The organism is Shewanella sp. SNU WT4 (genome assembly GCF_006494715.1).
In the GTDB taxonomy this organism is placed as follows: Bacteria; Pseudomonadota; Gammaproteobacteria; order Enterobacterales; family Shewanellaceae; genus Shewanella.
In genome coordinates, this window is sequence record NZ_CP041151.1 from 115,343 (window position 1) to 173,013 (window position 57,671).

Consider the following 57,671-nt stretch of genomic DNA (forward strand, 5'->3'; position numbering starts at 1 on the left):
ACGGCCCGACACTGCACACCAATAGCGTGCCGCAGTCGGTAGAAAAGCAAGCCGATGGCAGCTTAACTCTGACTTTAGAGAATGGTTTGCAGCACAATGTCGACTGCTTAATTTGGGCCATTGGCCGCACACCGTCGACCAACAACATAGGTTTAGAACACACCCAAGTTCAGCTTGATGAGTATGGCTTTGTGATCACAGATGAGTATCAAAATACCACGGCAGCAGGCATACATTGTGTCGGCGATATTATGGCCGGCGGCATTGAATTAACTCCTGTTGCCGTTAAAGCGGGACGACTATTATCTGAGCGTTTATTTGGTAACTTGCCGAACGCTAAGATGGATTACTCCAATGTACCTACCATAGTATTTAGCCACCCACCGATTGGCACTATGGGATTGACTGAACCACAAGCGATTGAAAAGTTTGGCAGTGATCAGGTTAAAGTCTATCGTTCTACGTTTGCCTCCATGTATACCGCCGTTACCGCTCACCGCCAAGAATGTAAATTCAAGCTGGTATGCGCTGGCGATAACGAGCAAGTGGTTGGTATTCATGGCATAGGTTTTGGTATGGATGAAATACTGCAAGGCTTTGGCGTTGCAATTAAGATGGGTGCCACTAAGGCTGATTTTGATGCCTGCGTCGCGCTGCACCCTACGGGCGCCGAAGAATTTGTTACTATGCGCTAAGCGTAACCTTGACTCTCTTAGCCGCTTTTAATAGCGGCTTTTTTATAGCCACATATCCCTTCTTAATAACTCAAGGCGATAGCCTGAGCCGCCATAAACAAAACACACTTAGTTACCACTTGCAGTATTTAGCCACTGGTGAATTACCCCTGTCAGCACCATACTGGTTTTTATCTACATCCTTGGAGTATTGCTATGAATAGCGCAACGTTAGCGTTACTGATCCCGATTGTGGCTATTGTGTGTGGGGCACTCATTTCGATTATGAAAATGAAAACTCAACAGCAAAAAAACAATCGTAAGCAGCAGGCCAGTCAAGATGAGTTAAAACAAGAAATTGCGAAACTAAGGGAGCGGATTGAAGTGCTAGAAGCTCTAGCCGTGGATGAACAGCAGCAATTGCGCCGTGAAATTGATGCGCTTAAGCGGGCGTAATCTTAACATTTTAAGCAAGCGGTTAACTCGCTAATGCTATACGCTTGATGGCAAGCCTTTAGCCGCCATCAAGCCGCAATGCTCTTACTATCTAACAAAAATACTTAGTCTTACTACCTAGCAAAAATACTCACAGTCACTACATCTTCATAGTGGCCTGCCCGCGCAAACGGTGAGGCTTGATTCTCAAACACTAAGCTCACGTTTTTACCCATTAACGGTCGCTGGGCAATATCTAGCAGAGCTTCACTGGTCAGCACTATTTCTTGGCCAGCAAATAGCATTTTGTAGGGTACGCGGTTTTGGGCGTTACTGGTATGCACTAAGGCGCCTGCATGTTTGGATGACACCCGCATACTCACTAAGGTATTACTTTCTACATATACAGGCAGCTCTCTTTGATTACGCTGACTTAAATCACCAAGATTAACATGCACTGAGGTGCCGACAGCTTGCAACCACTGACCACTCACGCCAGATAACTTAACTCGCACAAAGGGCGTGACTGTGTATTCAAACGCGTGTTGCTGCCAACTTTGCTCACCCAGTTTAGCGCCTTGCAATTTCACATCGAGCAGTCCTTGATAGCGGCCAGGCTCCAGTAATTGGCCTTTGGCAACATACACCCAAAAGTCGACTTTATGCATGCCTTGCACTGGCAACACAAAATAATCACGCCCGATTTGATTGAGGGTTTGCCGATTCGCTCGCATCAACTGATAGTCGGCCATAGTACTTTGGCCTTGCAGCATTAATGGCCCGCTTTGAGGTTGGCGCAGCAAGAGTTGCTCGGCGCAGGTATTAAGGCCGCGATCGACACTCACATGCGCGGGTATCCACACCCCTTGTCCTTTAGTATCCACTTGCGCGGCCGCGGGAGTAAAATCCACTTGCCATTGACCATCACACTCAGCCAACGCATTCGAGCAAAAGAGTAGGCATCCAAGCCATACGCCACTGATGTTAATGGCTTTCATGATCATTCTCCTTGGTGCAAGTCATGGACAAAGTGCCCATGTCTATCAGATTTGAATCTCCTGGTGCGATTGTCACGCTCATGCTCTGGCATAACGCAGTGTGCAAGCGCATGTCATAAACTCCAGGACTTACGCCAGCAATATAAAAACGCCCAGTTTTATTGGTAAAGAAAGCCAGTGCCTGACCATTAGCAATCAAGTCACCTTGTAAATAACCTAAAGGTTCACCGTTGTTGTTAACTAAGGTGCCCATAGCGGTATACGAACTATCCGACCCGACTTCCACCACATGACCCGTGGCCGCGCCCGGGGATATATCTAAGCGGCTCTCACCCCAGTCATAACCTAAGGGCGCATTAGGAACATTAATATCAATCACATTGGCCGTGTAAGCTATATCTAACGGCAATAGCGCAGGAATAGAACCTGAAGCGGCGGCCGTATATTGCCCGGACTGATTAACTTCAATTTGCAGCTCACTTTCTGCCAGCGTGGGATGCAGCTTAGCCACTAAAAATGGTCCCAGCTGCGCGCGGCCCCAACCAACATGACCACCCGCAATACCTATGGCGGTATTACCGCGGATCGATGCAGAATAACTGGCATCGCTGTTGCCATTATTACTTTGAGAGCGCTGAACTTCCGCCTCCCAGCGCGCTCGGTTGCCGGTATAGCTGACTTGCGCTAATTCGCGGTCGCGCTGATCTTCATACTCTAACTGCGCCCGCATGCCCATGTCGCCGACCCGATCGTTATTGATGCGAGAAACATCTAAGCGCGAACGATTATCTATGGTGTTATAGCTAGTGCCTAAACTTAGGCCTTTATCGGCAAGGGATAAGTACCAATCAAAGGTCAAAAAATATTGGGTATCGGCATTAGAGAAATTATCATTATTGTTATAAGTGATGCCCGCCCCGACATTCATATTGCCAGAGCGCCAATTGACCTGCGCTGTGCCATTAAGCTGCTTATCGGCTAACAACGCACGGTAATAGGAAGCGGATATACTCGCATCCCAAGCATCGTTAATGGTCCAAATATAATTAACCAATGCGCGCTGATAAGTCTGTGGCAAAGCCGTGTCATCCCAAGGCGAGTTATTAAAACCATCAGCAAACTCAAGGCCTAACCTAAGATTCGGGCTCTGATTGACCGCCGCGCCAACAATAGTGCTTTCAAAGTTGAATGCGTAGATCGAGCCAAGCTCATCGCCATTACTCAGTGCCGCTCTCGAGCTCAAATTACCGTAATCAGTGCCAAAGGTTGCGGTAGCGCCAAGGCCTTCACCAAATTCAGCAGCCGTAGCATTCAGCCCTAAGGTTAGCCAAGATGTGAAACCATACTCAATAAAACCATTAGCGGCCCAGGTTGATAGGTACTCAATGCCCTCATCACCATAAATAGAAGGTGCGCCCAAGCTAAAGGCGTAATTTACTATGCCTTCTTGCAATAAAGTGCTGTTATAAAACTGACTAAAGGTTAAGGTTTCGGTTCGCCCCGATAAGTAACGCACATAAACAATAATGTCATTGGCGCCATTATTTAACGGTAAATTAGCGAGATTAAAGCGTCCGGCGTCTTGGCGGCCGCTATAAATAACTTGGCCATTAACGGTAATATCTATTTCAGCCGATTCTTGCAGTATCAACATTTGTTGATTATTCGGGCCAATGACGCGATCGGGTTGAAGATTGGCATAATCACTAAAAAGCGCGATACCGCCAAGACTAAGGCTAGATAAAAAACCTGAGGTCGCCGAGGTCACATCGCCTAACGATACTCGCAGCGGTAAACGCGGCGCATCATAAAAAGCCGTCCATTCCCCACGCAAATACTGGATTTGTTGATCATTGATTTCAAAGTAATTGGCGGTAGAGATATTCAGTCCATTCACGCCACCAAGATTAAATTATGCCAACCAATCTATATCTGAATTAGAGGCTTGATTATCCCCTTGCCAGTCTTCGGTGTGGGCAAAATTGAAACTATTGAGCCAACTAAATTGGCTACTGCTGCTTGGAATAAACTCAGCATACTCTTCGCCAAAATTTACCCCTATATCCCCCATAATCGAGGGAGCTATGGCCACAGATAGGGCTAAGGTTTGCGGATCAAATTGCACCTTAATTCCCGCCTTGGATAGTTCCGATAACGGGATCATAGTGCTAGAGGGTGTTGCCACTTGCGCAGCTAACGCTTGCCAACTGTGACTTGCGACTCGCCCGCCAAGCTTGGCTTGCAGCGCAGTTAAGGACACGGCGCTCACCTCCAGCCCTGAGAGGGTGACTGGGATTTCGCCAAGCTCACTATCCCCAATCCATAAGGGCAACGACATAGTCATAGCCCCGACCTGTGAGGGTGATAACATCAAGGCAAAGATAATACTTAGCCCAATCCCACCTTTCATTCACTTTCCTTGTCAGCCTAATGCACCTTACTGGTGCGCTAATACAGGCCTAATATCCCGAGGCTTCAACCTGAGTTAATTGCTCATTGTTTGATAATATGCTCACAGCATTGATGCGCACGCTCTGGCGGGGCGCTAAATACTGGCGCTCAACTAAGGTCTTAATGTCATCCCAAGTCCAGCGGTAACTTTGCTTGCCAGCCTTAGCGCCAAAGGTCATTGCCGACAAGGTCAATACGCCCGCGCCTGTATTAGTAACCAACCATTCATTGGGGTTAGCAGTTAATTCTGTGGTTAATTTTTGCGGCAATTTATCCGAAGTCACAAACAGCAAGGCGCCAATTTGAAACAGCATTTTAATGCTACTTTCACTGGCATCATCAGCAATGGGCAGCTGACTAAATACCACGCGATATGACAACGACTCGGCCACAGGAACGCCAATATATTTCACTTTAACGGTTTGAGTTTTACCTGGGGGAATAAGCACTTGCGGAGGGAACACCATGAAGTCATCAGTCGCTTGTAATTGCTCACTGGCTTCGCCAGTCACTAAGCGTTGTTGGATAAACACTTCAAGAGGCAAGGGTTTGTCAGTGGTATTGTTGACTTTAAAAAAACGCTCGCTTTGTTGGCCTTGATCGCTAATAAAATCGACCATGGGGAATAACTCAAAGCTATGAGCCAAAGGAGAGAACAACAATACGGCATTGAGTAAAAGAGTTGTTAAGCGCCTATCAACCTCAAAAGGGGCCTAGCGGCCCCTAATTTACAACTTTACATTGTTATTGTGGGTACAGAGATACATACATATTGGTTTTATAGGTACCCGCTTTTTCCCAACCATTAACAACAGGTTTGATTTTCAGTACGTTCATGTCACCCATATCTAGTGCTGTGGCATTGCTCACCGCAAAGTTCACATCGATAGCATGGTAATTTGTTGCTGAAGATGAGTGACTGTTTGCATCAATCAGACCTTTAGCATTCTCAAATTCAACCGCTAACGGGATGATATCCTTTTTGTTATTGTTAATGCATGGAGAAGCTCCAACCACTAATTTACCTTGGCGGCTATCAACATTACACCAAGCTTTGAATTCAAATTGGCTTGCTTTACCCTCTTTTAAATCCATATCTATGGTAAGTTGTGGTTGAGTGATCATACGACAACGCTGCGGTACGTCATCTTGCAGGTTGACGTAAAACTGTGTTTGGCCGTCGGTGTCACGAGCTTCACTCGACCAATTTGCAGCACCAGCACTTGCTGACAACATAGCAGTTAAGATCAGACTAACAGTTAAAGCTTTCATTTTAAGGACTCCATTCCAAGTAATGTATGGTTTTGATTTTCATACAATATACTTACAAGGCATCCATTTTAGTATCGGCCACATGGCCAATCAAACACCGCACTTAGGCCGAATAAATAACTAAAGCAAGACAAGCGTGATCTAGATCACACACTCAAGCGCATCCTCTAACAATAAGGCGCTGACTTGACTGCGCCCTTGCTTGCCAGTTTTCTGCAATATGACCGCCACATGGCACTTAATGGTGCTTGGACTCAAGTTCATGGCAAGCGCTATGTCTTTATTGGCTTGCCCTTGCACCAAACATAAAAACACTTGTTGCTCGCGCACCGACAAGTTGTACTTAGCACTAAGCACATGAATAGCATTGGTAGGTTGCGACGATAAATTAAAGTTTTGCTTGAGAGATAATGACATGGCATGGCGACTAAACCACAACTCATTAGCCGTTAAGGTACGAATGGCGCGCGGCATCCGCTCTAAGGTTTGATTTTTAACAATTAACCCAGAGAAACCTAAAGAAATGAGCCCAGGCACGCTCTCTTCATCAAGGCTGTCAGCATTGACTATTAACCACTTACCACCACGCTCGCGTGGATTGATTAATAATGCCGTGGGATTACCTAGGCTAGCTTTATCATAAATAACCAACGCCGAGGACGGCAGGTGCCATAACCCTTGAACATCATTCACAGTAGTAAATTGAATTTCTTCAAAAATACTTGCCATGCCCGCGGCCACCATATTCAGCCATCCCGCATCAGCAGAGGCGATATAAATGACTCGGTTTTCCATAACCTTCATCCTGTTTAACTTTCAATACATGCATAAATATTAAGCGCACAATACCCCATGAACCTGATAGCAACAAGGAATTAACGGCTAAGGCACTAACAACTATACATTTTGATACAAACTGCGGGGCAGAAGCGCAAGGGAGCCGTTAGCATTCATCAATACTAACGGCCGAATGATAGGCTGCTTGGTGGCTGTGATACTGACAAATACTTACTCTTCGGTTTGCTCTTGGGTATACACCCTATCCCCAAGCCACACGAACACTAAGGTTAACAGCCAAGCTAGCAGTATGGGCGCAGGAATCTTGCCAGCCACAGTAGCAGTTAAGCCAACAAAGGCCATGATGGGCATAGCTTGGGTGATTGCAGGTAAATAGTCAGGAACTGTCAGCATTTTAAGCCGCTGCAAACAATAAATCAGTGCCATCAGTTTAAGCGTTAACAGCAATGGCTGAAATTGACCTAAGCCGAGCAACACCATTAAGGGCAGCAATAACCAAGGATTGGCAATTTCGGTGGGTTGCCAATAACGCCCGCTTAAACACAAGAGTGTTATGGCGAACAATTGCCATAAAGTCACGGTCGCATCGCCCGCTAATCGCCCTTCGGCTTGCAATACTATTAAGCCTAAAAATAATGAACAGGCCATAGTGAGCAATAAGGCGCGAAATTGCCAGACACGCTGATGATCTAAGGCTTGCATGATGACAGGCGCCATCACCCACACACTCAAGCTCATCTCTAACGACTGTTGATCTAAGGTGCTGATATAGACCCACATCCCCAGCAGCAATGCGCCACAAGCCATTCCAGCCCTTGGCATAAACAAGAGTGCAACCAATACCGCGACCCATTGCGGCATCGCCAAGGGATCTATCCCCAAATCTAAGGCCAACATAGCACTCAAACTGCATGCTGCGAGCCAAAATCCTATGGCATAAGTCATTGCGCCTCCGCTGCCTTAATGGGTTACACAAATTAAGCTAAGGTATTAATTATTTTCTCTATTTGAACATAGCCAGTCTAAGGCGTGCGGTAAATAGCTCGGCTAAAATTTCTCCATTCACACCCATCATTTTCACTATTGATTGCTTTAGGAGTCAAAACTCGCCACAGTTTGCCAAATTGATTTTTGTATAAGACTTTCCGTGCCCGTCACCCCTATTTTTAGTAGCCACATAGGCCGAATTTGCGGAGCCCCAAGCGCGGCGTTAAGCATCAGTCAGGCCGGTATTAGGTTCCAATCTCAAGGCCAAATGATAGACCTTAGTTGGCGCAGCCTCATAGCCCCGCCGCAGTGGCATTTAAGTTTATTTGGTTGGATTATTCAGCTGCCATGCGCTGACAAAACCTGGCAAATTGCCATGGTCAGTTATGGCGCCGAGCAAACCTATCTGCAGCCAATGCTAACTTTTTGGTTGCAAGCCCAGCGCCAACCCTTACTTAAATTTGTTGAACACCTACGTCCAAGTTTATCGCAGCAATACCCCAGAAATAGTCATTTGCAGCGTCTTCATGAATATGCGCGCCAAGAGCAGAATAAATGGCAACTGGCTGATATTGCGATTAAAAATAGCCGCCTAGTGATAGACGAGCCACTAGCCTTAGCCATTCAAGAGCTACTGACTATTGCCGCTTGGACAAGGGCTGATAGGCAAGCCGAGCAAGAGCGCTTTGTGACGAGTCAACTCAGTCAATTTCAATCACTGTTTGATAGCATAGAAAGTCGGCCACTGACCTTAAGTCAGCGCCGCGCCTGCATTATTGATGAGCACAATAACTTATTATTAGCCGGTGCTGGCAGCGGCAAAACTAGCGTTATGGTGGGCCGTAGCGCTTATTTGCTGGCAAGCGGTCAAGCGCAAGCAGAGGACTTACTGCTATTGGCCTTTGGCCGAGATGCTGCCAATGAATTATCCATGCGCATTCAAGATAAGCTTAAAGGCGCGGCCGTGCTCGCCACTACCTTTCATAGTTTAGGGCTTAGCATCATTCAGCAAGTAGAAGGGCAAGCCCCAAGTTTGAGCCCGTGGCAGCAAGATAACCAAGGATTGCATGATTGGGTTAAGGCAGAATTAGCCAACTTGATGCAAGACCCAGCCTATAGCTTTCAAGTGCAAGAGTATTTTGAGCGCTGGCATTTGCTTGAAAAACACCCCCATGATTTTGCATCCAGAGCCTCTCATCACAACTACTTAAACGAGCAGCAAATCGTGAGCCTTAAGGGGGATAAGGTCGCGAACTTTAGCGAGCGCGTGCTCGCTAATTGGCTATTTAGCCGCCAAATCGATTATCACTATCAAGCCGCCCATAAAAATGAACTCAGTCGCTTTCATTTACCTCAGCTTGGGTTGTATTTGCATTTCTTTAGCTTAGATAAAGCCAAGCGCAGCCCAGAGTATGTGGATAATGCCCACTATCAGGGGCAAATTGCGACAACCATTAACGGCTATAAAGAGCAGCAAACACCCCATATCGATTTATATTATTACCAAGCGCAGCAAGGGCAATTACTGCCTGCACTCATCAAGGCATTAGCCCGCTTAGGCATAGAGCCGAGCGCCATCCCCGCCAATCACTGGCTAAGGGATAGCCAATTAGCCCAGCCGTTAATGGCGCAATTAGCAAGGCAATTGGCAGGGCAAATTGGGCTGTTTAAATTGCATCAGCTCGATGATAGTAAGGCAAAAGCTCGCTGGCTCAAGCGCTTGGGGCAAGGCACTAATAAAGCGCCACTATTGGCTGAGCTTGAATTACTGCAACCACTAGTAAGCCGCTATCAAGCGCACCTTAAGCAAGCCAATCAAATTGATTTTGACGACATGATTATCCGCGCCTGTCAGTATGTCACTAGTGGCCAATTTGTTAGCCCGTGGCGCTTTATCATGGTGGATGAATTTCAGGATATTTCAGCGCCGAGAGCGCAATTAATCTTAGCGCTTCGTAACAGCGTTAAGTCGTCCTCACTCTTTTGTGTGGGCGATGATTGGCAGGCTATTTATCGCTTTGCGGGTTCAGATGTAAATTATACCCGCCAGTTTAGCGCTCAGTTTGGCGATAGCAGCATCAACCATCTAGATACTAGCTTTCGCTTTAATGAGCGTATTGCCGCGGTGGCAAGCAACTTTGTGCAAACTAATCCGCAGCAAATTGCTAAATCTATTCAGTGCTTAAGCAAAGGTAAAACCAGTGCGGTGAGCTTAATTAGCGCGCCGCATATTCAGCAGCAAAGCCTTGAAATCATCACTAAATTATTGGCGCAGCACGCAAGTGCCGTGAAGGATGGTGGACATAGCACCATTGGCAAAATGGCGCCGCGCAGCGTATTAATCCTCAGCCGCTTTCGCTTTCATTTACCAAGCGCGGCGCAGCTTAAAAAGTGGCAACAAGAGTGGCCAAATTTAACGATTAGCGCCATGACAATTCACGCCAGTAAAGGGATGGAAGCCGATATTGTGATTATATCGCCACTTATTAGCGGTCAGTTTGGCTTGCCTGCCCGCCAAGTGACGCCGCTATTATTGGATGCCTTATTGCCGCCCAAAGAAGCGTATCCGTTTGCCGAAGAGCGCCGCTTACTGTATGTCGCCCTAACCCGCGCTAAGGAGCAAGTGTATTTGCTCAGTGACAGTGAGCAGACGAGCGAATTTATTGCCGAACTTGCGCTCAAAAAAATGCCGCTTTAATAGCGGCATTAATCATAGCGATGTGCATTAAGCCTTAACTTAATAACTGCCGTAATTGGTCGTGGTGGCTGATTTCGATACTAGGTAAAACCTCGGGAACCCTTGGCTTACCACTAGGGTTGTACCAGCACGTGGCTAAGCCGCTGTTATTGCCGCCTAAGATGTCGGCATGCAAATTATCACCCACCATCAATACCTTGTGAGGCGCAACTTGAGCGCCGCTCACATCACTCATTAGCATTAAGCTATGAGTAAAAATAGCAGGATCTGGCTTGGCCACGCCAACTTGTTCAGAAATAACCACCAGCGAGAAATAATCACTAAGCCCAGTTTTTTGCAAACGCACTTGCTGTAACTGCGTAAAGCCATTGGTAATTATGCCTAAGCGATAGCGCGGGCCAATGCTTGCCAGTAATTCCCGCACCCCAGGTAACGGCTCACAAATATCGGCCATGGCCATTAAAAAACCGTGATTAAGCGCGCTGGCGCTGCAACCGAGTTTAGTGGCCCAAGCGTTAAATCTGGTGGTTTGAAGGTGCTCGGCATCAATAGTGCCGCGCTGGTACTCAAGCCATAATGGTTGATTAATTAATTGATATTCTTCGAAGTCCTGTTCACTAAAGGCCACTCCATGGCGACTGAACAATAGTTTTAAACCGGCAAACGCATCAAAATGGAACAAGGTTTCGTCGGCATCAAACAGAATCCAGTCAAACTGGTAAGCATCTAGATTCATGACTACATCCTCAACGGCGGGAAACGAAAGTATGACGACAAAGTCAGCGTTTGTCTTTACTCGGTGCGTTTTCAGTTAACATTTTCTGCCATATCTCCTGCCATTTTGAGCACATTGCTAGACACTCTGGCTAAAAAAATCCGTATGACTAGCGCGCGGTGCTGAAGCGCCGCCACCAACAAACGCTGAATAAAACAGCAGGCAAGATTAATTACGGCGATAAATAAAGCAAAAAATGGCTCATATTCAATGAGATAATATTAAATTGATGAAAATTTAATTAAGATAGTTTCATTGACTCAGGTAGACTCAAATCTCATTCTCACGGTTTTTGCGCCAGCGACACCTTCAGAGCAGCAACCGCCTTTTAGTGATTAATAACCCAAAAGTTAGCCAAGCGCATTTACCCGCGCTAACCACTCATTTTGTTTTTTGTTAGGACACACATGAATAAACATCTTATTTGTTGGGCTTTTATCGCCTCTCTTGGCGGCTGCGGTGGCAGCAGTAGCTCAAATAACGAAAACCCTCAGCCTCCCGGGCCAGAAATTCCAGTTCCACCAGAGCCGACTCTGTTACACGTAAGCTTTTCTCTCGATGGTAAGAGCACCTTTGGTCAAATGGTGATCTGTAATGACGAAGCTGCCGCAGACTTTAAGATTAATGTCGGTGACAGTGTAAGTTGTCATTATCAAGACCAAGGTCAAAACGTGCTACTGGCAAGCTTTAGCAATGTGCAGGCCGATAAGGCGCGCGCAGGCCAAAGCACTGAGCGCAAGCAACTGCTGCTGGCCGCGAGTGATAATTTTATTGATAACGCAAATGCTAGCAGTAACGCGCAAACCTTAATCGCCACTATGGGCACTGTCCGTGGTGAATTTATCGATTTACGCTTAAGCAGCCTGCAAGCGCTGCAATTTAGTAATTATTATCAGCATGATCTCGATATGGAGGTTGATGCTTTTGCTGAACTGATTAAGCAAAAAGAAGCCAATGATAACCAAGTAGGTAAATTGCCATCGACCCATGTGCCAGATAGCAAGCCTACTGTAACCCCTGGGGCATCGAGTGATTTAAATGCGGGTTTTGTGGCGGCCAATGCTGAGGCGAGTTATCACTATCAGCCTAAAGACACCATTTTAAGCCGCGCTATCTTAACTGACTCAGACGGCACACCTGTAGCTGGGGTTGAATACTTTAGCCGTGGCAGCCGCGGCGTTACCGATGCTACAGGTGAGTTTACATTTGTGTGGGGCGACACCATTGAATTTGGTATTGATACCTTTACCTTAGGTAGCGTTCGCGGTAATCAGCAGCAAGTTAGCTTGCCGCAATTAGGCGAAGGTGATTTAGGCCTTAATGCTCAAACCTTAGTTAAGCGTTATAGCGAAGATAAGGGCGATCATTGGCAAGTCCCAGAGCAGGTTGCCCAAACCTTTGCTCAATACCCTAACGTCATTAACGAAATTATTGCCTTGGGACTGAGCGCCCACGACCAGTCATTAGAGCTTGGTGATGGTCAAACCCAAGTAGTCGCGGGTGAGTTTTTAGCGCAATTTAACCAAGGCCAAGCGCAGATAATCGATAAGGCCTTATGCAAGAACCACTGCCAAAGCAGCGATGCACCTATGGTTATGAGCGCAAGCGCCAACGCCAAAGATGAAGCAGGCAAGATTTTAGCTGAAGTGCAAAAGCTTTGGGGTAGTACCAGCGCCGTGCAGCAGCAAGGCTGGCAAGCAGTTAACAATTTCCACGTGTTCCATGACAGCACTAACTTCTACGGCAGCACAGGTAATGCCCGCGGCCAAAGTACAGTTAATATCGCCAATACCGCCTTCCCTATCTTGATGGCTCGTAACGATAATAACTACTGGCTGCCATTTGGTAGCAAGAAAGCTTGGGATCCCCAGTCGCTTGCCTATATTACCGAAGCGCCATCTAAGGTAATAGTTGATAAAGTTGGCGCTGAAACCGCCACCTTTAACTTACCTTTCATCAGCTTAGGTGAAATTGGCCAAGGCAAAATCATGGTCATGGGCAATGCCCGTTATAACTCAGTATTAGTCTGCCCCAATGGCTACAGTTGGGATGGTGGCGTCGATAAAGGTCAATGCATTAAGTCTAACGACAGCAATGATATGAAAGGCTTTTTTCAAAACGTCTTCAAATATCTAACCGCTAATCAAGCAGGCGCCACTTTTGATAACCCGATGACGGTTGGCACCAATATCGCTAAGGCTTATTTTAAGCGTGGTGGGCAAGTGCCGGGCAATAACGCCGACTTCGTTATCCACCCTGATTTTGGCGTAACCGCTGAGCAGCTAACCAGCTTTGATGGGCTTGATCCTGCCAGCATGCCACTACTGATCCTTAATGGTTTTGAATATGCGCTTGCAACCAATGGTAACCCTTACCACTTAGTGATGAGCGCCGATGTTAGCAAGCCTAAAATCAGCCAAGATGATGCTACCGCTCTGATTGATTATGTCAGTCGCGGCGGCAGTATCTTAATCATGGAAACCTTGATTTCTAACGATAAGGACACAGCTTATGCGCGCTTACTCGACAGCGCTGGCATAGCCTTCGGTCAAGGCAACTCTGTGGTGAATAATGGTAATGGCCCTAGTGGTGGTTATCCAGACCGTCCACGCAGCCAGCGCGAACGAGGCATCTGGGTCATCGAGCGCTATAGCGCGGTTAAAAACTCTCAAGACCAAACAGTGGCGCCTTACACCATACATAGCGACGGCAGTGTGACTTGGCTTTATCAAGAAAATGACAAGCCTGATGACAAGCCAAAACTAGAAGTGGCTAAGTGGAGTGAAACTAACGACAAAGGTGACATCGTTGAAATTACAGCCTTTATTGATGAAGCTAGCTCTAAAGATATTGCCGCCGATAAAGAGCGCATTCTAAAAGCCTTTACCGATGATAAAGGCAACCGTCTTTACCAAGAGTGCACTGACTCAAGTTATCATTATGAGATCAATTGCTTAGAGTATCGCCCTGGCACCAATATTCCGCTTACCGGTAATATGTATGTGCCGCGCTACACTGAGCTGCGCTTAGGGGATAACGAAGCTAAAGCTATGATCAAGGCCGCCAATTTAGGCAGCAATATCGAGCGCTTATATCAACACGAATTATATTTCCGCACCAAAGGTAAACAAGGTGAGCGCTTAAGCAGCGTTGATCTTAATCGCCTATACCAGAACATGACGGTATGGCTGTGGAATGACTTAGATTATCGCTATGAAGCGGATGCAACTGATGAGCTCGGCTTTAAGCGTTTTACTGAGTATCTAAACTGCTATAGCGACAACCGCGCTGGCGGCGGTACTACTTGCCCTGCTGATTTGCATAAGCAAATGCGCGAAACAAGCATGATGCTAGACGTTAACCAAGGCAGCTATGCGGGTTACATGAACCCAAGCTATCCACTTAATTACATGGAAAAACCAGTCACGCGCTTAATGTTAGGTCGCTCGTTCTGGGACTTAGATATTAAGGTGGATATTCGCCAATACCCAGGTGAAGCGAATGGCGCTAGCAGCCAAGGCAGTAACCCCCAAGTCGTGTTAAGTGGCACAAAAGCTGCCTGGTTTGCAGGCAATCGTCAAGCAACCGGCCAATGGGCAGTCGCGCAGCAAGCCTTTAGTGTCAGCGTTGGTAGCCATGAGCCCATCACAATTACCGTGGCACTCAATGATGATTTAACTGGCCGTGAAAAGCACGAGCTTGGCTTAATGCGCCCACCGCGTATCAGCCAAAGCTTTACTTTGAACAGTGGCAATATTGGTAATAGCCATGAGCTTACCGTGCCTTATGGCGGCTTAATCTATGCCCAAGGTCTCAGCGCTGAGACAGTCACCCTTAACTTTATTGGTACTGTCGATGCGCCCTTGTATCAAGATGATGGCACTACTAGTGGCTGGATAAACCCACAATCATCACCTGCCCCTATTGGTGATGTCGTGAGCCAAAGCTTTATCTTTACTGCCGCCAAAGCCAACCTCAAGGCCGAAAATTATGACGGTAAGCTGGCAACCTTTGCCGGTGAGCTTGATCAATTTAGCGATGATTTAAATCGTTTTTATGGGCGCGATGAAGGTCTTACTGGCGAAGACAATCGTAAAGCCACAGATAAGAGCATCAGCAATCATAGACATCACTTTGTTAACGATGTCGCTATCAGCATAGGCGCCGCGCATTCAGGTTATCCTGTGATGAATAGCAGCTTTAACGCTAATAGTAACAATGTAAATATCACGCCACTTAACAATTGGTTACTGTGGCACGAAGTAGGACATAACTCTGCCGAAGCGCCATTTACCGTGGAAGGCGCAACTGAAGTGGCCAACAACTTGCTTGGTTTGTACATGCAAGATAAGCACCTTGGCACCATGACCCGTGTGGCTCAAGATATTCGTATCGCCCCTGACTATATTGCAGCCGCTAAAGGCCAAGCATGGGCTGATGGCGGCGCCGGTGAGCGCTTAGTGATGTTCGCGCAGTTAAAAGAGTGGGCCGAAACTGAGTTTGTTATTAAGGATTGGTATCAAGGGGAAGAACCAGATTACTACAGTGATCGCCAAGGTATGAAAGGCTGGAATCTGTTTACCTTCATGCATCGCTTAACTCGTAATGCCAATGATGGCGAGGTTAACTTACCTGGTGAGAACCTGTGCAATAAGGCAGATAACGGCTTAACTAAGGGGGATCGCTTAATGCTGTGCGCCTCTTACGCCAGTCAAATTGACTTAAGTGAATTTTTCAAGGCATGGAATCCAGGCGCTACCGCCTATATGACGCCAGCAAGCACTACCCCTAATTATGAGGGCGGTATTAGCGATAATGGCATGAACAAGGTCAAAGCCCTTAACTTGCGTAAGCCAAGTAAAGATCCGCTCAAGATTGATAGCGTCAGCGCTTTTAAAAACTAAACACTGATAACTAATTTATAGTCATTAGTCATTACCCATAAGCCAGTGGCAACCTTGCCGCTGGCTTATGGCATCAGCACCACAATTCCCCGCTTAATCACTCTCTGCCATTAACTTTTATCATGAAACTCTTATTATCAAACTCTTGTCATGAAACTCACGGCTAACTCAGGCACTAAGCGCTGTTACTCAATGCTGTCACTACACAGCGCCGTTACCTTAAGTGTTAAGTTTCTCGACCTCTTAGCACTTAGCTTGAACCACAATACTTTAGTTGTTGTTTTAGCAGCAATATGTTCTAGTGAACGGGTCAAATTGCCATTTAACGACTAGGCTTAGCCAAGACGTTAACATCATTAGGGGTAGTACATGATTGACGCATCACTAACTGTCATTGGTTGGCGCGAATGGGTGGTGCTACCGCACATTGCCCCTCAGCCTATCAAGATGAAAGTTGATACTGGCGCCAAAACATCGTGTTTGCATGCGTTCAAAGTGAAGCCATTTAGTAAAAATGGCCAAGCGTGGATCCGATTTTGGTTACACCCCAATCAAGACTCAATGGAAGAAGCCGTATGTGAAAGCCCAGTGTTTGATAGACGGTATGTCACTGATTCTGGCGGACATAAGCAGCTGCGCTACGTGATTAAAACGCCATTGCAAATTGGCACCCAAGAATTTGACATTGAAATGACCATCACTAACCGTGACAACATGAAATTTAGAATGCTACTGGGGCGACGCGCCTTAGCTGGCCGTTTTATGGTTGATTCGCAAGCCTCGTTTTTAACCAGCGCCCCCACAAGCCGCTAGAATATTCGCCCTACGGCAGTCATTAATACTCAAATCACAGCTAACAAGGCCGCCAACAGCGCGGCTTAAATGTGACTAGTTTATCCGCTCAAGCTTTATGGCCATATCAATATGATCTAGCTCAGCGCCTCACTCCTGAAGTGGATTGAAGCACTGAAATGATTAAGCCTGATGTGTCTGTTGGTAATGTTAATCTGGCATATTCTACCGACACCACTTGCAAGCTAGCATATACTGCGCCACAAACTTGCCCACAGTCTGCTTAACCGCCCTTATGCATCAAGAATTTAACGCTACAGAAAAACAGATAACTGACCAAGCTCATGTTCCAGCAACCAACGCTGCGCCAGCTTATTTGGGTAACAAAATATTTATCATAGGCTTGCCGCGTACTGGCACCACTAGCGTGAGCGTGGCCTTGCTGGAACATGGCCTTAAGGTCGCGCACATGGCGTTTACTCAGCACTGCGTGCTGCAAGCTGATGCTATATCTGATGTGCCTATGTTCAGTGATTATCGTCAGCTCGATAAGCTGTTTGCTGGGGCTAAGTTTGTTTATTTAGAGCGGCCGCTGTCATTATGGGTACCATCGATGCAGATGTTACTGGGTAAAATGCTGCCGCATCTTGATGGTAATACCGGTAAATTTCACCCGATCATGAAGCGCAGTTTTAACCAGACTTTTTTATTAGATAGCGTAAAGGATGCCGCTGATGCACAGCATCTTGAGCGCTGCTACCTCAGCCATCAAGAACAAGTGCTGAGCTATTTTGCAGGTCGACATGATTTATTACGGCTAGATATCAGTGCGCCGGGCAGCTTATCGCAATTGCTGGATTTTATTGGCCAAGGGCCAAACAGTGAAGCGCCGCAACAGTTGCTCGATTTCCCTAAGCTTAATTGCGGCACAGATGTGGCGGGCTGGGGCGAATATAAGCACCCCAATAAAATCAGTAGTCATGCCGCAGGACCCATGCATCGCAAGTATTTTGATTACGAGGTGTAAGGGCGTCAGTTTTACGGGCATGAGTTGTTTATTAGCTTTATTTCTTTTTGCGGCGTTTGACGACGGTTAGCCAGTCTAAGCTCATGCCTGATATGGCGTTAAAGCCGCGGATTCTGAATACAATTTTAAGTAGTTGCGGCCTTGGCCTAACTTTAGGTTCAACTGAGCGCGGCACAAACCACAGCACAACTAAGCCACGCAATAAGCCCGACACTAAAAACACCACAAAAATAGGGCTACTGAGCCAAGTGCCCCAGCCTGTCCACTGCAAAAAATCCGCGGCATAACTTGCAATGGCGCCGCCCGCGATGGCGCCAATAAACACTAAACCAGCACTCAGCGACGCTTGCAGGGCGGCGTAAGTAGCAAAGTCACTGCGAAATGGGCGAATGTCATAGAGATAATTGGCCGTGCTTAAGGTAAAGCCGCTCCAAGCTAAGCCAGAAAACGCCTGCACGACTAAGATGTAGCCATAGTTGTCTGAAAACAGCCACAACACAGGTAAGCTTGGAATTAAGCTACTGGTAATTATCATCACTAAACGATTGCCATAACAATCACTAAAGCGCCCCCAAAAGCGTAAAGTCACAAACTGAGTTACCACAGAAGCAACGCTCGCCATCACGAACTCAAAGTAAGTAAACTGCAAATCTTCCAGCATATACACGGCAAAAAATGGCGCCGAAATGGCCACCATGCACTGCATGCCCGCCACAAATAAGCTGTAGTGGCGAAAGGTTTTATCTCGCCAAGCCCTGCCAAAATTCACTAAGGTTTGCACAAATACGCCTTTAACCTTGGGAATTCTGGCGACTGGGTCGTGCATTTGCCATAGCAACCAAGCCGAAACTACGCGGCCAATAGCGGCGATAGCAAACAATAAACTAAAGCCGAGCCACGCCATCTTGATGCCATCGGTTTGGGTCAATATTAACCCGCCACCAAAAAACACACTTAATGAGGCCATCATAGTTAAGCGAGTACGGGCAGCAAAAAATGCGCCGCGGCGCCGCTCTGGCACAATCGAGCCCATCCACGCACGCCAATGGGGCTGAATAAGGTTGATAAAGCCATGATAAAAAACCGCTAAGGCAATAAATATCCATACCGCATGTTCAGGCTCAAACGCGGCGACCGCGCCCATGGCTAGCACCACCAGCGCTTGTAGTACTGCGCAGGCGACAATAAAGTGTTTGCGAGAAAAGTGGCTGGCGAGCCACACAGACAATAACTGAGCTATGGCGCCAAATAATTGCGGCAGGCCAGTGACCCAGCCCATTTGCGCTAAGCTAGCCCCCAGAAAAATTGCGTAGGCATTAAAGAAGTTGTCGCTGGTTGCCGTCATGGTCGATGACGCTAGCGCTTCTTGTTGTGAGCGACGTAAGGTTAAGCGCAGCCATAGTTTTCGCAGGCGGCGATTAAAATTGGTCTCTGCTGTGGGGGCATCTAGCAACTCAGCCCCTGACTCCATTTCTTTCCCTGACACCTGTGGACCACTGACTTTTTTGATTATTATCGAGCAATTATCATACAAAGCTCGTTTTTCATCCAGCCTTGTTTCGCCCTAGTTAAGTCCTAGTTAAGCCCTTGATTTTAAGCGTGACTGCGATCACGATTTTGACCACATTTAGCTGCACAAAACTCAATAACTGCCTACAGTTCAGCCATCGAAACGATTGCGCAAACGGTTCGCTTGGGTTTTATCAGGATGACGACGCAAAACGAGTCACCAGGATTAACCAGCCATAGCCGCCAGTGCTGACTTAACGTTGTGGTGAACTAATGAAAAAAACTACCCTACTCAACCCTGCTTTATCAGCCTTGGTGGCCCAGTGTGGTCATTTTGATGAAATTACCCTGTGTGATGCTGGCCTGCCTATTCCTAGCCATGTTGAGCGCATTGATATGGCGTTATCCCCAGGGGTACCAGATTTAGTGGCTTGTATTGATGCCATGTTATCTGAGCTGCAATTGCAATCTGTGACACTCGCCACTGAAATCATTGAGATAAATCCGCAAGTTCATCAGCAAATTCTGCAGCGTATCGAGCAAGAGCAAGCGCGTTGTGGTCGTCAGATTGAGATTCGTTATATCAGCCATGAAGCGTTTAAGCAGCAAAGCCATCGCAGTCGCGCCATTGTGCGAAGTGGTGAGTGTACTCCCTACGCCAATGTGATTTTTAGTTGTGGTGTACCCTTTTAACTGACTGCCAATAAGGTCTGACAGATATGCAATCAGCCATCCTCAAATTACACAAGATAGTCAAAACCTTTCCCGGCGTTAAGGCGCTCGATGGTGCTAGCCTGCAGGTGTATCCTGGCAAAGTTATGGCGCTGATGGGCGAAAATGGTGCCGGCAAATCCACCTTAATGAAGGTGCTCACCGGCATTTACACTTGTGATAGCGGCAGCATTGAATACCAAGGCCAGCCCGCGAGCTTTCAAGGGCCACGCCAATCACAATTAGCTGGGATCAGCATCATTCATCAAGAACTTAACTTGATCCCAGAATTATCCATTGCCGAAAACATCTTCTTAGGGCGCGAGCCTTGTCACCGCTTTGGCGCCATTGATTGGCCAACCATGTACCAGCAAGCCGATCAATTACTGGCGCGTTTAGATGTGAAGCACAGCAGCCGCACGCCACTGGGACAATTAAGCTTAGGCGAGCAGCAACTCGTTGAAATTGCTAAGGCGATTTCGTTTGAGTCCAAGGTCATCATTATGGATGAGCCCACAGATGCCCTCACTGACGTGGAAACCTTAAGTCTGTTTAAAGTGATTAAGGAGCTCAAAGAGCAAGGCTGCGGTATCGTTTATATCTCCCATCGCCTCAAAGAAATTTTCACCATTTGTGATGATGTCACTGTACTGCGTGATGGTCAGTTTGTTGCTGAGCGCAGCATCCAAGACTTAAACGAAGACGCCATGATTGAACTTATGGTGGGTCGCAAGCTCGATGAGCAATATCCTTATCAAGATCATCGCACTGCAAACACTTGCCTCGAATTACAAGATTTTTGCGCGGCTGATACGGCGCCCGTGAGTTTTAGCCTTAAACAAGGTGAGTTACTTGGGGTAGCAGGCTTAATGGGCGCGGGGCGTACTGAGCTAATGAAGCTGATTTTTGGTGCTATAGCGCGCCACTCAGGCAGCATTTTACTCAATGGAAAGAAGCTTACGATTAAGTCGAGCCAAGATGCCCTAGCCCAAGGCATAGCTTACATTTCTGAAGACAGAAAAGGCGATGGTTTACTGCTGGAGCTTTCGGTTAAAGAAAACATGTCTATCAGCTGCCTGAAAGAGCTATCGCAGTTTGGTCAAATTCAGCATCAACGCGAGCAAGAGCAAGTCGCCGAGTTTATTCAAGCCTTTAATATTAAAACCCCCACGCAAGAGCAAGCCATTGGCTTGTTATCTGGCGGTAATCAGCAAAAGGTGGCGATTGCTAAAGGCTTAATGACTCAGCCTAAAGTGCTGATCTTAGATGAGCCGACCCGCGGCGTGGATGTTGGCGCCCGCAAAGAAATTTACCAACTGATTAATCAATGTAAAGCCCAAGGACTGGCGGTGATCATGGTGTCATCGGACATGCCAGAACTGCTGGGACTGAGCGATCGAATTTTAGTCATGCACCAAGGTCAGATCAGCGCTGAATTTGAGCGTCATCAAGCTGGCCAAGAACAAATCCTTGCCGCTGCCGTCGGCAAATACCACACTGAGGAAACGCTATGAAGTCTGTAAGCACTAGTCCTACGGCCGCGCCATCGCTGCAAAGCGCTCGCATTAAATCTTGGATGATTGAACAAAAATCGCTACTGGCATTGATGCTGTTAATCGCGCTGGTTTCTATGCTCAATCCGCATTTTTTCAGTGTTGATAACCTGCTTAATATTCTGCGTCAAACCTCAGTGAACGCCATCATAGCCGTTGGCATGACCTTAGTTATTTTAACGGCGGGCATCGACTTAAGTGTGGGCTCAGTTTTAGCCTTATGCGGCGCGCTCGCAGCCACCTTAATTGGCATGGAAGTGCCTGTATTAGTGGCTGTACCAACCGCATTAGTGGCGGGGGCAACCTTAGGCGCAATTAGCGGCATTATTATTGCCAAAGGCAAGGTACAAGCCTTTATCGCGACCTTAGTGACTATGACACTGCTGCGCGGCGTCACTATGGTGTACACCGACGGGCGCCCAGTTTCTACTGGCTTTACCGATGTGGCCGATCAGTTTGCTTGGTTTGGTACTGGCTCTGCCCTTGGCATTCCTGTGCCGGTATGGCTGATGGTGATGGTGTTTGCATCTATCTGGTATCTGTTAAACCACACCCGTTTTGGCCGCTACATTTATGCCGTCGGTGGCAATGAAGCCGCAGCTAAGCTTTCTGGCATAAATGTGGATCGCGTAAAAATTGGCGTCTATGCCTTGTGCGGCACCTTATCGGCGCTAGCGGCAATTATCGTAACCTCACGCTTATCTTCAGCGCAGCCGACTGCCGGTATGGGTTATGAGCTCGATGCCATTGCCGCAGTAGTATTAGGCGGCACTAGCCTTGCGGGCGGTAAAGGTCGAATTATGGGTACCTTAGTGGGCGCCTTGATCATCGGCTTCTTAAACAATGCCTTAAACCTACTTGATGTCTCTTCTTACTACCAAATGATAGTCAAGGCCAGCGTGATTTTGCTGGCGGTGATGGTCGATAACAAACATAAATAATAAGGGTATCCCAATGAAATCATTACAACTTGCCATTAAAGCTAGCTTGATTGGTCTGTCGTTAACTTTGGCCAATAACGCCTTAGCACAAGATACCTTAGCTATGGTGGTATCGACCCTCAATAACCCTTTCTTTGTGACCATGAAGCAAGGCGCTGAAGCCAAAGCGCAGGAACTCGGTTACCGCTTGATAGTGTTAGATTCGCAAAATGATCCGAGCAAAGAATTAGCCAACGTGGAAGATTTAACCATACGTGGCGTTAAGGCGATTCTTATCAATCCAACCGATTCAGATGCTGTGACTAACGCCATTCGTCTGGCCAATAACAGCAATATTCCTGTCATGACCTTAGATAGAGGCGCAAGTCGCGGCGCGATAGCCAGCCACATAGCGTCAGACAATATTGCAGGCGGTAAGTTAGCGGCGCAGTTTATTGCAGAGCGCTTAGGCGCTGATGCCAAAATCATTCAGTTAGAAGGTATTGCTGGAACCTCAGCAGCGCGCGAGCGCGGCCAAGGCTTTGCAGAAGGCGCACAAGCCCATAACCTCACAATTCTTGCCAGTCAGCCAGCGGACTTTGATCGCACTAAAGGCATGAACGTGTTGGAAAACTTACTAATTGCCAATCAAAGCGCCAATGCTGTATTTGCCCAAAATGATGAAATGGCCTTAGGTGCGGTGCGCGCAGCCCAAGCCGCCGGTAAAGAGTTACTGATAGTCGGTTTTGATGGCACAGATGAAGGCATTGCCGTCGTTAAGCGTAAGCGTTTAGGTGCTACCATTGCCCAGCAGCCAGAGCTTATTGGTGCCTTAGGGGTTGAATCCGCCCATAAGTTACTGCAAGGCCAAAGCGTTGAAGCCTTTATTCCCGTGCCATTAAAAGTTATCAGTCAATAATGAAGGAAAGCCCTATGAGTAAGCTTGTTGTCTTAGGTAGTGTTAATGCTGACCATGTGGTGCAAGTACCGAGTTTCCCGCGTCCAGGTGAAACCTTAACGGCTAGCGGTTATCAAGTGATTGCTGGCGGTAAAGGCGCTAACCAAGCGGTTGCCGCCGCGCGCTTAGGTGCCGATGTCGCCTTTATTGCTTGCGTGGGTGATGATGACTTTGGCGCGCGCATGCATAAAGAATATCAAGCCTTAGGCATGGATGTGTCTGGCCTTATGACAACGCCAGACATGACCACAGGTGTGGCTATGATCCAAGTGGCAGACAGTGGTGAGAACAGCATTTGTATCGCCCCAGGCGCCAATGCCGCATTAACGCCAGCGCGTTTAGCGCCGCATTTAGGCTTAATATCTAACGCTGATACTTTACTGATGCAGTTAGAAACGCCGCTAGATACCATTTTTATGGCGGCATCAGCCGCTAAAGACGCTGGCACCTTAGTGGTACTAAACCCAGCGCCAGCGATGGCATTGAGTGATGAATTATTAGCAAAAGTTGATATCATCACCCCCAATGAAACCGAAGCTGAGTTACTCACCGGCATTAAGGTTGAAAATCTTGAGCACGCAGCCTTAGCGGCCGCCCACTTACATGCCAAAGGCATAGCGACCGTCATGATTACTTTAGGTAGCCAAGGCGTGTTTTTAAGTGAGCGCGGCGAAGGCCAGCAAATTGCTGGCTTTAAAGTAGAAGTGAAAGACACTACCGCCGCGGGCGATACTTTTAACGCTGGCGTACTCACGGGTTTACAGCAAGGCATGAGTTTGCCTGATGCCATAGTGTTTGCCCACGGCGCAGCCGCTATCAGCGTGAGCCGTTTTGGCGCTCAAACGTCAATCCCTGTGCGCAGTGAAGTGGATGCTTTTTTAGCGACTCATAGCCGTTAATTTGGCTCTTATGCGAGCTCATTTACGCGCTTATCTCAGTTAAATTTTGCCTGAGTCAGCGTAAATGAGCTTCACTTGCCGCTTACGGCAACTCGATTTTTAGGACAATTAAGCACGCCCATGGCCACCATTAAAGACATAGCTAAGCTCGCGCAAGTATCCACCTCGACGGTGAGTCACGTGCTCAATAACACGCGCTTTGTGAGCGATGAAGTTAAAGAGCGAGTGCAGGCGGCAGTTAAGGAGCTCAACTATGCACCCTCGGCACTGGCGCGCAGCTTAAAGACCAAACATACCCGCACCTTTGGCATGCTAGTGACCACCTCCACTAACCCTTTTTTCGCCGAAGTGGTTAAAGGCGTGGAGTCTCATTGCTATCAGCATGGCTACAGCCTAATGCTGTGCAATACCGAAGGCGATGCCGAGCGCATTCGTTTTAACTTATCGACCTTACTGCAAAAACAAGTGGATGGCTTATTGCTGATGTGCAGTGAAGCCGAAGCGCAAGCGTTTGCGCAGCTTAGCAGCCAACCTAACTTACCGACTGTGGTGATGGATTGGGGGCCGACGAATTTTCAGTGCGATAAGATTCAAGATAACTCGCGCCAAGGCGGTTATTTAGCGACGCGCTATTTGATTGAGCAAGGCCATCAGCTCATAGGTTGCGTCACAGGCCCGCTTGATAAGTTACCATCGCAGCAACGTTTAGCCGGCTTTACGGATGCCATGAACGAGGCCAAGCTCAGCATCAAGCCTGAATGGCAAGTCAGTGGTAATTTTGAATGTGATGGCGGCGCTGCCGCTTTTGCCGATTTAATCAAAGCGCCAAACCTGCCTACTGCCATGTTTGTGGGTAACGACATGATGGCCATGGGCTTTATGCACGCCGCCTATAATGCTGGCCTTAACATTCCAGAGCAGTTGTCTGTGATTGGTTATGATGACATTGAGCTGGCGCGCTACTTAACCCCAGCGCTAACCACAATCCACCAGCCAAAGCAGCAATTAGGCCACACAGCCGTGGAAGTATTACTGGCGCGCTTAGATAACCCAGGCAGCAGCAAGACCATACAGCTAGAACCTAGCTTAGTGGTCAGGGATTCAGTTAAAAAGATAAACCCTTAAGCGTTTACCTTTTTACCCATTGCGACACGACTCTTGCTAATTCCAAAGCCTTAGAAATACCAAAGCAAATTAAGATTGGCGTAGGCTTGGCGGCCTTGCCATTCTTGATACCCTACTTCAGAGCGCACTGCCCATTCCTGGCCATAAGTGAGTGATGGCAAGTTAAGCTGCCATTTAAGGCTCACCTGCGCGCGCGCATCTATGGCTTTATCGGTTTGCCACAAGTACTGAGCAGACAACCACCATTTATCTAAATTGCTTTGCTCAAACACTAGGCCCGCCTCAGCGCCAAGACCTAAACTCATGGCAGCATCTAATATCGGCGCGCTATTGATTTCGCCGCTGGCTAACACATAAGTGTGCAATCCGCGCGGGTCACCAAAGGCTTTACCATAACCGCCTTGGGCAAAATAACGATTCTGCCGACCATCATCTAGCACTTGTCTGTCAGTGCCCACACGCACATTCCACGCCCATGAATCAAACAGGCTATTAGATGTTGCTAGCGACATGGCATCGAACAAATACAAGCGGTTAAGCTGTAACTTAGCGCGCTCATCAAGCCCTAACTCAACATCTAAGAAGCTAATTTGCGCGCCCGGCACAAAGCCTAAAGGATTATCGATTAAGTCGTGATAGGCGCCGCGCCACTGCCACGTTAACGCCTGCGAATCGCCATAACTAGCAACTCCCATTCCTGCGCGCATGGAGCCGTGACCATCGGTTGGTGAGCCATCAGGAACAGCCACAGCCGTAAAGGGGGATGGCGCATCTACTAAACTGCGCTGACGCAATAGCGCCGAGAGCTTAGGCGCTGTGGTGTCTCTATCGAGCCCGTCATTATAAAAGCGAAAATTAAGCATCTCGTAAGCCATTTCTAATAACTTGGCTTGCTCATCAAGGCTAATGCCTGAGGCTTGTTCTTCTGGGCTTGGTTTTTCGGTGCTGTGATTTTCAGAGATGAGTTTCTCTGAGAGTGCTTGCTCTGATATTGATTGTTCAGAAATTGGTTGTTCAGAAACTGGCGGCTTAGGCGCAGCAACCAAGGTTTCAATACTGAGCTCATCACGGCTAATCGCGAGCGCTTGTTTAAGCTCAGTCTCAGTTAATTGACCGGCATAATGATGTAAACGCGTACCAAAGGCGGGGCGATATTGCGGCGTTTGCAACAGTCCAGCTGCAGCGAGCACATTCACTGTATCGGCAGGGATTGCATGCAGCGGAAACTCTTGGGTAAATTGCCACTCTTCCCGCGCTAGTTGCAGTACAGAAAGCAGCTGATACGAGCAATTTTCATCGAGAAAATAATACTCAAACGAGGCGTTTTGTAGCTCCCACAAGTGCATCAAGATAAAGTGAACTTCAGCCTCACTGAGGTTAAGTTGATATTCCCACATGTCGCGCGATTCAAAGTCGTTGTATTCACGCACTTTGCGATAATAAGGCATCAAGGAAAACGCGGCCTGATAATCCCCCACTAAGCCGCGGTAGGCGTACATCATGGCATTATCGTTTTCGTTGGCATTGGCCGCAAAGTTAATGGCAAACGCCACCAGTTCGCGATGGCGAGTCTGATCTTTAGCATCAATGCGCAGCAAAGTATGACCAAACATGGATGAGGGGTTATTCATAAAGGCAGTAGGGAAAACTAACGTCATGGCGGCGGGATCAATGATCTTAAGCCACTCGTCACGCTCATCACACACAGGCGCTTGCCACTCATTAAAACCTTGAGTCTGTAACCACTTAAAACGCGCGGGATACAGGCAAGTTTGCACAAACTCACCGCTTGCTTGCTCGGCGCTAAATGTTGATATCGTAGCGGCAAGCTCAGCATTCGGGTCATTTTTACCGCTTGGCGCTAAAAAGAAGCGACCCGCATCAATTTGGCTCTGCCAGCTTTCACCTTGCTTTACATAATGGCCAAGCTTGAGCCAAGTGGGCGATTGCGCCAAAGAAGACAAGTCAGCATTGGCATAACTTGGGGCGCAGAATAACAGCAGGACAGCACAGGCGTTGATGGCAGTTCGCGACAAGGTCAAAATTCCCTAAAAAAAAGTCAGCCATTGCTGACTGACTTTTTCGAAACAAAATAGCAATTAAGCTATGGTGTAAGCAGCCAGTTCGCTGTTAGCAACGACTTGATTCAGGTTGGTCATAACCACTTCTGAATTAACGTCTAAGTCAGTGAAAATCACTGCGTAGTTTTGCTTAACCATAGCGTTGAAGCTGGCTTTGTCAGCCTCGTTAATGCCCCAAACTTCAGTCAGAGTAGCTAAGGTTTCACCATTGCCGCGAGCGATGTCACGAGCCAGATTGTCCATGTTGCCATCGATGAAAGTAGTTAAACGTGCGCGAGAAGTGATAGCGCCGTTTGCTTGACAACCTAAAGTACCAAAAGTGATACCAAAGCTTTGGTTGCCAGAAATACCGTTGGTGGTGGCGCCTAATACTTTAGGAGCAACGCCTGATTTTCCTTCGAATAACATAGAACCGAAACCACAACCGATATCTTGATCAGCCATTACTTGCGAGGCTGGTAACATGGCGATTAATAAGCTTGCGATTGATAATGTTTTTTTCATCATTCATTCCTTAATTTTTTGTTATTCAAAGACAGCTCCGCGCTATGCCACTTCATTGTTTACATGCGCCAGCCAGATTCAGCAATTACTAATACACTGCTAAGTCCGTTAGTTTAATCGCTATCGCCACTAAAGACGGAATTAAACCTAAGCGCTTGAGTACTAACTGTGATTGGCTTCACAACAACTGTCTGATAATCATATAGTTAACTATTATGAATTTGTTTCATGCTCGCACAGCATGGCTTTGAATTGCGCCTCTTGCGCCAATAAGCTCTGATATAAGCTAAATTGGTTGGCTGCGCGCTCTAAATTATGATTCTCTCTGTGCACATGGAAATACTTATCGCCATTAAGATGATCGGTTAAGAAGCGCACGCCTATCATCAAGGGCATGATCCGCGCGCCCAGCCACAAGCTTTGGCGTTCATCAGCAGTCAATACTGGCGCCAGTGCCTGGGTATAGCCTTCGCAAATGGCCGCAAAAATATCAGGCCGTGCTAAGACTTTATCGAGCGCCGTTGAATCTTCAGCTTCAGGGGAGCAAAAGGTGCGTACCATGTCACCAAAGTCATACATTAAATGACCTTTCATGCAGGTATCTAAATCAATGATCGCCATGGCGGACATGGTACGGTCATCAAAAAGCATATTATTGATTTTGGTATCGTTATGACAAATGCGCAGCGGCAATTTAGGCTCTAAACTTTCAAGTTCTGAAATTAAACCTGTCTGACTAAAAGCAAAATCTACCCAGTGCTGGCACTCTGCTAATCTGCCTTCACTATCAGCATCAACCGCTGCTTGTAACTGCTGTAAGCGCCCAGGAAAATAGTGAAACTTAGGGATGACATCAATAATCTGATTAGCATCTAAACCGCTTAAACCAAAAGCGAAATCACCAAAGGCGCGCGCGGCTTGTTGGGCTTGCTCAGCGGTTTCTACCACTTCAACACTAGCGCTATGGCGTAAATAACTAATGGCGCGCCAGTAGCCTTGCTCGCCTAAATCTATGGCGGCATCATGATTGGCGGTCACGACTGGCTCAACCACTTGCAGTGGATACTGACCAGCTGATGCTTGGGCAAGCAGATGATCACTGATCTTAGTGGCGTTACCCACCAGCGCATCAGCATCGGGGAAAACTTGGGTATTTAGGCGCTGCAACACCATTTCACCTTGAGGCCAACGCACCAAAAAAGTGTCGTTGATATGGCCATTCCCTAGCGGCGAAATCTTAGCGTTCGCGTCATCAATGGCAAAATGTGGCAAGACTTGTTGCCCAATAAAATTAATCACCCCAATACTCCAATAAACTCATTTTTACTCGCTGCGCATCTTGCGGGTAAGTTACCCCGAGCCAGCGGTCTGTGGTTGGCCACACATGTAAGGCTTGGCCATTATCTATGGCGCTTTGCACTACATCGGGTAAATAGCACTCAGCACTTAGCGATAAATGCGCTTGGCTAATAAATTCGCTCAGTGCCTTGGTTAATACATTAAAAATACTTGGAGTGAATCCCCAGAAAGTCATAGAGACAGGCGTATCGGCCAACAAGGCTTGGGTGCGCCCTTGATATTGACCTACAAGCCCAGCATCACTTGTTTGGATTTGAATCCACTCTTGCACTTGTTTAAGCAGGCCGTGCTCAACCTGACAGATACCGCGATTAACGCCGCCATGCTCAGATAAAGTATTACCCAGCTGATAACTAATCATATTCCAGCTATCGCCGCCCTGAGATAAAGCCCTTGCCATCTCATCAAAACCTGCTTGGCCATAATAATCATCGGCAGTAATTACCGCCATTGGGCCAGTGACTGCATGTCTTGCGGCGTACAAGGCTTGGGCGGTTCCCCAAGGCTTAGTGCGCCCATCGATGCTAGTTGCCACAGGTAAATCATCAAGGCTTTGATAGACGAAAACTGTCTCGAACTCTGCTGGCAGTGAATTTAGCATTTGCGCCACTGCCGCTTCAATTTCAGGGCGAATAACAAGTACCGCGCGCGTAAAGCCAGCGCGATAAGCACTCAAGAGCGACAAGCATAATAAAGATTCGCCCTTAGGGCCTAAGGCAGCTAATTGTTTATCTCCGCCAAAACGACTGCCCAAACCGGCTGCTAGCACCACTAAGGTTAAGCTTGTCGACATAAATTCTTATCCATAAAAATAAAGGCGTAAGTGTACGCCAACGGGTAAATGAGGGCTAGTCCAACACTCTAGCAAACTCTGGCGCAGCGCCAAGCGCCGCTTGTGTGCCCTTGAGGGCAAATTGATAGCCACAGAGGTTTAATTGCCCCCGATAAGCCACATCTTCAATGATTTTATCACTATCTAATGGCGAAAAACGGGCTTGAGTCATGCTGTTAGCCTCAATAGTCACTTGCAGCGGGCGGTAGCTATTACCATTGTTAAATACCAACTCACTGCAACGCTTATCACCTTTTGCTGTCGTTAACGACCACAGCTCGCCCATTTGCTTATTGTTGCCAAACCACTGCAGCAACAATTGCCCTTGCTCAAACTGTAAATAGAAACCATCGGGCAAGGCCACGCGCTCACCCAGCACTGCGCTTGCTGGAGTTTCCACCGGACTCACTTCTGGTTTGACAACACTTGGCGAGCTCACCACCCAATAACCTAAGACAGTTAACACTAAGGCGCCCGCCGCTATGCCAAATAGCCAAGGCTTTAGCACAGGCAAGCGCAGCTTAATAACCTGGGTGGCAAACTGCTGCAATGATTGCTGCAATGACTGCAACATAGGTTCTAACCAAGCCGTTATTGAGCCTTGCTCACGGCGCGCGCGGCGTTCTTGTTGATTAAAATCAGCGCTGCCTTCAGCGACTTGCGAAAAATGCTTACTTTCAGAGGTATTTGCTGCCTCATTAAAATGAGTCACTGGCGCTGAATCAAACTCATCATTAGCGTCATGATCATCAGCTTCATAATCATCAAAGCTATCATCAAAACCATGACGTTCGGTATCATAGCTATTCGCCAGCGCAGATTCAGATTCAAAGCGGTGGGCATTCCTGCTTGGCGCAGAGTGATTAAAATCCACTACCGGCTCAACACGTTCAGCACTAGCGCGCGCCGCTGTGGAGGGCACAATAAGATCCGCGCTCCAGTATCCCCAGTGATAATCTTGCTGACTCATTGCTGGCGCTGAAGGCAAACGCGCTAGAATCACAGATAAGGGCGCAGCTAAAATGACAACTAAGGTCAATGCCAGCCACACTGGCGCTGTCACTAGCGCCATAAACACCAATAAAAATGGTAATAATACAAACAAAATTGCGCGGCTACGAATACCTGAATCGCGGCCACGGCGAATTGCCGTCAGTTGCAACAGTAAAGCCAAAGGTAAAGCAAAGAGAGTCAACCAAGTGATAGTCGCCAACGACCCAAAGGCGATTAACAATAAATAACAGCCAGCACTAATGCTGCTAAAACGGAGGCGATTATCGCAGCCTTGGGCGGTAAACAATGTTTGCAAAACCACTGGGACTCCTACTTTAAAATCATCACGCCAGTTGGCGTACCTCAAGAGTAACCAATTGCCATCCTGCTGTCAGCGTTATCCTGCATGACAAGAGTAACTTTCGTCTGGTGACTTAGGTGGCTAATCGCGAGTATAATTAACGGCTAACCCTTTTTTTATCTCAATGATTAGGCTTTAATCCCTAATTTGAGCTTGGTTTATTAGCAGCGGAATTAATTTATGAGCGCACGCGGCAACTTATTTATCGTGTCAGCCCCAAGTGGTGCTGGCAAATCCTCATTAATTTCGGCGCTGCTGAAAGATAAGCCTGCGGACATGCAGGTGTCTGTGTCGCACACCACGCGTCAACCGCGCCCGGGTGAAGTCAATGGCCAGCACTATCATTTCGTTGCTGTGGGAGAGTTCACTCAGTTAATCGAACAAGCATCCTTCTTTGAATGGGCGCAAGTGTTTGGTAATTACTACGGCACGTCACGCACTGTGATTGAGCAAACCTTAGCCCAAGGTATTGATGTCTTTTTAGATATTGATTGGCAAGGCGCGCAGCAGGTTAAAAAATTAATGCCTGAGGCCATTGGTATTTTCATTTTGCCACCCTCACGCGAAGAATTAGAAAGACGCTTAACTGGCCGCGGCCAAGACAGCGCTGAAGTGATTGCCAGCCGTATGCAAGAGGCAGTCTCTGAAATGTCTCACTATAATGAATATGACTTTGTGATAGTAAATGATGATTTTGATATTGCTATCAAAGAGTTAAACTCAATTATCACCAGTCAGCGTTTGACGCTAGCTAGCCAGACCCTAAGGCATAGTGGTATGCTTAACGATCTGTTGGCACGATAGCTGCCTTAGTGTACAATTTTTCGTCGTTTTTCCTTTTCGAGATTACTGGAGTTCCAAAACATGGCTCGCGTTACTGTAGAAGATGCCGTAGATCAAATCGGCAACCGTTTTGACATGATCCTGGTTGCGGCACGCCGTGCTCGCCAAATTTCTGTCCAGGGCAAAGCCCCTATGGTAGAAGAGCAAAACGATAAGCCAACCGTTATCGCCCTGCGCGAAATCGAACTGGGCTTAGTCAATGCTCAAACCTTAGAAGCTGATGAGCGCCAAACTGTGCGTGAACGCGAAGCCGCTGAATTAGCTGCTGTTGCTGCCATCGCTGAAGGTCGTTCTCTGTAAGACTATCGAGTCTTAGTTGTGTAGGAGTGTTGCCACTTGTATCTGTTTGAAGGTCTAAAAGACTCTGCTTCCGCCTATTTACAGGCTGAACAGGTAGAATTACTCAAACAGGCCTATCAAGTGGCTCGCGATGCCCATGAAGGGCAAATGCGTAGCAGTGGTGAACCCTATATTACTCACCCTGTGGCTGTCGCCCGTATTTTGGCGGATATGCGTCTTGATCATGAGACCTTAATGGCAGCCCTGCTACACGACACTATTGAAGACACTTATGTCACTCACCAAGATCTGGCCGAGTTATTTGGTACCAGTGTGGCTGAGTTGGTTGAAGGTGTATCTAAACTTGATAAGCTCAAGTTTCGCGACAAGAAAGAAGCGCAAGCCGAAAACTTTCGCAAAATGGTGATGGCCATGACCCAAGATATTCGGGTTATCCTCATCAAACTCGCTGACCGCACCCACAATATGCGCACCCTTGGGTCACTTCGCCCCGATAAACGTCGCCGTATTGCCCGCGAAACCTTAGAAATTTATGCGCCTATAGCCAATCGCTTAGGTATCCATAATATTAAATCTGAGCTCGAAGACTTAGGCTTTCAGGCCTATTACCCTATGCGCTATCGCGTTCTTAAAGAAGTCGTGAAAGCGGCGCGCGGTAATCGTAAAGAATTGATCCACAATATTGAAGTCGCCATTCGCGAACGCCTGCAAGATGCCAAAATTCCTGGCAACGTTAAAGGCCGCGAAAAAAACCTATATTCCATCTACAACAAGATGCGCAATAAAGAACTGCAATTTCAAGAAGTGATGGATATCTATGCCTTCCGCATTTTGGTAGACAGTATCGATACTTGTTATCGAGTGATGGGCGCTATGCATGGGCTGTATAAGCCAAGGCCTGGGCGCTTTAAAGATTACATCGCCATTCCAAAAGCTAACGGCTACCAATCACTTCATACCTCATTATTTGGCCCACATGGGGTGCCGGTTGAAATTCAAATCCGCACCGAAGACATGGATCAAATGGCCGATAAAGGAGTTGCTGCCCATTGGATGTATAAAGATGGCGGCGAATCCAATCAAGACACTACCACCCAGATGCGTGCTCGCAAATGGATGCAGTCATTACTTGAGTTACAACAAAGCGCCTCAACCTCGTTTGAATTTGTTGAGAGCGTTAAAACAGAATTATTCCCTGTGGAAATCTATGTGTTTACTCCAGAGGGAAGAATTCTTGAATTGCCAGTTGGTGCCACCCCGGTGGATTTCGCCTATGAAGTTCATACCGATGTAGGTAATGCCTGCGTGGGCGCCAAAGTTAACCGTCAAGCCTACCCATTGAGCCAGCCGTTAATTTCAGGTCAAACCGTAGAAATTATTACCGCTAAAGGCGCGCGCCCCAATGCTGCGTGGCTTAACTTTGTGGTGACTGGCAAAGCCCGTGCCCGCATTCGCCAAGTGCTTAAAAATCTTAAGCAAAATGATGCCGTTTCTTTAGGTCGCCGCTTACTCAATCATGCCCTTGGCGCCAATAAGCTTGATAGTTTTGCGCCAGAAACCATAGCTAAAGTCATCAATGAAACTAAGCATGACACCCTTGATGGTTTACTTGCTGACATAGGTCTTGGCAATGCCATGAGCATAGTGGTCGCGCAGCGATTACTGGGCGATATCGTTGGTTCTAACACCCCAGGTGTGATGCCAATTCGCGGCGCCGAAGGCATGCTAGTGACCTTTGCTAAATGCTGCCGCCCTATACCTGGCGATGCCGTGATTGCCCACGTAAGTCCAGGTAAAGGCTTAGTGGTTCACATGGAAAACTGCGCCAATATTCGTGGTTACCAAGGTGAGCCAAGTAAATATTTAGCGGTGCAGTGGGATGCAGTGGAGGATGCTGAGTTCCAAGCCAACCTCAAGATTGAGCTTATCAATCATCAAGGTGCGCTGGCTAAGATCACTTCCATTATTGCCGCCGAAGGCTCAAATATTCACAAACTCAGCACCGAAGAGCGTGACGGCCGCGTTTACTTAATTAGCCTGCGCATTTCAGTGCATGATCGCGTTCATTTAGCTAACGTGATGCGCCGCATTCGCGTCTTGCCAGAAGTGATCCGCACCTCGCGCAATCGCTAAACCCTTCAGGCCAAAAACATGGCCTGACGCTTTATTTTTTAGTAACCCCTTACCTCAACTCCCCTTAACTTCATAGCTACCGCTTAAGCTCACCATAAGCAGCGTTCATCTTAGCACCAGCGGCCTGTTGCTAATTTAAGCAATCACTTACCTATTATCCCTCAATTAAGCTTGCGTCATTCGCCTTCAAATTATTTGCGAGTGATCACAAAAGTCGCCATACTGGGACCAAAGCAAGCTGACAAAAACTATAAAATAACAGGGATTTACGAATGGAAACCACATATAAATCGCCCGTGGCTATGCTGTACCATTGGGCTCAACATCAGGGCGATGAGGTGTATCTTAAGCAACCCATCGGTGGTCAAATCAAGTCATTTACTTGGCAAGACGTAAAGCGACAAGTTGAACAACTCGCAGGTTCACTGCGCCATTTAGGTTTACAACCTGGCGATAAAATTGCTTTGCTTTCAAAAAATTGCGCCGAATGGTTTATCACTGACTTAGCCCTTATGCTGGGCGGCTATATCAGCGTACCTATTTATCCTACTGCCAATCCTGAGACCATTCGCTATGTGTTAGAACACAGTGGTGCCAAAGCCATATTTGTCGGTAAGCTTGATTTTTGGCAGCAACAAGAAGCGGGCGTCGGCGGCGAGATTCTGCGTCTGGCAATGCCTTATGACACTATGCCAGCACAATATCATTGGCAGCAATTACTCGACTTAGGTCAGTCGTTAAGTGATGCACCTATGCCAGACGCGTCGCAAATCATGACCTTGATTTACACCTCAGGTTCGACCGGTAACCCTAAGGGCGCGATTCAAACCTTTGCCAGTTATGTCTGGACTTGCCAAGCCGTAGTGCGCGATTTAAAAACCAATGGCAAAGACCGCTTAATCTCTTATTTACCATTGGCACACATTACCGAGCGCGTGGCCATTGAAGGTTCATCTTTCTATTCTGGCAGTCAGGTATCCTTTGTGGAGAGCCTAGACTCGTTTGTGGAAGATGTTAAACGTGCTCAGCCAACGGTTTTCTTCTCAGTGCCAAGACTGTGGAGTTTGTTCCAGAAGAATATTCTCGAAAAAGCTGGCGGCGACAAGAAATTATCCCTGTTATTAAAAATCCCCATTTTACGCGGCTTAGTGAAAAAGAAGATTCAAAAAGGTCTAGGGCTAGATCAGTGCCGCTTATTGGGTTCAGGTTCAGCGCCGATCTCACCAGCGCTAATCACTTGGTATCACAGCATAGGTATGAATATCTGTGAAGCGTGGGGCATGACAGAAAACTGCGCTTACTCCATCATCAATCATCCCTTTGACCCGAATAAAATTGGCACTGTAGGTAAGCCTGTGATTGGCTGCGAAGTGCGCCTGAGCTCAGAAGGTGAACTGTTAATAAAATCCCCAGGGTTAATGACCGGTTACTATCAGCAACCTGAAGTTACCGCTCAATGTTTTGATGCCGATGGTTTTTTCCATACTGGTGATTTGTGCAGCATAGATGAAGATGGTTGCATCAGTATCACAGGGCGGGTTAAAGATAACTTCAAAACCGCTAAGGGCAAGTATGTGGCCCCTGTGATGATAGAGCGCAAACTGGCACAAAATACCTTGATTGAACTCATTTGCGTTATTGGCTCAGGGTTACCGCACCCTATCGCCTTAGTGCAATTGTCTGAATTTGCTCATCTTGAAGGTAAAGAGCAAGTACGGGCATCACTTAAAGAAACCTTAGATAGCATCAACCCAGGCTTAGAGTCGCACGAGCACATAGATGCCATTGTGGTAGTCAATGAGCCGTGGACGATAGAAAATGATGTCTTAACTCCGACCTTAAAGATAAAGCGTCATGTGTTAGAGCAACGCTTTAGCGCTATGGTTGATGGCGTGCGCGGCGCCAAAGTATGCTGGCAAGATGAGCTAACCCCAAAAGCTTAAGGCTATTGCACCAGCTTAATTAATGCATCACACCAAGAAAGCACGCTAAAAGCGTGCTTTCTTATTGCTGGGTTTTATCTGCAAGATAAATATTTTAGGGTTTATATTTTTGCGCTAACGCAAATTGCACTTGTTTGATGGCCGTGCCGCCAAGCACATCCCGCTTCGCTAAACAGGCTTCGATAGTTAAATGCTGATACACATCAGCATCAATCACAGCGGCAAAGGCTTGCAACTGCTGTACGCTTAATTGCTCAATCGCTTGCTGCTCACCAATAGCGTAAACCACCACTTCACCCACGACATGGTGCGCCTCGCGAAATGGCATGCCTTTAGCGACCAGATAGTCCGCTAATTCAGTGGCATTGGCATAGCCTTGCTGCGCCGCTTTTAAGGCTGAAGCACGGTTCACTTTAAGCCCTGACAACACTAAGGCGGCCATATCTAAGCAAATCGCCCAGCTATCAACTAAATCAAACAAGCCCTCTTTATCTTCTTGCATGTCCTTGTTGTACGCCAAAGGCAAGGCCTTCATAGTGGTTAAAATGCCGACTAAACTGCCATAAACACGCCCAGTTTTACCGCGAATAAGCTCTAACGCATCGGGGTTTTTCTTCTGCGGCATCAAGGATGAACCAGAAGTCACTTGATCGCTTAACGAGATAAAATTAGCTTCGCCAGAGTTAAAGAAAATCAAATCTTCAGCCATGCGGCTTAAGTGCATCATGCTGATGGAGCCTGCGCTTGCAATCTCAACCACATGATCCCTATCCGATACGCTATCTAAGCTATTTAAGGTTGGGCGCGCAAAATTAAGCGCTGCCGCTAAGGCATGTCTATCTATGTTATAAGCGGTACCTGCCAAAGCGCCGGCGCCAAGTGGACAAGTATTGGCGCGCGTTAACGCATCTTGCAAACGACTGATATCGCGCTCAAACATTTCGACATACGCCAAACACCAGTGACCAAAAGTAATGGGCTGGGCGCGCTGTAAATGGGTATAGCCCGGCATCACAGCATCAACCTCGCGCTGCGCTAACGCTAACAAGGCTTGATTCAAAGTTTGCAGTTTTAGCACTAGCATGGCGCCTTCGCTTTGACACCAGAGCTTTAAATCTGTGGCCACTTGATCGTTACGGCTGCGCCCTGTGTGCAGTTTTTTACCTAAATCACCCACTTTGGCAATTAAGGCTGATTCAACAAAACTGTGAATATCTTCAGCGCCACTAACGATAATAAGCTCAGGGTTATTACCGACTTCTACAAGTAATTGCCCTAACGCATTTTTAAGCTCAAGGCATTCATTGGCGCTAATAATACCAACGCTAGCAATGGCATCGGCCCAAGCGATTGAGCCTGTCACGTCTTGCTCGAATAATCGATAATCCACGGGTAATGAGTCATTAAACAGTTTGAATAATGCGCTGGGTTCGCCCTGAAATCTACCGCCCCATAAAGCCATGTGACTATCTCCTGTCATTGCTGATACTGCCGATAACCAAGCCATCAGCCTGAACTTAAACTTAGGCTGAAGCTTGGTGTTATCGTTTAAATAAGATTTAGCGCTGCCAAGTTAGCTCTAGTTAGCGCTATTAAGTTCGCGTTATTTAGTTTCGTTAAGCGCGCGAATACGGCTAGCTAAGGTGTACAAACGAATAAAGCCTTCTGCGTGCTTTTGATCGTAAACTTCATCTTCACCAAAGGTCGCAAACGTCTCTGAATACAAGCTATTAGGTGAGCGTTTTTGCACTGCCGTAGCTTGGCCTTTATAGAGCTTAACTACCACTTCACCGTTAACCATCTCAGCTAACACTTCAGAGGCTGCCAACAAAGATTTACATAAAGGAGTAAACCAGCGGCCGTCATAAACCAAATGCGCCATTTGCGCCGCCACTTGCTCGCGCCAGCTGCGGCTGCTCTTATCCAGCACTAACTCTTCAATCGCCCGTAAACCGGCAAACATGACAGTGCCGCCTGGAGTTTCATAACAACCGCGCGACTTCATGCCCACTAAACGGTTCTCAGTGATATCAATCCGGCCAACACCATGAGCGGCGGCAATTTCATTCAGCGTCATTAATGCCTGATAAGGGGTTAAGCTGACACCATTGACCGCAGTCACGCGGCAATTTTCAATTTTTAGGGTAACGAAATCTGGCGTATTCGGCGCATCTTCTGGGTCAACCGTCATGGTCCACACTTGCTTACTTGGCTGATTCCATGGGTTTTCAAGCTCGCCGCCTTCGTGAGAAATATGCCAAGCGTTTGCATCACGGCTATAAATCTTAGTGGTAGATGCTGACGTCTTAATATTACGTTCCTCTAAGTAGTCCAGCAGGTCTTCACGGCTGCGCATGTCCCATTCACGCCACGGCGCAATCACAGTTAATTCTGGGGCTAAGGCCGCAAAACAACCTTCAAAGCGCACCTGATCATTCCCTTTGCCGGTGCAGCCATGGCATACCGCATCAGCGCCAACTTTACGCGCCACTTCTACTTGGGCCTTGGCGATAATTGGGCGCGCCATTGAGGTGCCAAGTAAATAGGTGCCTTCATAAATCGCACCTGTTGCTATGGTGGGATATATGTAGTCTTTAACCAGCTCTTCTTTCAAATCAACAATGTGGCATTCGCTCGCGCCTGAAGCTAAGGCTTTTTCAGTCAGCCCTTGCAGCTCAGCATCACCCTGACCCACGTCAGCACAAAAAGCAATGATCTCACAATTGTTATAGGTTTCTTTGAGCCAAGGGATAATGGCCGAGGTATCTAAGCCACCGGAATAAGCTAACACGACTTTTTTTACATTGCGTTGTACTGACATATCATCATCCTTTAAAACCAAGCGGTTAAACGTAAATTGATTATTATTGTGCGAGTAATGCGACGAGTAAGGCATTCTGGGCATGCATACGGTTTTCAGCCTGCTGCAAAATTAACGATGACTTACCATCCAGTACATCATCGGTCACTTCCACGCCGCGGTGCGCTGGCAGGCAGTGCATAAAGTAATCAGCGCCAGTCATAGTCATTAGATCGCTATTCACTTGATAAGGGCCAAACTTAGCTTCGATTTGAGCGAGCGGCGTGTTATCCCCCATGGAAATCCAGCTATCGGTATAAATCACTTGGCAGCCCACCAAGGCCTTAGTATCAGAACTGAGTATCAATTCACCGCCATTGGCTTTAGCTAACGCCTGCGCTTTAACTACCATCTGACCATCTGGAAAATGCCCCGCGGGGCACACAACCACCATCTTGGCACCTAAAATGGCAGCGCCAAACATCAGCGAATGAGTGACGTTATTGCCATCGCCCACATAAGCCAAAGTCACTTTACTCACATCTTCAAAGCACTCAGTCAGAGTTAATAAATCCGCCAATGCCTGACAAGGATGGTAAAGATCAGATAACGCATTAATGACAGGAACCTTGCTGTGCGCGGCTAGTTCTTCAATGGTTTGATGGCTATAGGTTCGGGCGACAATAGCATCGGCCCAGCAACTCAGATTACTGGCAAAATCAGCCACAGATTCCCGCTGACCCAATTGACCATTTTGTTGATCAAGATACAGGCAATGTCCACCTAACTTATTAATCCCGATATCAAAACTTACTCGGGTGCGCAGCGAAGGCTTCTCAAATAACATCACCACACTTTTACCCGCTAAGGCATGACGATAGGCGCGAGGATCCGCTTTGATGGTGCGAGCCAGAGTCAACAACTGCACTAATTCTTGCTGACTCAAATTTTGTAAGGTTAATAAATGCTGCATCTTGATATCCTCTTAACGCTATTATTATGGCTGGATTTGGGTACCGACTTGCTCACCTTTAATCAGGGCCAGCATTTGCTCGGCGTCGCGCCAACTGGCGACTTGTACCGGTTGCCCCAACATCTGCGCGACTTCTAGCGCCGCCTCAACTTTGACCTTCATGCCAGCTTCAATCACGCCAAGCTTCACTAAGTTAGCGATTTCTGGCTCATCTAAACTGGCAATCAATTTGCCCTTACCATCGAGCACACCCGACACATCCGATAACAAGACTAATTGGCCGCTGAGCATAGATGTGACAGCGCTTGCCGCTTGGTCGGCATTCACATTTAATAACTGACCTGTAGCGCTAATGGCAATCGAGCTAATCACAGGTAACCAGCCTTGCGACAAAATAAAATCGATAAGTAGAGGGTCGCCCGCAGTGACTTTGCCTACTGCGCCGAGTGACTCATCTTTTACTTCCGCGACCAGCAGGCCGCCATCGGCAAGCCCTAAGCCTACGCTCTTAATACCGGCTTGCATGGCAGCGGCTTGCAGTAACTTATTGGCAGTACCTGCCAAAGCGCCGGCAATAATTGGCATTTGCTCATCTGGAGTAATACGTAAACCGTCGCGCTTTTGGGTGGTCATGCCATTGGCTTGTAATTGCTGCTCAACCACGCAGCCGCCGCCATGAACTATCACCACTGATTTGCCAGATTCAATCAGCGCCGAGGCTGTCGCCATTAAGCGCTTAATTCCCATGTCGCACTCTAAAAGCGCGCCGCCAACTTTTAACACTAATACGTTTGCTGTTTGCATAATGATGCCACCTGACGCTTATGGATTAGATTTGAAATGAATACTTATGCACTCGAGCGCTTGACTAGCCGCACCTTTTATTAAGTTATCAATTACGCTAGAAATCACCAGATAATGGCTATGCTCGTCATATTGCCAACCTAAATGGCAGCGGCCGCTGTGAACCACTTCATCCAATTTCGGAAAGACGCCTTGCTTTACCAATACGTTAGGATTGCCTTGGTAGCACTTAAAGGCAGCGTCAACATCGCCAAGAGTCACGCCCTGCTTAAGTTCCGCGGTAATAGTAGCTATGATGCCGCGCTTAAAATTACCCAAATGCGGAGTGAAGATGACCTCATGGCCAAGCTGGGTCGCTATTTCTGGTTGATGGCGGTGATTTAATACCCCGTAAGCACTTAAGCTCACTTCGGCAAAGCTAGTATTGAGCTGCGCCTTACGCCCAGCACCAGTGACGCCACTAACCGCATTAATCACAGGGCGAGTGTTAGTTAATAATCCTGCCACTGGGGTTAAGGCTAATAATGAGGCTGTCGGGTAACAGCCAGGCACAGCCACTAAGCGGCTTGCTTGAATCGCTTCGCTATTCCAATCGGTTAAGCCGTAAACCGCCTTATCTAACAGCTCAGGATATTGATGCTCAAACCCGTACCACTTGGAGTACATCTCTTTGTTTTCGAACCTATATGCCCCGCTTAAATCAAACACGGCTAAGCCTTGCTGATAAAACCACGCGGCCAACTCCATGCTGACATGATGATCGAGCGCTAACGCCACCGCATCGGCATTGTTGGCAATATCTTGCTGACTAGACTCATTAAGTCCTTGCAAACACTGGCTTAAGTGTGGCCAATTAGGATATAGGCTGGCTAATGATTGACCTAAATCAGCACTATTGGCTGACACATAGAGTCCATAAATCGCAAACTCAGATTCTTTAGTTATTAATTCTGTGAGTTGTGCGCCTGTGTATCCACTGGCACCAATAATGGCTATTTTTTTCATTGTTGAGTTCTTTACTATTATTGATTAATTGAAAAATGTAGGGCAGCGGTTACGCCTGTGGCGGATGCCAACAAACGCCAGATTATCGTCGTGAGGAGATAGATGGACTGAATGTAAATGGAAGACAATCAATGTGATGCATAAACAAGTGAGCCACCATATATCCTTACATTATTAAATTATCTGAACTGATTGACAGATTAACACGAACAATTAATTATGCAACAATAATGAATACTTATTTTATGCGGAGTGATGAATGTCGTTGCCAGAACTGAAAACTTGCTTTAGCCAACTGATTAAATCCAATTCCATTAGCGCTATTACCGCCGATGGCGATCATTCCAATTTAGAGGTCATTCAGCTGATTCAAGGCTGGTTAACCGACTTAGGCTTTCATTGCCAAATGCAAGCCGTCAAAGATAGCCGCGGTAAATACAACTTATTAGCAAGCTTATTGCCAAGGAATGGTGTGACCCATGGCGGCTTACTGCTGGCAGGACATTCAGATACTGTGCCTGTGGATGAGGGTCATTGGCAGCAAGACCCTTTTCAGTTAACTGAGCGCGATAACCGTTGGTACGGTTTAGGCAGCTGCGATATGAAAGGTTTTTTTGCCATTTGTGTGGCCGCGTTAAAAGAGTTGCCTTTAGATAAGCTTAATAAGCCGCTCTACATTTTTGCCAGCGCCGATGAAGAAACCACTATGAATGGCGCTAAGGCATTTGTTGAGCAATACGCCAATCAAGATAATTTTTGCCCTGAGTTTGCCATTATCGGTGAGCCAACCGGCATGACACCTGTGTATATGCATAAGGGGCATTTAGCCAAAGGCATTCGCGTCACTGGCCGCAGCGGCCATTCGTCGGATCCAGAAAAAGGCCTAAATGCCATAGAAATCATGCATGAAGTCATAAGCCAATTACAAAAGCTCAAACAAGCCTTGGCGACTCAATATCAGCAAACCGCCTTTAGTGTGCCTTACCCGACCCTAAATTTGGGCCATATTCACGGCGGCGATGCGGCCAATCGCATCTGTGGTTGCTGCGAGCTGCATATTGATTTACGCCCAATTCCTGGCATACCACTGCAAGAACTTGAACTCTTAATTCGGCAATATTTAAGTCCTATTCAGCAGCGCTACCCGAATGCTGTGGATATTTTCAGCTTATATCCTGGCAACGAAGCCTTTGGCGGCGATCTTAATGCCAGCTGGACACAAACGGCCGCTAAAATCTGTGGGCAAGAGCCACAAGTGGTTAACTATGCCACCGAAGCGCCATTTATCAGCTTATTGGGATGCCAAACCTTAGTGTTAGGCCCTGGCAGTATCGAGCAGGCGCATCAACCTAACGAATACATAGAAATGTCAGTGTTAAATCAGGCGCAAACTGTGTTTAAAGAATTGATTTATAACTGCTGTTTGAAGTGAGGTACATGTAGCAATATTTACTGTACAGTTGAAATCAAGCCGTTATAGTCAGAACATCATCCATCAGGCTAAGTGATATTCAACCAAATAAACCTGATCACACGTGAATACATTTTGGGAGCAACCATGGCAGACATGTACGCCTCGCTGAAATCCAATGTCAGCATGCTGGGACAAATACTCGGCGATACTATGGCTCAACATCTGGGCGATGGTTTTGTAGAAAAAGTAGAACAAATTAGGCAGCTGGCTAAAGACTCACGCAAAGGCAATGCCGATGCCCGTGAGCAAATGCTGCTACTGTTAACCGATCTTCCCGATGAAGAGCTGGTGCCTTTTGCTAAAGCATTTAATCAGTTTTTAAATCTTGCCAATATTGCCGAGCAATTTCATACCATTAGTAGAAATTGCGACGAGCTAGTATGTGTTCCTGATCCGGTTGATCAACTGCTGGGGCGCATGCTCAATGGCCCCATAGATCAAGTACAAATGCTTAAGTGTTTGCAGTCCTTAGATATTGATTTGGTGATGACAGCGCATCCCACTGAAATATCGCGCCGCACCTTAATCCAAAAATATTCCGCCATCATTGATTGCTTAGCTGAGCTTGAAAATAATCAATTGAGCGAGCGCGAGCGCCAAGGCTCAACCTTACGTCTGCGCCAATTAATTGCGCAAATTTGGCATACCAATGAAATTCGCCATCAAAGACCAACCCCTGTGGATGAAGCGCGCTGGGGCTTAGCGACTATCGAAGCCTCACTATGGCAAGCAGTGCCAGATTTCTTACGTCAACTGAACGAGCAAGTAGAAGTGCGCACCGGTCAACAATTGCCGAGTGATTTTGCGCCCGTGAGATTTTCGAGTTGGATGGGCGGCGATCGAGATGGCAACCCATTTGTTACCGCTAAAGTCACGGCTGAAGTGTTAGATAGAAACCGCCACGCCGCGGCACGGTTGCACTTAAAAGATATAGTGGCGCTGATTGGTGAACTCTCCATGGAAGAGGCCAATGACACACTTAAGCAGCACACGGCTAACAGCAAAGAACCCTATCGCGATGTTTTAAGAGAATTGCGTAAGAAGTTACGTAACACCATAGATTTTTTAAACGCGCGTATTGAAGGCAGCCCAACTAACTTAAGTACTAGCGATATTATTGAGCATATCGATGATCTGCGCGAACCCTTGAAAATGCTGTATCAAAGCTTATGCGATTGCAAAATGAGCCTGATTGCCAATGGCTTACTGCTTGATATGCTAAGACGCTTGGCATGTTTTGGCGTGCATATGCTGCGCCTTGATATCCGCCAAGATGCCGACCGCCACAGCGATGTCATTGCCGAACTGACACGTTATCTCGGCATGGGTGACTACAAGCATTGGGATGAAAGCGAAAAGCAGGCATTTTTACTGCGCGAGCTCACCAATCGCCGCCCGCTAATTCCAAGCCGTTGGCAGCCAAGCGCCGATGTTGCTGAGGTCTTAGATACTTGCCGTTTAATTGCCACGCAATCGCACCACGCTTTAGGCTCTTATGTCATTTCAATGGCAAGTATGCCATCAGACGTGTTAGCGGTATTACTGCTGCTAAAAGAGACGGGTTGCCAATACCCTATGCGCGTTGTGCCATTATTTGAAACCTTAGATGATTTAAATAACGCAGCTCATTGCATCAATAGTTTGCTCGCCATTGATTGGTATCGCGGCTATACCAAGGGTATGCAAGAAGTCATGATAGGCTATTCAGATTCTGCCAAAGATGCCGGCGTAATGGCGGCGGCTTGGGCGCAATACCAAGCCCAAGAACAACTAGTGAAAGTCTGCCGACAGCATAGCGTTAACCTCACTTTATTCCATGGCCGCGGCGGTACTATTGGCCGCGGGGGCGGACCGGCTCATCAAGCGATTTTATCTCAGCCGCCAGGCTCTGTGGATGGTCGCATTCGCGTGACTGAGCAAGGGGAAATGATCCGCTTTAAATTTGGTTTACCCAAATTGGCGGTGCAAAGTTTAGCACTTTACACCTCGGCGGTGATGGAAGCGACACTACTGCCACCACCTGAGCCGCAAGCTAATTGGCGCCATACTATGGAGCGCATAGCAGCAGACTCAGTGACAGCTTATCGCGAAATAGTTAGAGAAGAGCCTGATTTTGTACCGTATTTTCGCGCGGCAACCCCAGAAGTAGAGTTGGGACAATTGCCACTGGGCAGTCGCCCAGCTAAGCGGCGCACCGATGGCGGCATTGAAAGTCTGCGAGCCATTCCGTGGATCTTTGCTTGGTCGCAAAACCGGTTAATGCTGCCAGCTTGGTTAGGCGCAGGTGAAGCGCTGCGCCAAGCTTATGATCGCGGTGAAATGGCGTTACTTAAAGAAATGGAGCAACACTGGCCATTCTTTAATACTCGTGTATCTATGCTAGAAATGGTGTATGCCAAAGCCGAACCTAACTTAGCCCGTTATTACGAAGCTTGCTTAGTGAAATCTGAATTACACCATTTAGGTTATACCTTGCGCGAACGTCTGCAACTGGGCATAGAAGCGGTTCTGACCTTAACCGGCGAAACTGAACTCATGGCACACACACCATGGAGCAAAGAATCGGTTAAGTTACGTAATCCCTATATTGACCCACTTAACTTCCTGCAAGCTGAATTGCTGGCGCGTACCCGTAATGGCAATACCAGCGAAAGCGCGCAACTCGCCTTAATGCTTACCATAGCAGGCGTTGCCGCAGGTATGAGGAATACAGGATGATGAGTAAATTATTACTGGCAAGCTTAGTGTTCATGTGTGCGTCGCTCACAGGCTGCGCCACGAATTACAGTATCAGCCAAGGGGAACTGACTGATTACTTAAATAAAGAAATGAACTATGAGGTGAAGCAAGGTAATCAATTTATTGGTACTAAGATAAAGCTCAATAAAGTGGCGGTGATATTAGGTGAAACGCCTAATACCATGAAAGTTATCACTAATAGCGAAGTGGCCATCACTAATCCACTACTGCCATTAAGGGCAACGCTCAATGCCAGCTTTGAAGCCGAGCCTTGGTATGACAACAATAACCACAGCATTTATTTAAGAAATTTACGCTTAGTGGATGTGCAGTCAACGCCTAAAGATATTGAGAAAATCGTTAAAGATATCGGTCCTCAGCTCATGGGCTTTGTCAGTCGTTTCTTAGAAACTCAGCCTGTGTATGTTTTGGATAAGCAAGATGATAACCAAGCCTTGGCGGCAAAATTAGTCGATAAGATTGAAGTTAAGCCGGGTAAATTAGTGTTTGTCTTTAAATAGCTTGTCTTTAACTAACCTATTTAAAAACCAATAAGAAAGGGGGCTGCATGCCCTCTCTTTTTATCACGCCAATCTTTGAATGCTCGGATAAGTCACTAGCACTTCTTGGCCTTTGAGTGCTCGGCGCAGCATGTCATAAGCAACAGCGCAGGCCATTTGTCGCACTAAGTCACGAGAGCGAGAGGGAAACTTAACCATTTGCTGATAAGTCACATCGCCACAGGCTAGGGCTATCGCCACTGTGCCAACGGGTTTTAGCTCACTGCCGCCATCGGGACCTGCAATACCACTGGTTGCCAAGGCATAATCACTATCCAGTAAAGTGCGTGCACCTTGCGCCATAGCGGCGACGGTTTCTAATGACACTGCGCCAAAATCATCGAGTAATTGCGAGTTAACACCCAAGACTTTGACTTTAGACTCATTGCTATAAGTCACTAAGCTATGGTGTAAATAAGCAGAACTGCCTGCAAATGCGACTAGCTGGCTAGCAAGTAAACCCCCAGTGCAAGATTCAGCTAACGCTAAGGTTTTACTGTTACCAATCAGATGGTTATGCACTTCTTCTGCTAACATCGCCGCGCAGTCAGACACTATGGCATCGCCGAGTAACTGCTTAACTGAAAACACCACAGTATCTAGCGTATTAATGGCCGCATCGCCGCGCGCAAACAGTTTAATTTCGATATAAGGCATGGATGAGCGATAACCAATGCTGACTCCCGCAGGCAAAGGTAGCGGCTCGAGTATATCGGCTAAGCTTGATTCACCGCGGCCAAGGGTCAGTAATTTAATAACTTTTGAGGATTCAATCGCGGCAAATTCAGACTTAACAAAGGGGATAAACTGCTCTTTAACCATCTGCTTAAATTCAAATGGCACGCCAGGAGTGAAAAACAGCCAAGCGCGATTGAGTTTTACTCTAAAACCGCAAGCGGTACCCACTGGGTTATCCACCATAATGGCAGACTTAGGCAGCATAGCTTGCTTGAGGTTACTTTCAGGCATGGGGTAACTGCGCTGACTAAACCAAGCTTCAATGCGAGCGCGCCATAGGCTATTTTCAACCAAAGGTTCACCTATCGCCTGCGCCATAGCTAACGATGAAAGATCATCACTGGTGGGGCCAAGCCCGCCATTAACCAAAATAACATCGGCATGATGGCTCCTTTCAATGAATACCCGCACTAAATCTTCGAGCCTGTCGCCAACGGTTACGCGCTGCGTAAGCTCAATACCGTTATCCATCATAATATTGGCAAACCATGCGGCATTAGTATCGACTATCTGCCCAGATAGCACTTCTTCGCCCGTGCAAATCATTTCTAATTTCATTGCTAATCCCTTCTCTCATGATAAAGATAACTTAAGTGACCCCTAGCACTTAAGCAAGGTATTAAGCCCTGACGATGAGCGTAAGTAGATTAAATAAGTAATAGAACTACTTATACAGCCAAACGCGTGATCATTGTGTTTAGGAATAGCGAGGCATTACTGAGGATACTGAAATATGAAAGCGCTAGGCACTAGCGGATTGTTGTTAGATGTGATCATATATCTATATCGGATAAGCGCATCAGATAGCTTAAATTAAAAATTGTATAACGAAAAAAGCCTCAGCATTTCTGCTGAGGCTTTCATCTTTATGTTGGCGGAGCGGACGGGACTCGAACCCGCGACCCCCGGCGTGACAGGCCGGTATTCTAACCAACTGAACTACCGCTCCTTTAGTGGTGGCTTGCGCTTCTCACTAAATTCTTTTAGCGTCGCTAACGTGTCAGCGTTAGGAGACGTGCTTTTGCAAGCAAATTAGGCGCCTGGAGATGACCTACTCTCGCATGGGGAAACCCCACACTACCATCGGCGCGACTGCGTTTCACTTCTGAGTTCGGAATGGGATCAGGTGGTGCCACAGTGCTATGGTCTCCAGACAAATTTGGAATTCGGAAAGCTGTGAAAAAATATGGTGGTCGCTACTGGGCTCGAACCAGTGACCCCCTCCTTGTAAGGGAGGTGCTCTCCCAGCTGAGCTAAGCGACCTGGGATTTTTTGCTATTGAGTACTCAATCTTCAATCAAGTATTTTTCGATTCTTTCAGGCTTGTTCAGTAAAACCCATCTGGGTTGTATGGTTAAGCCTCTCGGGTCATTAGTACAAGTTAGCTCAACGCCTCACAACGCTTACACACCTTGCCTATCAACGTCCTAGTCTCGGACGGCCCTTCAGAGGACTTATAGTCCTAGGGATGACTCATCTTGGGGCTCGCTTCCCGCTTAGATGCTTTCAGCGGTTATCGATTCCGAACGTAGCTACCGGGCAATGCCATTGGCATGACAACCCGAACACCAGCGGTTCGTCCACTCCGGTCCTCTCGTACTAGGAGCAGCTCCCCTCAATCATCCAACGCCCACGGCAGATAGGGACCGAACTGTCTCACGACGTTCTGAACCCAGCTCGCGTACCACTTTAAATGGCGAACAGCCATACCCTTGGGACCGACTTCAGCCCCAGGATGTGATGAGCCGACATCGAGGTGCCAAACACCGCCGTCGATATGAACTCTTGGGCGGTATCAGCCTGTTATCCCCGGAGTACCTTTTATCCGTTGAGCGATGGCCCTTCCATTCAGAACCACCGGATCACTATGACCTACTTTCGTACCTGCTCGACGTGTCTGTCTCGCAGTTAAGCTGGCTTATGCCATTGCACTAACCGTACGATGTCCGACCGTACTTAGCCAACCTTCGTGCTCCTCCGTTACTCTTTGGGAGGAGACCGCCCCAGTCAAACTACCCACCAGGCACTGTCCCTAATCCCGATAAGGGACCTAGGTTAGAACATCAAAACTACAAGGGTGGTATTTCAAGGACGACTCCACACAAACTAGCGTTCATGCTTCAAAGTCTCCCACCTATCCTACACATGTAGGTTCAATGTTCAGTGCCAAGCTATAGTAAAGGTTCACGGGGTCTTTCCGTCTAGCCGCGGGTATACGGCATCTTCACCGCAATTTCAACTTCACTGAGTCTCGGCTGGAGACAGCGTGGCCATCATTACGCCATTCGTGCAGGTCGGAACTTACCCGACAAGGAATTTCGCTACCTTAGGACCGTTATAGTTACGGCCGCCGTTTACCGGGGCTTCGATCATGAGCTTCTCCGAAGATAACCCAATCAATTAACCTTCCGGCACCGGGCAGGCGTCACACCGTATACTTCATCTTGCGATTTTGCACAGTGCTGTGTTTTTGATAAACAGTTGCAGCCACCTGGTATCTGCGACTCCCGCTAGCTTAGAGAGCAAGTCTCATCACCGGCAGGAGCGTACCTTCTCCCGAAGTTACGGTACCATTTTGCCTAGTTCCTTCAGCCGAGTTCTCTCAAGCGCCTTGGTATTCTCTACCCGACCACCTGTGTCGGTTTGGGGTACGATTCCTGCTAACCTGAAGCTTAGAAGATTTTCCTGGAAGCATGGCATCAACTACTTCAGTCCCTTAGGACCTCGTCATCAGCTCTCAGCGTAAGTATTCCCGGATTTGCCTAAGAATACCGCCTACTACCTTAAACGCGGACTACCAACGCCGCGCTAGCCTAGCCTTCTCCGTCTCTCCATCGCAGTTAGCACAAGTACGGGAATATTAACCCGTTTCCCATCGACTACGCCTTTCGGCCTCGCCTTAGGGGTCGACTCACCCTGCCCCGATTAACGTTGGACAGGAACCCTTGGTCTTCCGGCGAGGGGGTTTTTCACCCCCTTTATCGTTACTCATGTCAGCATTCGCACTTCTGATACCTCCAGCGTGGGTTACCCCTTCACCTTCAACGGCTTACAGAACGCTCCTCTACCGCGCATCTCTAATGAAATGCACCCGTAGCTTCGGTGACTAGCTTAGCCCCGTTACATCTTCCGCGCAGGCCGACTCGACTAGTGAGCTATTACGCTTTCTTTAAATGATGGCTGCTTCTAAGCCAACATCCTAGCTGTCTAAGCCTTCCCACATCGTTTCCCACTTAGCTAGTACTTTGGGACCTTAGCTGACGGTCTGGGTTGTTTCCCTTTTGACAACGGACGTTAGCACCCGCTGTCTGTCTCCCGCATAGTACTCATTGGTATTCGGAGTTTGCAAAGGGTTGGTAAGTCGGGATGACCCCCTAGCCTTAACAGTGCTCTACCCCCAATGGTATTCGTGCGAGGCGCTACCTAAATAGCTTTCGAGGAGAACCAGATATCTCCCGGTTTGATTGGCCTTTCACCCCCAGCCACAAGTCATCCGCTAATTTTTCAACATTAGTCGGTTCGGTCCTCCAGTTGATGTTACTCAACCTTCAACCTGCCCATGGCTAGATCACCGGGTTTCGGGTCTACACCTAGCAACTAAACGCGCAGTTAACACTCGGTTTCCCTACGGCTCCGCTATTCGCTTAACCTCGCTACTAAATGTAAGTCGCTGACCCATTATACAAAAGGTACGCAGTCACGGTCTCAAGAACCGCTCCCACTGCTTGTACGTATACGGTTTCAGGTTCTATTTCACTCCCCTCACAGGGGTTCTTTTCGCCTTTCCCTCACGGTACTGGTTCACTATCGGTCAGTCAGGAGTATTTAGCCTTGGAGGATGGTCCCCCATGTTCAGACAACATATCACGTGTGCCGCCTTACTCGTTTTCATCTAAGGTTAGTTTTCATGTACGGGACTATCACCCTGTACCGTTGGACTTTCCAGACCATTCCACTAACACCCCCTAGACTTAAGGGCTAATCCCCGTTCGCTCGCCGCTACTTAGGGAATCTCGGTTGATTTCTTTTCCTCTGGGTACTTAGATGTTTCAGTTCCCCAGGTTCGCCTCATACAGCTATGTATTCACTGTATGATGACCACTTATGTGGCCGGGTTTCCCCATTCGGACATCGTTAGCTCAAATGCTTGTTACTAGCTCGCCAACGCTTTTCGCAAGTTACTACGTCCTTCATCGCCTCTGACTGCCAAGGCATCCACCGTATACGCTTAGTCACTTAACCATACAACCCAAATGAGTTTCACTTGAGCGTATTGCAACTAGCTGGTTTTTACTGTCTCTTGCTTTCGCAAAAGAACGCCTTGATTTACTTCATTTCTGAAGTTAAAGAATATCCAAAACACTTGATTAAAGTATTTTGAGAACTCAATTTTGTATCACCTAATGCTCGCGCACTAAGTTCTACTATCAGCTTTCCAAATTTTTAAAGAACATATTTCAACGACTTGGTTGAAATTAGGCTTAAAAAAGCCAAAGATAAATTTTACATTATCTTTGGCATTTCTATTCCAAAATCTGCAATGGTGTCCATTTCTAATCAGAGAAATGGTGGAGCTATGCGGGATCGAACCGCAGACCTCCTGCGTGCAAGGCAGGCGCTCTCCCAGCTGAGCTATAGCCCCATTGCAGCAGTCGAAAACATATTGAAACCTAAAACATCCGCCAAATCGGTTTGATAACAAAACAATTTGGTGGGTCAGAGTGGACTTGAACCACCGACCTCACCCTTATCAGGGGTGCGCTCTAACCAGCTGAGCTACAGACCCATGCTTTGGTCTCGCAATATTCTCTATCTTCTATCAGACAATCTATGTGAACACTCAACAGTAACCGTAAATCGCATAGGTAAGGAGGTGATCCAGCCCCAGGTTCCCCTAGGGCTACCTTGTTACGACTTCACCCCAGTCATGAACCACACCGTGGTAAACGCCCTCCCCGAAGGGTTAAGCTATCTACTTCTGGTGCAGCCCACTCCCATGGTGTGACGGGCGGTGTGTACAAGGCCCGGGAACGTATTCACCGTGGCATTCTGATCCACGATTACTAGCGATTCCGACTTCATGGAGTCGAGTTGCAGACTCCAATCCGGACTACGATCGGCTTTGTGAGATTAGCTCCACCTCGCGGCTTTGCAACCCTCTGTACCGACCATTGTAGCACGTGTGTAGCCCTACTCGTAAGGGCCATGATGACTTGACGTCGTCCCCACCTTCCTCCGGTTTATCACCGGCAGTCTCCCTAGAGTTCCCACCATTACGTGCTGGCAAATAAGGATAAGGGTTGCGCTCGTTGCGGGACTTAACCCAACATTTCACAACACGAGCTGACGACAGCCATGCAGCACCTGTCTCAGAGTTCCCGAAGGCACTAAGCTATCTCTAGCGAATTCTCTGGATGTCAAGAGTAGGTAAGGTTCTTCGCGTTGCATCGAATTAAACCACATGCTCCACCGCTTGTGCGGGCCCCCGTCAATTCATTTGAGTTTTAACCTTGCGGCCGTACTCCCCAGGCGGTCTACTTAATGCGTTAGCTTGAGAGCCCAGTGTTCAAGACACCAAACTCCGAGTAGACATCGTTTACGGCGTGGACTACCAGGGTATCTAATCCTGTTTGCTCCCCACGCTTTCGTGCATGAGCGTCAGTCTTTGTCCAGGGGGCCGCCTTCGCCACCGGTATTCCTTCAGATCTCTACGCATTTCACCGCTACACCTGAAATTCTACCCCCTCTACAAGACTCTAGTTTGCCAGTTCAAAATGCAATTCCCAGGTTGAGCCCGGGGCTTTCACATCTCGCTTAACAAACCGCCTGCGCACGCTTTACGCCCAGTAATTCCGATTAACGCTCGGACCCTCCGTATTACCGCGGCTGCTGGCACGGAGTTAGCCGGTCCTTCTTCTGTAGGTAACGTCACAGCTAACGGGTATTAACCGTCAACCTTTCCTCCCTACTGAAAGTGCTTTACAACCCGAAGGCCTTCTTCACACACGCGGCATGGCTGCATCAGGGTTTCCCCCATTGTGCAATATTCCCCACTGCTGCCTCCCGTAGGAGTCTGGGCCGTGTCTCAGTCCCAGTGTGGCTGATCATCCTCTCAGAACAGCTAGGGATCGTCGCCTAGGTGAGCCTTTACCTCACCTACTAGCTAATCCCACCTGGGCTTATCCATCAGCGCAAGGACCCGAAGGCTCCCCTGCTTTCCCCCGTAGGGCGTATGCGGTATTAGCAGTCGTTTCCAACTGTTATCCCCCACCAATGGGCAAATTCCCAGGCATTACTCACCCGTCCGCCGCTCGCCGGCAAAGTAACAAGTTACTTCCCGCTGCCGCTCGACTTGCATGTGTTAGGCCTGCCGCCAGCGTTCAATCTGAGCCATGATCAAACTCTTCAATTAAAGTTTTGTTCGGACCCGAAAGTCCTGCTCAATGAATCCTGTCGATTCGATGATAAATCATCAAATTTGCATGTTATGCGGACTTCGTTCGTTGATGTCTCTTGCGAGACGTGTTAAATCGTTGTCGATTTATCAACTACTGTGAATGTCCACATAGATTGTCTGATAAATTGTTAAAGAACGTGACCGTGATTTCTCACTGGTCAGGGCTGAGTATTCTACACACCCTTATTTCAGCGTCAAGTGTTTTTTGATGTTTTTCACGAATGAAAAACTCGCTAACTCGTTGACTCCCAAGCTTTGAATTACTATCGAACTCAACACTTGACTGACGCTTACAACTTGTTTTATCAAGTCTGCCGTGTCAGTGGTTGCAGATTATAGAGAAGCGAGCGTTAAGCGCAACCCTTATTTACGCAAAGGCTAATCAAGCGCTCACGTTTTCAGCAACCTGTTTAATTAGCCAGCAAAAATGGACGTTTTTGACTTTGTTAGGATGGAGCATGAGGGCAAACATAGACGCCAAATGGGCTGATATCGACATATTTGGCAATAATGCCTGAAAAAACACCAATGCTCTGGTTTAATTTCATACATTTTATTAAGATAGGCAGGTTATTAACAGAATTTTTATTTCTCTTTCACTTAATCAGAGATTTTTCTATGTCTAAGTCATTACTTCTGACTGTTATCGTCGCAGTAATAGGTGCAGTTGTTTTTTATCAATTCCTGCCAGCAATTCATCCAGCAATGGCCTACATTCTTGGCGTTATTCTAGTTGCTATTATTTACAATATTAATTCTGCCTCACAAGCGTCTTCTAACGAAAGCTATAGCGGTCCAACTATGACTCTTTATATAGGCAACCTGCCTTATAAAGTACGCGAGTCTGAGGTTGAAGAATTATTTAGCCAGCACGGCCCGGTTATCAGTGTGCGTTTGGTAAGAGATCGTAAGACGGGTCGCCGTAAAGGCTTTGGCTTCGTTGAGATGTCAGATAAGGGCGCTAAGTCTGCAATGAAAACTTTAAATGATGCGTTATTCCAAGAACGCACCATTAAAGTGAGAGAAGCGAAAACTCAAGATTCGGAAGCTGAAAAAGCTGAGATGGCGTCATAAGCAGTCACTCGACTAAAGCCTTTACGCTGTAAACCGTGCAGCAAGCCAGAACTGATTTGCATGCTTGTATATATGCCAACCAGTTCTGCTTGTTGATTTATCTTAAGCTTATTGTCTGTTTGCTCAAGCAAACTCACTACCCGCCTCGCAATTGCCGCTCCAGAATCCAATAGCTGTACTTTATCACCTAGCACACTAGAGATTTCATCGCTCAAGAGTGGAAAATGGGTGCACCCCAAGACTAAGGTATCAATATCATCGTTAAGCATTGGCGCTAGGATAGTTGCTAGTTGCTTATGATCCACAGGAATCCCAGCAAGCTTAGCCTCCCCCATCATCACTAATTCAGATGAGGCATATAAGCTAACTTGACAGTGCGGAGCAAATTGCTCAATCAATTGCCGAGTATAAGCGCGCTTAATGGTTCCAGGCGTTGCCAATAAACCAATGCGGCCATTAACCGTAAGTTTGGCTGCGGGCTTAATGGCAGGAACTACACCAACCACGGGAATAGATAGTTTTTGTCTCAGCGGCGGTAACACTAAGGTGCTTGCCGTGTTGCAAGCCACCACCACTAATTTGGCGTTAGTTCTTGCTACTTGTTCGCAAATCAAAGCAACGCAGCCATCGATAAGTACTTGTTCTGCCAATTCACCATAAGGCAGGCGGGCATTATCAAATACATAGAGATAGTTCTCGCTTGGGAGTAATCGCTGAATTTCAGCAAGTACCGATAAGCCACCAATACCGGAGTCGAACACTAAAATAGGTTGAGACAAAGTAGGTTCCAGATATTTGCACAAGACGGTGATTTTCCCACAGCAATCCATAAAGCGCAAAAGCCGATACTGGACAAGTTCGTCAGCTAGTATACTATTTGCGCCCCAATATTATGTCTATGGTACCACCTTATGAATTTTGCCGCGCTCGATCCAGCCAGCTACCAAACACAACTCGATGATAAAATTAAGCAGCTGTCGGCTGATTTCGCAGAATTCTCACCACCACAGATCCAAGCATTTGCTTCTGCACCGGCTCATTACCGTATGCGCGCCGAGTTTCGCGTATGGCATGAAGGTGAAGACCTGTATTACTACATGTTTGATAACGAAACCCAGCAAAAAGTAAGATGCGATCAGTTCTTACCCGCCAGCAAGCTGATTAATGACATGATGTTGGCGCTGATGGCTGAATTACGCCCGAATAAAGCTTTACGTCATAAGCTCTTTCAAGTGGATTTCCTTTCCACGGTTAGCGGCGAAATTTTGGTATCTCTGCTTTATCATCGCCAGCTTGATAGCGAATGGCAGCAAGAGGCTGAAGCCCTAAAAGCCAGATTAGGGCAGCAATTTAACGTCAACTTGATTGGCCGTGCCCGCAAACAGAAAATCACTTTAGATAAAGATTTTGTGGTTGAAGCCATAGAAGTCAAAGGCAAGGTATTAAAGTACAAGCAAATCGAGAATAGCTTTACTCAACCTAACGCTGGCGTATCAGTGCACATGTTGGAGTGGGCAATTGATGTGACTCAAGATAGCCAAGGCGATTTATTAGAGCTGTATTGCGGTAACGGTAACTTCTCAATCGCATTAGCCCCAAACTTTAATCGGGTATTAGCCACTGAGCTTGCTAAACCGTCTGTGGATTCAGCGCAGTACAATATCGCCATCAACAACATAGATAACCTGCAAATTATCCGTATGTCGGCTGAAGATTTTAGCGAAGCTATGAATCACGGCCGTCAATTCACGCGCTTAAAGGATATCGATCTTAAGAGTTATCAGTGCAACACCATATTTGTTGACCCCCCACGGGCGGGCCTAGATCCAGATACGGTAGCATTAGTGCAAGGGTATGAGCGCATTTTGTATATTTCATGCAATCCAGACACCTTAAAAGATAACCTGAAAGTGCTGACCCAAACCCATGACGTTAAACAGTTTGCCCTGTTCGATCAGTTCCCATATACCCACCATAAAGAATGTGGCGTGTTATTGGTGCGCAAATCTGCCTAATCGAAACTAGCGTAAACATTAAAACACCATAAAAAGGAGCCCTACGGCTCCTTTTATACAGCAGTACCTGTAATTCTAAGCTGCAGCATTTCGGCGCCTTTGGCGACCATACGCAGTTGCATCACCAATTGCTCGGCCAAGATTTTACGCTCGACTCGCTTCATATCTAAGGCCGCAGCGCCAGCATTAAACACCAG

Annotated in this window: 43 protein-coding genes, 4 tRNA genes and 3 rRNA genes (2 of these 50 running past the window's edge); 21 read left to right on the top strand and 29 right to left on the bottom strand. The window is 47.3% G+C overall.

The window, feature by feature from the left end:
* On the top strand, nt 1–695 hold the 3' portion of the coding sequence (gene gorA, locus FJQ87_RS00440) for a glutathione-disulfide reductase (RefSeq protein ID WP_140930016.1). Its footprint begins 661 nt before the window's first position; 695 of the gene's 1,356 nt are visible here — the last part of the coding sequence; the start codon falls outside the window, past its left edge; it ends in the stop codon at nt 693–695.
* Between the two features lie 195 nt (nt 696–890).
* Nucleotides 891–1,130, top strand: a complete 240-nt coding sequence (locus FJQ87_RS00445) for a hypothetical protein (protein WP_140930017.1) — start codon at nt 891–893, stop codon at nt 1,128–1,130.
* A 113-nt stretch (nt 1,131–1,243) separates the two neighbouring features.
* On the opposite strand, the gene FJQ87_RS00450 is transcribed toward FJQ87_RS00445, so the two are convergent.
* From FJQ87_RS00450 to FJQ87_RS00480, 7 genes are all read right to left on the bottom strand, one after another.
* Nucleotides 1,244–2,107 carry a hypothetical protein gene (locus FJQ87_RS00450; RefSeq protein ID WP_140930018.1) on the bottom strand — a complete coding sequence of 288 codons (864 nt, stop codon included), beginning with the start codon at nt 2,105–2,107 and terminating at the stop codon, nt 1,244–1,246.
* Complete coding sequence (locus tag FJQ87_RS00455; RefSeq protein WP_140930019.1) at nt 2,094–4,004, bottom strand: fimbria/pilus outer membrane usher protein; 1,911 nt, start codon at nt 4,002–4,004, stop codon at nt 2,094–2,096. The genes FJQ87_RS00450 and FJQ87_RS00455 overlap by 14 nt, the downstream gene beginning before the upstream one ends.
* 15 nt (nt 4,005–4,019) lie before the next feature.
* Nucleotides 4,020–4,517, bottom strand: a complete 498-nt coding sequence (locus tag FJQ87_RS00460; RefSeq protein ID WP_140930020.1) for a hypothetical protein — start codon at nt 4,515–4,517, stop codon at nt 4,020–4,022.
* A gap of 49 nt (nt 4,518–4,566) precedes the next feature.
* Complete coding sequence (locus FJQ87_RS00465; protein WP_140930021.1) at nt 4,567–5,178, bottom strand: fimbria/pilus periplasmic chaperone; 612 nt, start codon at nt 5,176–5,178, stop codon at nt 4,567–4,569.
* Between the two features lie 124 nt (nt 5,179–5,302).
* A complete protein-coding gene (locus FJQ87_RS00470; protein WP_140930022.1) occupies nt 5,303–5,830 on the bottom strand; it encodes a hypothetical protein in 528 nt (175 codons plus the stop codon).
* A gap of 141 nt (nt 5,831–5,971) precedes the next feature.
* Nucleotides 5,972–6,625, bottom strand: a complete 654-nt coding sequence (locus tag FJQ87_RS00475) for a LuxR C-terminal-related transcriptional regulator (RefSeq protein WP_240778784.1) — start codon at nt 6,623–6,625, stop codon at nt 5,972–5,974.
* Between the two features lie 213 nt (nt 6,626–6,838).
* Entirely contained in the window at nt 6,839–7,573 is a 735-nt protein-coding gene (locus FJQ87_RS00480; RefSeq protein WP_140930024.1) for a hypothetical protein, read from the bottom strand.
* Nucleotides 7,574–7,775: 202 nt separating this feature from the next.
* On the opposite strand from FJQ87_RS00480, the gene FJQ87_RS00485 reads away from it, so the two are divergent.
* Nucleotides 7,776–10,313 carry a UvrD-helicase domain-containing protein gene (locus FJQ87_RS00485; protein WP_168195112.1) on the top strand — a complete coding sequence of 846 codons (2,538 nt, stop codon included), beginning with the start codon at nt 7,776–7,778 and terminating at the stop codon, nt 10,311–10,313.
* A 34-nt stretch (nt 10,314–10,347) separates the two neighbouring features.
* On the opposite strand, the gene yjjG is transcribed toward FJQ87_RS00485, so the two are convergent.
* Nucleotides 10,348–11,049: a pyrimidine 5'-nucleotidase gene (yjjG, locus tag FJQ87_RS00490; RefSeq protein WP_140930026.1), complete on the bottom strand. Its 702-nt coding sequence runs from the start codon at nt 11,047–11,049 to the stop codon at nt 10,348–10,350.
* A 446-nt stretch (nt 11,050–11,495) separates the two neighbouring features.
* Here yjjG and FJQ87_RS00495 point away from each other — a divergent pair, with 446 nt between their 5' ends.
* The 3 genes from FJQ87_RS00495 to FJQ87_RS00505 all read left to right on the top strand — a co-directional run bounded on the left by FJQ87_RS00495 (nt 11,496) and on the right by FJQ87_RS00505 (nt 17,811).
* Nucleotides 11,496–15,992: an SslE/AcfD family lipoprotein zinc metalloprotease gene (locus tag FJQ87_RS00495; RefSeq protein WP_140930027.1), complete on the top strand. Its 4,497-nt coding sequence runs from the start codon at nt 11,496–11,498 to the stop codon at nt 15,990–15,992.
* Nucleotides 15,993–16,361: 369 nt separating this feature from the next.
* The gene (locus FJQ87_RS00500) at nt 16,362–16,805 is read left to right on the top strand and encodes a RimK/LysX family protein (RefSeq protein ID WP_140930028.1); all 444 of its coding nucleotides are present in this window, start codon (nt 16,362–16,364) and stop codon (nt 16,803–16,805) included.
* Between the two features lie 274 nt (nt 16,806–17,079).
* Entirely contained in the window at nt 17,080–17,811 is a 732-nt protein-coding gene (locus FJQ87_RS00505) for a sulfotransferase (RefSeq protein WP_140933902.1), read from the top strand.
* Between the two features lie 37 nt (nt 17,812–17,848).
* Here FJQ87_RS00505 and FJQ87_RS00510 read toward each other — a convergent pair whose 3' ends face one another.
* Nucleotides 17,849–19,156, bottom strand: coding sequence for an MFS transporter (locus FJQ87_RS00510; RefSeq protein ID WP_240778884.1), 1,308 nt, complete (start codon nt 19,154–19,156; stop codon nt 17,849–17,851).
* A gap of 437 nt (nt 19,157–19,593) precedes the next feature.
* Between FJQ87_RS00510 and rbsD the strand changes: the two genes are divergently transcribed.
* From rbsD to FJQ87_RS00540, 6 genes are all read left to right on the top strand, one after another.
* A complete protein-coding gene (gene rbsD / locus FJQ87_RS00515) occupies nt 19,594–20,013 on the top strand; it encodes a D-ribose pyranase (protein WP_140930029.1) in 420 nt (139 codons plus the stop codon).
* Nucleotides 20,014–20,039: 26 nt separating this feature from the next.
* On the top strand, nt 20,040–21,545 hold the full coding sequence (rbsA, locus tag FJQ87_RS00520; protein WP_140930030.1) for a ribose ABC transporter ATP-binding protein RbsA: 1,506 nt from the start codon (nt 20,040–20,042) through the stop codon (nt 21,543–21,545).
* Entirely contained in the window at nt 21,542–22,525 is a 984-nt protein-coding gene (gene rbsC, locus FJQ87_RS00525; protein WP_140930031.1) for a ribose ABC transporter permease, read from the top strand. Before rbsA ends, rbsC begins: the two co-directional genes overlap by 4 nt.
* A gap of 13 nt (nt 22,526–22,538) precedes the next feature.
* Nucleotides 22,539–23,423, top strand: a complete 885-nt coding sequence (gene rbsB / locus FJQ87_RS00530) for a ribose ABC transporter substrate-binding protein RbsB (protein WP_140930032.1) — start codon at nt 22,539–22,541, stop codon at nt 23,421–23,423.
* Nucleotides 23,424–23,437: 14 nt separating this feature from the next.
* Nucleotides 23,438–24,361, top strand: a complete 924-nt coding sequence (rbsK, locus tag FJQ87_RS00535; RefSeq protein WP_140930033.1) for a ribokinase — start codon at nt 23,438–23,440, stop codon at nt 24,359–24,361.
* Nucleotides 24,362–24,481: 120 nt separating this feature from the next.
* Entirely contained in the window at nt 24,482–25,486 is a 1,005-nt protein-coding gene (locus tag FJQ87_RS00540) for a substrate-binding domain-containing protein (RefSeq protein WP_140930034.1), read from the top strand.
* Nucleotides 25,487–25,536: 50 nt separating this feature from the next.
* On the opposite strand, the gene FJQ87_RS00545 is transcribed toward FJQ87_RS00540, so the two are convergent.
* From FJQ87_RS00545 to FJQ87_RS00565, 5 genes are all read right to left on the bottom strand, one after another.
* Nucleotides 25,537–27,522: a DUF4105 domain-containing protein gene (locus FJQ87_RS00545; RefSeq protein ID WP_240778785.1), complete on the bottom strand. Its 1,986-nt coding sequence runs from the start codon at nt 27,520–27,522 to the stop codon at nt 25,537–25,539.
* Nucleotides 27,523–27,585: 63 nt separating this feature from the next.
* Nucleotides 27,586–28,074, bottom strand: a complete 489-nt coding sequence (locus FJQ87_RS00550; protein WP_240778786.1) for a DUF3015 family protein — start codon at nt 28,072–28,074, stop codon at nt 27,586–27,588.
* Nucleotides 28,075–28,284: 210 nt separating this feature from the next.
* Nucleotides 28,285–29,370, bottom strand: coding sequence for an aminoglycoside phosphotransferase family protein (locus FJQ87_RS00555; protein ID WP_140930035.1), 1,086 nt, complete (start codon nt 29,368–29,370; stop codon nt 28,285–28,287).
* Entirely contained in the window at nt 29,363–30,223 is an 861-nt protein-coding gene (locus FJQ87_RS00560) for an NTP transferase domain-containing protein (protein ID WP_140930036.1), read from the bottom strand. Before FJQ87_RS00560 ends, FJQ87_RS00555 begins: the two co-directional genes overlap by 8 nt.
* A 55-nt stretch (nt 30,224–30,278) precedes the next feature.
* The gene (locus FJQ87_RS00565) at nt 30,279–31,577 is read right to left on the bottom strand and encodes a hypothetical protein (protein WP_140930037.1); all 1,299 of its coding nucleotides are present in this window, start codon (nt 31,575–31,577) and stop codon (nt 30,279–30,281) included.
* A 219-nt stretch (nt 31,578–31,796) separates the two neighbouring features.
* On the opposite strand from FJQ87_RS00565, the gene gmk reads away from it, so the two are divergent.
* The 4 genes from gmk (at nt 31,797) to FJQ87_RS00585 (ending at nt 36,835) form a co-directional block, all read left to right on the top strand.
* Nucleotides 31,797–32,420, top strand: coding sequence for a guanylate kinase (gene gmk / locus FJQ87_RS00570; RefSeq protein WP_140930038.1), 624 nt, complete (start codon nt 31,797–31,799; stop codon nt 32,418–32,420).
* A 60-nt stretch (nt 32,421–32,480) separates the two neighbouring features.
* Nucleotides 32,481–32,759, top strand: a complete 279-nt coding sequence (rpoZ, locus tag FJQ87_RS00575; protein ID WP_140930039.1) for a DNA-directed RNA polymerase subunit omega — start codon at nt 32,481–32,483, stop codon at nt 32,757–32,759.
* Nucleotides 32,760–32,795: 36 nt separating this feature from the next.
* The gene (spoT, locus tag FJQ87_RS00580) at nt 32,796–34,892 is read left to right on the top strand and encodes a bifunctional GTP diphosphokinase/guanosine-3',5'-bis pyrophosphate 3'-pyrophosphohydrolase (protein WP_140930040.1); all 2,097 of its coding nucleotides are present in this window, start codon (nt 32,796–32,798) and stop codon (nt 34,890–34,892) included.
* Between the two features lie 272 nt (nt 34,893–35,164).
* Entirely contained in the window at nt 35,165–36,835 is a 1,671-nt protein-coding gene (locus FJQ87_RS00585; protein WP_140930041.1) for an AMP-binding protein, read from the top strand.
* Between the two features lie 94 nt (nt 36,836–36,929).
* On the opposite strand, the gene argH is transcribed toward FJQ87_RS00585, so the two are convergent.
* The 5 genes from argH to argC all read right to left on the bottom strand — a co-directional run bounded on the left by argH (nt 36,930) and on the right by argC (nt 42,417).
* The gene (argH, locus tag FJQ87_RS00590; protein WP_140933910.1) at nt 36,930–38,297 is read right to left on the bottom strand and encodes an argininosuccinate lyase; all 1,368 of its coding nucleotides are present in this window, start codon (nt 38,295–38,297) and stop codon (nt 36,930–36,932) included.
* Nucleotides 38,298–38,438: 141 nt separating this feature from the next.
* A complete protein-coding gene (locus tag FJQ87_RS00595) occupies nt 38,439–39,656 on the bottom strand; it encodes an argininosuccinate synthase (protein WP_140930042.1) in 1,218 nt (405 codons plus the stop codon).
* 43 nt (nt 39,657–39,699) lie between these two features.
* Nucleotides 39,700–40,608: an ornithine carbamoyltransferase gene (locus tag FJQ87_RS00600; RefSeq protein WP_140930043.1), complete on the bottom strand. Its 909-nt coding sequence runs from the start codon at nt 40,606–40,608 to the stop codon at nt 39,700–39,702.
* A 24-nt stretch (nt 40,609–40,632) separates the two neighbouring features.
* A complete protein-coding gene (gene argB / locus FJQ87_RS00605) occupies nt 40,633–41,412 on the bottom strand; it encodes an acetylglutamate kinase (protein ID WP_140930044.1) in 780 nt (259 codons plus the stop codon).
* A gap of 18 nt (nt 41,413–41,430) precedes the next feature.
* Nucleotides 41,431–42,417, bottom strand: coding sequence for an N-acetyl-gamma-glutamyl-phosphate reductase (gene argC / locus FJQ87_RS00610; protein ID WP_140930045.1), 987 nt, complete (start codon nt 42,415–42,417; stop codon nt 41,431–41,433).
* A 259-nt stretch (nt 42,418–42,676) separates the two neighbouring features.
* Between argC and argE the strand changes: the two genes are divergently transcribed.
* From argE to FJQ87_RS00625, 3 genes are all read left to right on the top strand, one after another.
* The gene (gene argE, locus FJQ87_RS00615; protein WP_140930046.1) at nt 42,677–43,849 is read left to right on the top strand and encodes an acetylornithine deacetylase; all 1,173 of its coding nucleotides are present in this window, start codon (nt 42,677–42,679) and stop codon (nt 43,847–43,849) included.
* Between the two features lie 126 nt (nt 43,850–43,975).
* Nucleotides 43,976–46,609 (top strand): phosphoenolpyruvate carboxylase, encoded by a 2,634-nt coding sequence (gene ppc / locus FJQ87_RS00620; RefSeq protein WP_140930047.1) that lies wholly within the window; start codon nt 43,976–43,978, stop codon nt 46,607–46,609.
* Nucleotides 46,609–47,151 (top strand): DUF1439 domain-containing protein, encoded by a 543-nt coding sequence (locus FJQ87_RS00625; protein ID WP_140933912.1) that lies wholly within the window; start codon nt 46,609–46,611, stop codon nt 47,149–47,151. The genes ppc and FJQ87_RS00625 overlap by 1 nt, the downstream gene beginning before the upstream one ends.
* A 63-nt stretch (nt 47,152–47,214) precedes the next feature.
* Here FJQ87_RS00625 and FJQ87_RS00630 read toward each other — a convergent pair whose 3' ends face one another.
* The 8 genes from FJQ87_RS00630 to FJQ87_RS00665 form a co-directional block, all read right to left on the bottom strand.
* Nucleotides 47,215–48,486, bottom strand: coding sequence for a CinA family nicotinamide mononucleotide deamidase-related protein (locus FJQ87_RS00630; protein ID WP_140930048.1), 1,272 nt, complete (start codon nt 48,484–48,486; stop codon nt 47,215–47,217).
* Nucleotides 48,487–48,800: 314 nt separating this feature from the next.
* Nucleotides 48,801–48,877 (bottom strand) — tRNA-Asp (locus tag FJQ87_RS00635).
* 89 nt (nt 48,878–48,966) lie between these two features.
* Nucleotides 48,967–49,082 (bottom strand): 5S ribosomal RNA (rrf, locus tag FJQ87_RS00640).
* Nucleotides 49,083–49,115: 33 nt separating this feature from the next.
* Nucleotides 49,116–49,191: transfer RNA gene (locus tag FJQ87_RS00645), tRNA-Val, on the bottom strand.
* An 87-nt stretch (nt 49,192–49,278) separates the two neighbouring features.
* Nucleotides 49,279–52,170, bottom strand: a 23S ribosomal RNA gene (locus tag FJQ87_RS00650).
* 324 nt (nt 52,171–52,494) lie between these two features.
* Nucleotides 52,495–52,570, bottom strand: a tRNA-Ala gene (locus FJQ87_RS00655).
* A gap of 67 nt (nt 52,571–52,637) precedes the next feature.
* A tRNA-Ile gene (locus tag FJQ87_RS00660) sits at nt 52,638–52,714 on the bottom strand.
* A gap of 80 nt (nt 52,715–52,794) precedes the next feature.
* Nucleotides 52,795–54,340, bottom strand: a 16S ribosomal RNA gene (locus FJQ87_RS00665).
* Together the 16S, 23S and 5S rRNA genes with 4 tRNA genes alongside form the textbook arrangement of a ribosomal RNA operon.
* A 663-nt stretch (nt 54,341–55,003) precedes the next feature.
* Between FJQ87_RS00665 and FJQ87_RS00670 the strand changes: the two genes are divergently transcribed.
* A complete protein-coding gene (locus FJQ87_RS00670; protein ID WP_140933914.1) occupies nt 55,004–55,459 on the top strand; it encodes an RNA-binding protein in 456 nt (151 codons plus the stop codon).
* On the opposite strand, the gene murI is transcribed toward FJQ87_RS00670, so the two are convergent.
* Nucleotides 55,420–56,238, bottom strand: a complete 819-nt coding sequence (gene murI / locus FJQ87_RS00675; RefSeq protein ID WP_140930049.1) for a glutamate racemase — start codon at nt 56,236–56,238, stop codon at nt 55,420–55,422. The two genes, FJQ87_RS00670 and murI, sit on opposite strands and share 40 nt — an antisense overlap.
* Nucleotides 56,239–56,370: 132 nt before the next feature.
* Here murI and trmA point away from each other — a divergent pair, with 132 nt between their 5' ends.
* Nucleotides 56,371–57,474 carry a tRNA (uridine(54)-C5)-methyltransferase TrmA gene (gene trmA / locus FJQ87_RS00680; protein ID WP_140930050.1) on the top strand — a complete coding sequence of 368 codons (1,104 nt, stop codon included), beginning with the start codon at nt 56,371–56,373 and terminating at the stop codon, nt 57,472–57,474.
* 53 nt (nt 57,475–57,527) lie between these two features.
* Here the strand turns inward: trmA and fabR are convergent, their stop codons facing one another.
* Nucleotides 57,528–57,671: the 3' end of an HTH-type transcriptional repressor FabR gene (gene fabR, locus FJQ87_RS00685; RefSeq protein WP_140933916.1), read on the bottom strand. It continues 477 nt past the right edge of the window; 144 of the gene's 621 nt are visible here — the last part of the coding sequence; the start codon falls outside the window, past its right edge — the gene reads right to left on this strand; the stop codon is at nt 57,528–57,530.

Coding starts and splice junctions, on each gene's coding strand:
- gmk (WP_140930038.1), top strand. CDS start 31,797: ATGAGCGCACGCGGCAACTTATTTATCGTGTCAGCCCCAAGTGGTGCT.
- argC (WP_140930045.1), bottom strand. CDS start 42,417: ATGAAAAAAATAGCCATTATTGGTGCCAGTGGATACACAGGCGCACAA.
- FJQ87_RS00505 (WP_140933902.1), top strand. CDS start 17,080: ATGCATCAAGAATTTAACGCTACAGAAAAACAGATAACTGACCAAGCT.
- FJQ87_RS00510 (WP_240778884.1), bottom strand. CDS start 19,156: ATGACGGCAACCAGCGACAACTTCTTTAATGCCTACGCAATTTTTCTG.
- argH (WP_140933910.1), bottom strand. CDS start 38,297: ATGGCTTTATGGGGCGGTAGATTTCAGGGCGAACCCAGCGCATTATTC.
- trmA (WP_140930050.1), top strand. CDS start 56,371: ATGAATTTTGCCGCGCTCGATCCAGCCAGCTACCAAACACAACTCGAT.
- FJQ87_RS00600 (WP_140930043.1), bottom strand. CDS start 40,608: ATGCAGCATTTATTAACCTTACAAAATTTGAGTCAGCAAGAATTAGTG.
- rbsK (WP_140930033.1), top strand. CDS start 23,438: ATGAGTAAGCTTGTTGTCTTAGGTAGTGTTAATGCTGACCATGTGGTG.
- rbsA (WP_140930030.1), top strand. CDS start 20,040: ATGCAATCAGCCATCCTCAAATTACACAAGATAGTCAAAACCTTTCCC.
- yjjG (WP_140930026.1), bottom strand. CDS start 11,049: ATGAATCTAGATGCTTACCAGTTTGACTGGATTCTGTTTGATGCCGAC.
- argE (WP_140930046.1), top strand. CDS start 42,677: ATGTCGTTGCCAGAACTGAAAACTTGCTTTAGCCAACTGATTAAATCC.
- FJQ87_RS00445 (WP_140930017.1), top strand. CDS start 891: ATGAATAGCGCAACGTTAGCGTTACTGATCCCGATTGTGGCTATTGTG.
- FJQ87_RS00500 (WP_140930028.1), top strand. CDS start 16,362: ATGATTGACGCATCACTAACTGTCATTGGTTGGCGCGAATGGGTGGTG.
- ppc (WP_140930047.1), top strand. CDS start 43,976: ATGGCAGACATGTACGCCTCGCTGAAATCCAATGTCAGCATGCTGGGA.
- FJQ87_RS00560 (WP_140930036.1), bottom strand. CDS start 30,223: ATGTCGACAAGCTTAACCTTAGTGGTGCTAGCAGCCGGTTTGGGCAGT.
- FJQ87_RS00625 (WP_140933912.1), top strand. CDS start 46,609: ATGAGTAAATTATTACTGGCAAGCTTAGTGTTCATGTGTGCGTCGCTC.
- FJQ87_RS00475 (WP_240778784.1), bottom strand. CDS start 6,625: ATGGAAAACCGAGTCATTTATATCGCCTCTGCTGATGCGGGATGGCTG.
- rbsC (WP_140930031.1), top strand. CDS start 21,542: ATGAAGTCTGTAAGCACTAGTCCTACGGCCGCGCCATCGCTGCAAAGC.
- FJQ87_RS00480 (WP_140930024.1), bottom strand. CDS start 7,573: ATGACTTATGCCATAGGATTTTGGCTCGCAGCATGCAGTTTGAGTGCT.
- FJQ87_RS00450 (WP_140930018.1), bottom strand. CDS start 2,107: ATGAAAGCCATTAACATCAGTGGCGTATGGCTTGGATGCCTACTCTTT.
- FJQ87_RS00670 (WP_140933914.1), top strand. CDS start 55,004: ATGTCTAAGTCATTACTTCTGACTGTTATCGTCGCAGTAATAGGTGCA.
- FJQ87_RS00585 (WP_140930041.1), top strand. CDS start 35,165: ATGGAAACCACATATAAATCGCCCGTGGCTATGCTGTACCATTGGGCT.
- FJQ87_RS00495 (WP_140930027.1), top strand. CDS start 11,496: ATGAATAAACATCTTATTTGTTGGGCTTTTATCGCCTCTCTTGGCGGC.
- rbsB (WP_140930032.1), top strand. CDS start 22,539: ATGAAATCATTACAACTTGCCATTAAAGCTAGCTTGATTGGTCTGTCG.
- FJQ87_RS00540 (WP_140930034.1), top strand. CDS start 24,482: ATGGCCACCATTAAAGACATAGCTAAGCTCGCGCAAGTATCCACCTCG.
- FJQ87_RS00465 (WP_140930021.1), bottom strand. CDS start 5,178: ATGGTCGATTTTATTAGCGATCAAGGCCAACAAAGCGAGCGTTTTTTT.
- FJQ87_RS00630 (WP_140930048.1), bottom strand. CDS start 48,486: ATGAAATTAGAAATGATTTGCACGGGCGAAGAAGTGCTATCTGGGCAG.
- FJQ87_RS00460 (WP_140930020.1), bottom strand. CDS start 4,517: ATGAAAGGTGGGATTGGGCTAAGTATTATCTTTGCCTTGATGTTATCA.
- rpoZ (WP_140930039.1), top strand. CDS start 32,481: ATGGCTCGCGTTACTGTAGAAGATGCCGTAGATCAAATCGGCAACCGT.
- argB (WP_140930044.1), bottom strand. CDS start 41,412: ATGCAAACAGCAAACGTATTAGTGTTAAAAGTTGGCGGCGCGCTTTTA.
- FJQ87_RS00470 (WP_140930022.1), bottom strand. CDS start 5,830: ATGAAAGCTTTAACTGTTAGTCTGATCTTAACTGCTATGTTGTCAGCA.
- FJQ87_RS00595 (WP_140930042.1), bottom strand. CDS start 39,656: ATGTCAGTACAACGCAATGTAAAAAAAGTCGTGTTAGCTTATTCCGGT.
- FJQ87_RS00550 (WP_240778786.1), bottom strand. CDS start 28,074: ATGATGAAAAAAACATTATCAATCGCAAGCTTATTAATCGCCATGTTA.
- rbsD (WP_140930029.1), top strand. CDS start 19,594: ATGAAAAAAACTACCCTACTCAACCCTGCTTTATCAGCCTTGGTGGCC.